We start from the raw sequence: 43061 nt of genomic DNA, 5'->3' as shown, positions 1-43061 counted from the left end.
ATCGCGGGGCAAGCCCGCTCCCACGCGCCGTGCTTGCGCCAGCGTGGGAGCGGGCTTGCCCCGCGATATGGCCGCACCATCAGTCGCTAGGCCAACGCCTCACACACCTTGGGGTCCAGTCCCTCCCCCGCATGCGCCTCGATCCACTCCCCCAACTGCCTGCGCATCGCCGGGGTCCAGAAGCTTTGCAGGTGCTGTCGCACGCCCTGCACTGCCTTGTCCCGGTCCGGCTCGCTGTCGAAGTAGTGGGCGATCTGGTTGGCCATCTTCACCAGGTTGTCGCTGCTCATCGGCGCACCTCCGCCTTTTCCTTGCCTTGCGCCTGACGTCGCTCGTCAAGCAGGCGCCGCTGTTCGTCACTGAAGCTCTGGTAGCGCTTCTGCCATTCCGACGGCTGGAACACCTTCACCACCTCCACTGCGGTGACTTTGTACTCGGGGCAGTTGGTGGCCCAGTCGGAGTTGTCGGTGGTGATCACGTTGGCGCCGGACTCGGGGAAGTGGAAGGTGGTGTACACCACCCCCGCTGCCACCCGCCCGCTGACCCTGGCACGCAGCACGCTCTGCCCCGCACGGCTGCCCACGCCGACCCAGTCGCCGTCGCTGATGCCGCGGCTCTCGGCATCGCTGGGGTGGATCTCCAGGCGGTCCTCGGCGTGCCAGGCGACGTTCTCGGTACGCCGGGTCTGCGCACCGACGTTGTACTGGCTGAGGATGCGCCCGGTGGTCAGCAGCAGCGGGTAGCGGTTGTTGACCTTCTCGTCGGTGGGCACATATCCGGTGAGCATGAAGCGGCCCTTGCCGCGCACGAACTGGTCGATGTGCATGGTCGGGGTGCCATCGGGGGCTGCGTCGTTGCACGGCCACTGCAGGCTGCCGTGGCGGTCGATCTCGCTGTAGCTGACGCGGTGGAAGGTCGGCGTCAGGCGGGCAATTTCGTCCATGATCTCGGAGGGGTGGCGGTACTGCATCGGGTAACCCAGGGCGTTGGCCAGGGCCATGGTGGCTTCCCAGTCAGCCTTGCCGGCCAGCGGCTCCATCACCTTGCGTACCCGCGAGATGCGCCGTTCGGCGTTGGTGAAGGTCCCGTCCTTTTCCAGGAACGAACTGCCCGGCAGGAACACATGGGCAAACTTGGCCGTTTCGTTGAGGAAGATGTCCTGCACCACCACGCACTCCATCGCCAGCAAGGCCGCGGTGACGTGCTGGGTGTTGGGGTCGCTCTGGGCGATGTCCTCACCCTGGCAGTACAGCGCCTTGAAGCTGCCATCGAGCGCGGCCTCGAACATGTTGGGGATACGCAGCCCGGGGTCGGGTTGCAGGGTCACGCCCCAGGCCTGTTCGAACTCGCTGCGCACACTGGCGTTGGAGATATGCCGGTAGCCGGGCAGCTCGTGGGGGAACGAGCCCATGTCGCAGGAACCCTGCACGTTGTTCTGCCCGCGCAGCGGGTTCACCCCTACCCCTTCACGGCCGATGTTGCCGGTGGCCATGGCCAGGTTGGCGATGCCCATCACCGCGGTGCTGCCCTGGCTGTGCTCGGTCACGCCCAGGCCGTAGTAGATCGCCGCATTGCCGCCGGTGGCGTACAGCCGGGCGGCGGCGCGGATCTGTTCGGCGGGCACGCCGCACACCGGGCCAAGCAGCTCCGGGGCGTTTTCAGGCAGGGCGACGAAATCGCGCCAGCGGGCAAAGTCCTCGGTCTCGCAGCGGGCATCGATGAAGCGCTGGTCGAGCAGGCCTTCGCTGACGATCACATGGGCCAGGGCGTTGAGCATGGCCACGTTAGTGCCCGGGCGCAGTTGCAGGTGCAGCTCGGCACGGGCGTGGGGCGAGTCGACCAGGTCGATGCGCCGCGGGTCGATGACGATCAGCCGCGCGCCCTGACGCAAGCGGCGCTTGAGCTGCGAGCCGAACACCGGGTGGGCGTCGGTGGGGTTGGCGCCGATTACCAGCACCACATCGGCCTGCATCACCGAGTCGAAACTCTGGGTGCCGGCGGATTCACCGAGGGTCTGCTTGAGGCCATAGCCGGTCGGTGAGTGGCAGACCCGCGCGCAGGTATCGACGTTGTTGTTGCCGAATGCGGTGCGCACCAGCTTCTGCACCAGGTACGCCTCTTCGTTGGTGCAGCGGCTGGAGGTGATGCCGCCGATGGAATCGCGCCCGTACTTGAGCTGGATGCGGCGCAACTCACTGGCGGCATAGGTCACCGCCTCGTCCCAGCTGACCTCCTGCCACGGGTCTTGCAGGCGCTTGCGGATCATCGGCTTGGTGATGCGGTCGGGGTGAGTGGCGTAGCCCCAGGCGAAGCGGCCCTTGACGCAGGCGTGGCCGTGGTTGGCCCCGCCCTGCTTGTCCGGGACCATGCGCACCAACTGGTCGCCCTTCATCTCGGCGCGGAACGAGCAGCCCACACCACAATAGGCACAGGTGGTGATCACCGCGCGCTCGGGCTGGCCGAGCTGGACCAGGCTTTTTTCGCTGAGGGTCGCGGTCGGGCAGGCCTGTACGCAGGCGCCGCAGGAGACGCATTCGGAGCTGAGAAAATCGGCGCCACCGGCGGCGGCCACCCGCGAGTCGAAACCGCGCCCGGTGATGGTCAGGGCGAAGGTGCCCTGGATGTCTTCGCAGGCGCGCACGCAGCGGCTGCAGACGATGCACTTGCTGGGTTCGTAGTCGAAGTACGGGTTGGACACGTCCTTCTGTTCATTCAGGTGGTTTTCGCCGTCATAGCCGTAGCGCACCTCGCGCAGGCCGACCTGGCCGGCGACGGTCTGCAGCTCGCAATTGCCGTTGGCCGAGCAGGTCAGGCAGTCCAGTGGATGGTCGGAAATGTACAGCTCCATCACATTGCGCCGCAGGTCGGCCAGGCGCGGGGTTTGCGTGCGCACCACCATGCCCTCGTTGACCGGCGTGGTGCACGACGCCGGGTAGCCGCGCATGCCGTCGATCTCGACCATGCACATGCGGCACGAGCCGAAGGCTTCGAGGCTGTCGGTAGCACACAGCTTGGGGATGGTGGTGCCGAGCAGCGCGGCGGCGCGCATCACCGAGGTGCCGGCGGGCACACTGATCGAACGGCCATCGATGACCAGGCTGACCTGCACGTCGCTGACACGCTCGGGGGTACCCAGGTCGATATCGCTGCTGGGGTCGAAGTAGTTGATCATTGCGCGGCCTCCAGGCCGAAATCGGCGGGGAAGTGCTTGAGGGCGCTGGCCACGGGATACGAGGTCATCCCGCCCATGGCGCACAGCGAACCGTACTGCATCGTGTCGCAAAGGTCGCGCAGCAGCCCGGCCTGGCTTTCGCGCAAGGCTGGGTCGGTGCTGGCGATCAGCCGGTCGACCACCTCGACGCCGCGGGTCGAACCGATCCGGCACGGCGTGCATTTGCCGCACGACTCTTCGGCGCAGAACTGCAGGGCGAAGCGCGCCATGCTGGCCATGTTCAGGGTGTCGTCGGCCAGCACCACACCGCCGTGGCCAAGCATCGCGCCCATGGCGGCAAAGGCCTCGTAGTCCAGCGGCGTGTCGAACTGGGCCGGCGGCACCCAGGCGCCCAGCGGGCCGCCGACCTGCGCGGCCTTGATCGGCCGGCCGCTGGCGGTACCGCCGCCGTAGCCTTCCACCAGCTCGCGTAGGGTGAGGCCGAACGCCCGCTCCACCAGGCCGCCGTGGCGAATATTGCCGGCCAGCTGGAACGGCAGAGTGCCCAGCGAGCGGCCCATGCCGAAGTCGCGGTAGTACGCCGCCCCCTTGGCCAGGATGATCGGGATCGAGGCCAGGGTGAGCACGTTGTGCACCAGTGTCGGCAGGCCGAACAGCCCCTCCAGCGCTGGCAGCGGGGGCTTGGCGCGGACGATGCCGCGCTTGCCTTCGAGGGATTCGAGCAGCGCGGTTTCCTCGCCGCAGATATAGGCGCCCGCCCCGACCCGCACCTCCAGGTCGAAGGCCACAGCTTTGCCGGCGACGTCCAGGTAACCGGCTTCGCGGGCCAGCAGGATCGCCTCGTTCAGGGCGCGGATGGCATCCGGGTACTCCGAGCGCACATAGATGTAGCCTTTGCTCGCCCCCACGGCGAGCCCGGCGATGATCATGCCCTCGATCAGCAGGAAGGGGTCGCCCTCCATCAGCATGCGGTCGGCGAAAGTGCCGGAGTCACCCTCGTCGGCATTGCACACCACGTATTTCTGCACGGCCTGGGCCTGGCGCACGGTGCGCCACTTGATGCCCGCCGGGAACGCCGCGCCGCCCCGGCCACGCAGGCCGGAATCAAGCACAGCGGCGACCACCTCATCGCCCTCCATCAGCGTTGCCCGGCGCAGACCCTCGAAGCCGCCGTTGGCGTGGTAGTCGTCCAGCGACAGCGGCCGGGTGATGCCCGCGCGGGCAAACAGCAGGCGTTGCTGGGTTTTCAGATAAGGGATCTGCTCGACCAGGCCCAGTGCCAGGGCATGGCCTGGCTCGCCTGCGGCCAGGGCGTCGAGCAGGCCCGGCACGTCTTCGACCGAGACCGGCCCGAAACCCAGGCGGCCGGCGTCGCTTTCCAGCTCGACCAACGGCTCCAGCCAGTACAGGCCACGCGAACTGGTGCGCTGGATGCGCAGCGGCAGTTGGCGACGCTCGGCCTCGCGGGCCAGCGCGTCGGCCACCTGATCGGCGCCGACGGCGCGGGTCACCGAATCACAGGGAATACACAGGTTCAACATGCCTTCACCTCCTCACGACAACCTTCCACCAGCGACCGCAAGCGCTCGGGGGTGAGCCGCGCGTGCAGCTGGCCATCGAGCTCGAGCGCCGGCGAACAGGCACAAGCGCCCAGGCAGTAGACCGGGCGCAGGCTCAACGCGCCGTCGGCGCTGGTGCCGTGGTCGTCCAGGCCAAGCTGTTCGCGCAACTGTGCGGCCAGCGCCTCGGCGCCGCGGCTCTGGCAGGACTCGGCGCGGCACAGGCGCAGCGTGTGCCGGGCAGGCGGTGTGGTGCGAAAGTCGTGGTAGAAGCTGATGACCCCGCGCACCTCGGCCAGGCTGAGGTTGAGGGCATGGGCGATTTCATTGATGGCGATGTCGGGGATATAGCCGACGCCGGCCTGGATGGCGTGGAGGATTGGCAACAAGGCGCCGGGGGTGTCCTTCTCACGGGCCAGGACGCGTTGGATCAGGGGCAGGTGGTTCAACTCATCAGGCATACAGCAAACCTCGGCAACCCGGGCCACCCCGAAACATGAGCAGTACCCGGCGGTGTTCAGCTGCGGTGCGCGGCCACGTCACGGTGGCGATGTGCCGGGCACCCTCCTTGCCTGCGGCCGGGCGTCTAGGTGCGTGCGGTCCGAAGGCATCCCCAGAGCATGGCAGCTATTGCGCAAAGAGGTTGTGCGCGGGCGACCCGGCGCGTCCTGAAACCGACCATTGGAGGGGCCATCATCGGCGGGCAATCGTAACGTTGTGATCAGCCCGCTCCCCCGTTGACGAGGCTTGCTACGTAGTTCTCTACGCGACAGCGCAGCCGGTCAGTCCACGACCACATGCGGCAGGAACCGCGAGCTGTCCTTGGTGATCAGGGTGTCGTCTTCACGAATGCCGATCCCCGAGGCCAGATCACCGACCACCCACGAACCGATCAAGGTGTAGCTATCGCCGAACTTCGGCAAAGGCGCGAAACCTTGCAGGATATACGGAGCATCGTCGTAGGGCCCGTCCTCGAACACCCGCTGGTCATCGGTGGTGCGAATGTCCACATTGGCCCCCTCGCGGGAGAAATACGGCTTGCGCACCCAGCCCTTGGGCACCGGCCGCCGGGGGTCTTCGTCGAGGAAGGCTGGCAACAGGTTCGGATGGCCCTCGTGCCATTCCCACAACAACGGCAGGATGCCCTTGTTGGAAATCAGCGACTTCCACGCTGGCTCGACGAACTGGGTATCACAACCGGCGATGGCCTGGCCGAAGTCCTCGTGGAAGATATGCTCCCAGGCGTGCAGCTTGAACAGGCGCGGGATTGGTCGGCCTTCGAGGTCGACGAAACGCCCCTCGTCGTTCAGACCGATATCCTCCAGGTCGATATGTCGGGTGCTGATACCCACGTGCCCGGCCATCTTGCGCAGGAAATCCGTGGTACCGCGGTCCTCGATCGAGCCGCCGATGGCCGAGAAGTAGAACGGGCTTTCACATTCGAAGGCCGCAAAAGCCCGCACCAAGTCTTCAGCCAGGGTGTTGAACTGGCTGGCATGGGCCGGCAGCACGCCGCGCTCAATCTGCTGCTCAAGCCAGATCAGCTGGAACGCCGCCGCCTCGTACAGCGAGGTCGGCGTGTCGTAGTTGGCCTCGATCAGCTTGGCCGGGCCCGTGCCGTCGTAGCTGAAGTCGAAACGCCCGTAGAGGTGCGGATGCCCCTCCTTCCACGAACGACGCACCAGGTCGAAAAACGCCGGCGCAATCGCCAGGCGGGTCATCAGCGCTTCGCTGTCGACAATGCGCGCCACCGCGTCCAGGCACATCGCGTGCAGCTCCTGGGTGGGCGCCTCCAGGTCACGGCTGACCTGGGCCTCACTGAACTGGTAGTAACCGCGCTCATCCCAGTAGCGCTCGCCGTCGATGGTGTGAAAGGCGAAGCCTTCGCGCTCGGCGGTGGTGCGCCAATCCGGGCGTTCGTCGCAGTGGACCTTGCGCATGCTCAACCGCCGAAACTGAAGCCGCCGCTGCTCTTGCCGCCCCAGCCGCTGCGCGCAGTGGCCTGGCTGCCGAAGCCGCCACGGGAGATCGACGAGGACACGCTGGAGCGGGTCGAGTTTTTGGACTTGTAGCTGCTACCGCTGGAGCTGCCGGAGTAATAGCTGCTGTAGCTGCCGCCGCTCTGCTGGGCCTGGTCGGAGCGCTCGAAGCGTTTGCCTTGGTCGATCTGCTGGCCGAGAGTGGTGGTGCGGTAGTCGCCGCGGCTGTCGCGATACTGGTAGACCGGCTGCGAGTAGTACTGGCGATTACCGCCGCTGAGCACCTGGCCGAGCAGCAGGCCGGTGAGCAGGCCATTGAAGTTGCTGCCACCGCTGACAGCCTGGCCACTGCTCTCGACCTGGGTGCGGGCCGCGTCGACCTGCGACTGGCTCACCTCGCCCGACACCGCCAGCTCGAAACCGCCAAGGCGCGGCATGTAGCGGTTGTCGCTGGTGACCTGGCAGTAGTCCGGCACGAAATCGGCCTCGCACGCCGCCTTGTCGCCATAGGTCGGCGCGACCCGACGGTGATCGGCCAACGCCTCCATATAAGCATCGGAACACACGTCCACCGGCACCTTGTCATCGACACAGGCCTGGACGGTGGAGTAGTTGCTGCGCTTGCTGACCGTGTAGGTCTCCTCGGGCGCGCTGCACGCGGTGAGCGCCAGCGGCAGGGAACTGGCCAGCACCAGCTTGACGGAACTGCGTCTCATGTATGGCTCCTTGCGCGCAAACGGCTCAGACCGACGGGGTCATGCAGGCCGAATTGAGAAAGCCCACGCTGATCGCCACGGCGGCGGCGTAGATCGCGGCGGCCATCTCACCCTTGGCGATGCGGCTGGCCAACCCCTTGAGCACCAGGCTGGTGAGGGCGAAGGCCAGCAGTTGCACCACGGCAGCGATCACCACCCAGACCACGAAGTCGAGCAGGCCGACGCTGTAGGCGATGATGTTGCTGGCCGGCAGCGAGAAGCCGATCAGCGCACCGCCCAAGGCGATAGCGGCGGCGCTGTTATTGTCGCGGATCAGGGCGAATTCGCGATGCGGGGTGAGGTGCGTGTAGATGAACTGGAACAGCCAGAACAGCACCAGCGCCACGCTGATGTAGAGAATGAAGCCGATCACTGCCTGGGCGTTGAGCGACATGCGAAGTGCGTCGAGCATGGTGAATCCTTGTCAGATGACGTTGAAGTCCGTTGATTGCAGGGTGACACCCACCGAAGTGGTCAGGCTGACATTGCCGTCCTCGTCTTCCTCCACCGACAGCAGGAGGAATTCGCGGCGATCGGTCAGGCCGGTTTCGCGGGCATACAGCATCGACAGGTGCTGGATGCGGTAGCTGGTCTCGGGGCTGGTGACCCACTCGCTGATCGGCGTGAGCTCGGTCTGCCCCTCTTCGCTGCCCCACTGGCGAACGAACTCGTAGCCTTCGTGCTCGTAGTACGGCAGGCCGATGTTCGACTCGGGGCCGACCAGGCGCTTGAGCTCCGCGTCGCTGGTGACCGGCACCACGCTGTAGTAACCGAACAGGATGATGTCACGGACATCGTCAGCGGACGCGCCGTTCATCACCACCTGCAGCCAGTAGTCCTCGTCTTCCATATAGAAGCGCGCCAGGCGCACAGACTGGCCGAGGTCAACCTCACCAATCGCCCAGACCACTTCCTGCTCGGGAACCTCCAGTTCGCAATGCCCGTCGAGCAGTAGTTTGAGCGAGCGATCGAGCTTGAGCATGCGCCCGCTGCCCAGGCCGAACGGCAGGTTGCCTTGGGCCTGACTGCTGGCGGCAGGTTTGGGGGCTTCGAAGCCCATGAAGCGTTTCAACCAACCCACGGGGCATCTCCTGGGTGAGAGGGTGACGGATCAGGAGCCAGTACTGGAGCTGTAGCAAACAGGCTGGGCCTGTCGGCAGAAGGCGACATTGAAAATCCCTTGGGTCGCGGCAGTCCTTTGGCGGGGGCGACACGATACTGCTTTTCGTGTGCCCCGCCAACGGGTCTGCAACAGGGTTTTTGCGCCTGCCCCGCGATGAGGCCGGCCCACTCAACGAATCACTCCGCCGGCTTGGCCGCCTTGGCCTTCAAGCGTGCCAGTACATCGTCGGCACCACTGTTGCTGGCGCCGATCCCAGCCGACTTCAGGCGTGCTTCCAGATCGCTGCCGTCAGCCTTGCCCGCCAGCTCCGCCGCCGCTTCCAGCTCGGCGGCACGCTCGGTCTGGCGCTTCTTGATGCGATCCAGCGACCCGACCGCCGTTTCCAGGCTGCCATTGGCGCCGCCGGTGGCCGACGCCGCACTGACCTGGGCACGCTGCACGCTTTCGCGAGCCTTGACCAGATCCACCTGTTGCTTGAGGCCCTTGATCTGCGCCTCGGTCTTGTTCACGGTGGCGGTCAGGGTCGTTACCGACGCACCGAACTGGTCGGCCAGCGCCTGCTCGCTGTCACGCTGGTTGGTCAGGTCGGCGATGCGCGCCGCGCATTCGTGGGCCAGGCCCTCCTCGCCCTTGTCCAGCGCGGCAATGGCCTTCTGCTCCCAGTCGCCGATGGTCTTGTCGAACTCGGTGATGCGCTGCTGCGCGGTCTTGTGCTTGGCCATGATCTTGACCAACTGGTTGCGCGCATCGATCAGGTTGTTGTCCGCGTCGCGGATCTCCTGGTCGAGGATGCGCAGGGCCTGGGAGTCGACGATCGCCTCACCGACTTCCGAAGCGCCGCCACGCAGGGCGGTGACGATCTTTCTCAACAAACTCATGATGCAATCTCCGGAATCAGTGGGTGAAGTAGTCTTCGAAATCTTCGGCGGCGGTGATGACGTTGTCGGCCAGGGTGTGGATCTCCTGGACGATGTTGTCCAACGACGAGGCCGCGCTCAGGGCGCCGAACATGGTGTACACCGACTCGCCCGAGGGCAGCGTGTGCAGGCCGATGGACGACAGCGGGAACACGTCGCGGGTACGCAGCACCGCATCGTTGAATGCAGCGCGGTCTTTCACCTGGCTGGCTTCCACCAACAGCGTGTCGACCAGGATCTGCTCACCGGCCACGGCGATGTACAGCGGCAGGCCGTCCAGTTCGTTCATCACCAGCTTGAGGCTGGGCTCGGCGCCCTGTTGCAGGGACAGGCCGATCGACCCGCCGCGCACCTCGTCCAGGCCTTGCAGGGCGCCGTGCAGCGTTTCGATCGTCCAGTGGGTGTGCTCGGTCATGAAATCCTCCGTTCTGACCTGTTTGCCCGCGTGGGGCTGACGTAAAGCCTTCTCGATACCGCGCAGGGCGGCGGCGTGCTCAGGCAGGATCCACAGCTCACGCTTGACCAGGCCTGCGGCCTTGAGCCGGGCGCGCATGTCACGCATGTAGTCGGTGGAGCTTTTCTTGCCTGTCATCGAAGGGGGGTGTCCTTGTCTCACATGTGATGCACGTTACGCCTGGATCATGAGCTCGGCAAGCCTCACATGTGAGGAGTCAGGCCCGACCCAACCTAACCCGCCAGCCGCGTCAGCCGCTGCAGCGCCTCGATCACCTGCGGATCACGCGCCTCGAGCACATCCACCTGGATTCTTGCGATCACCGCCTTTAGCAGCTCGGTCTGACTCATCCGGGTTTGCCCCAGCAGCGTCAGGAAGTCCTCGGCCATGTGCACGTTGACCTTCATCGACAACCGCCGCGTGGCTCCGGACGCCGGTAACCCCCTCTGACGCCGCTGCGCGTCGAGTGCCTGGACGAAGGCCTCGTGGCCGGGTTGCAGACCCGCCCCCTGGCGGGCCTGCACCAGCCAATGGAAATAATGGGCGAGGAACAGCTTGCGCAAGTGTGCCCCCGCCTCGCTGCTGACCGCTTGCATTGCCGCGTCGAGCACATCCAGATACACCGCCGGCAGCCGCGCCTCGATGGACTTGAGCTGCTGCTTGCGCGCCTCGCGGATTGCCGGGGTGGACTGCGGCGGGATGGCCACCACCGTATCGCAGCCATCGCACACGCCCACCAGGATGTCTCGCGCCAAACCCTGCCCATCGCTGAACGGCACGTCACGGCGCAGGTAACGCGTGGTTACCACGGCCTGGCAATGCTCGCAGAGCGCCTTGCCGGTATCGCCTTCGAAAAGAATTGTCATCGCCTGGGTACTCACTGATGAACGCTGATGAACCAGGTGTCTGGCTCGAGAAAATAGAACTTGATGTACCAACCGTGCCACCTGATCAGGTGAACTTCGACCGATGCCACGGTGTGATGGGGGCTGCTGCGGTAATGGGTGCCGTTGCAGGCGCGGATGACGTCGATGACTTGCGCCGCCGTAACCGCTCCAGTCGCCAACAGGTTCTTCACCTCGATATCGCCGCGTGACGCATGCAGGTAATCACCTGCTTCGAGGGCTGCGATCACTGCGCGCCTCGCTGCTTTGAAGCCTCTTTGCATGGGACATCCTTGTCGATACGAAAATCATCGTACACACCCGAGACGAATGCCAGTCTTCCATTGCCTCAGGCGACCAGTGGCGCTGCGGCAGTCTCTGCCAAAGCACATCACACGGGATTGACTATGGCTCTGCGCAGCAGCCGCTGACGCGCGGCTGTGTAACCAGCGCTTTCACAATGTTTCGCGATGTGCCGAGGCAGGTTTTCGCTAGGGCACTGGAGGCAGCCAGGGCCATCAGCTCGGCACCTGTGGCCGCCATCGCCCATTCGCCAAGCTATTGAAATGGAATGCAATAGCAAAAGGCCTGTACGATACGCGCCGGCAGCCGGGGCCCTGCCCAGGGCGACGCCTGCGCTGTTCACCATGGAAGCTGTTGTGCCCTGCGTGCCCACTCGCAGGCACGTCGCGTGCTGCCTGGTTTCAGAAGGCGAATGGAAGGGAATTAAGGACTACCACTGTGTCAAACGACAAAAGCTACCTGCTCACGCCACACGATGTTGCAAACCTACACCCGCCCGGCAGTGCAACAACCACCCAACCGGCCCACAGCACCACCAGGACGGTTGACTATCGGGCTGACATCGACGGGCTGCGCGCGATTGCCGTTCTGCTGGTCCTGGTCTTCCATGGCGGGCTCACCCTGTTCCCGTCGGGCTTCATCGGCGTCGACATCTTCTTCGTCATCTCTGGCTACCTGACCTCTTCGATCATCCTCAGGTCGATGGAGAAAGGCACGTTCACCTTCTCCGGGTTCTACACACGCCGGATCTGGCGGCTGCAGCCTGCGGTGCTGGCCCTGTTGGTGGTTACCCTGGCGCTGGCCGCCCTGCTGTACCTGCCCGGTGATTTCGTCGACTTCCTGAAGAGCGAAAAGTACACAAGCCTGCTGCTGTCAAACCAGTACTTCGGCAAGGCAACGGGCGGCTACGCCACGGCGGACGCCGCGACCCTGCTGCTGATGCACACCTGGTCGCTGGCCATCGAGTGGCAGTGGTACATCGTGCTGCCGCTGGGGCTGTGGCTGCTGAACCGCTCGCTGAGCAAACGCCAGCTGGGGTATGCCTGCGTGCTGCTGACAGTGCTGTCGATCGGCGCCGCCCTGTACATTTCCAAGGCCTTCCACGGGCAGGGCTACTACTTCTTCACTGCACGCATCTTCGAGCTGATGATCGGCTCCTGCGTCGCCGTGCTGGGCAACGGCAGAAAACAGCCCGGCAAGGTCATGGCCTCGGCCATCGCACTGGTGTCGCTGCTGGTCATCGTCCTGACTGCCCTGCAGGTCATTGCGGTTGCAAGCTACCCGGACCACCACGCGCTGCTGGTCTGCCTGGCCACTGCCGCGCTGCTGTTCGTCGGCCCCTCCAGCATCACCTCCAGGTTGCTGTCGTCCAGGCCTGTGGTATTGATCGGGTTGATCTCGTACTCGCTGTACCTGTGGCACTGGCCGATCATCGCCACCGTCAACTACCTGGGCCTGGAAAAGACCCCAACGGTGATCGCCAGCTACTTCGCCCTCACGTTCGTGCTGGCCACGCTGTCCTACCTGCTGGTGGAAAAACCACTGCGCCACTCGCGCCTGAGCTTCACCAAGACCCTGGTGCTTATGATGGTCGTGCCGGCCATCGGCCTGTCGGTGCTGCATGCCGCCGGGAAAAAGGCCGACGGCTGGCCCGCTCGCTTCGACTACGGGACCAACAGCGTCCTGACCCGCCTCGAGGCCGCCGAAGTGCCGCACCGGGAAAAATGCCTGGAAGGTGCCAGCGATGGCTCGGACGAGCGATGCCTGCTGGGCGATGTACAGTCAGCGACCAAGGCACTCCTGATCGGCGATTCGTTCTCCAACCAGGAGTGGGGGTTCATCGACACCCTGGCCAAGGACGCGAACATCTCGGTCATGGCGCAAGCCTACTCGGCCTGCCTGACCCTGCCTGGCGTGTACCTGTACGACTGGTACAAGTTCAAGGAGCTGTACATCACCTGCCACGCGGCCAGCGCCGACTATTACCAACTGATCAAGCAGAACCGGTACAAGTACGTGATGATCGGCCAGATCTGGGAAAACTACGTGAACACCGACAGAGTGGTCACCGCCCTGGCAGACGAGCGTACCGAAGCGCTCTCCAACCAACGGCTCAAGGCCGCGCTGCTTGAAGGGCTGCAGGTCATCCGTGAGGCCGGTGCCATTCCGGTCATCGTCAAGGCCAACATGCTCATGCCGGCCGGCGTCAACAACTGCGTGTACCGCAACATCAAACTGCGCGGGATGTTCGGCGCCGAGGCCGAAGGCGCGCATTGCGACCGGCAAGCGTGGAATGGCGTTGAAGACCCCAGGCTCACCGAGCTGTTCAAGGCCGCGCAGCAAGCGTATCCAGAGCTGATCATCATTGATCCGAAGGATGCCCAGTGCCGGGACGGCGCCTGCCTGATGGCCATCGACGGGGTACCGGTGTACCGCGATATTGGCCATATCACCGATTACGCCTCGTTCTGGTTTGGCCAGCAGTACCTGCAGCACAAGGGCAACCCCTTCCTGCAACCTGCCCGGTAATAACGGACCAGCAGGGCCAGCGCAAGGCTGGCCCTGCAACCTTGTGATGGGCAGTCACCAGCGCAACAATCGCGGGCCGACAACCGCCCCCAAAAGTGTCGGCAGCAACATCCCCAACACATACCAGAGCCCCCAGAACGGCACGCCCATCTCCGGGCAATGCAGGCAGTAGGCCAGGGTTGCCGTCGAACCCGCCAGCAACCCGCCAGCCGCACCCGCTTGGCGCAGGCGGGTTGGCGCCAGGCCGCGCAAGGCCCAGAACACAGCGATCAGGCAGGGCAGCGACAGCAAGGCGATATTCAAGGCACAGGTGCGCCAGGTGCGGCCCAGGACAAGGTCGGCGCGGGCTTCGACAGGGGTACCGAGCAGACTGATCGCCGCGCCCAGCCAGACCAGCACCAAAGGCAGGCCAAGCAGCCCCCAAAAGGCACCGCCCTTCACACCCGGCCGGGCCAGCCGCTGGGTCAGCCACAACCCGAGCAGCGCCAGGCTGGCGGGCAGTGCAACCTTGGCCCAGAACAGCGGCGTGCGGGCGACCTCGCCCAAGTCGCTGCGCACACCGTAGATGGCCGCTGTCATCAGCACCGCGCCGAGCAAGCCACCAAGCAGTGCAACACCCAGGCGCTTCGCCGACACGTGCCGATCCACCGGGCCCTCGTGGCGGGCCAGCAGGTCAATCCAGTCATCGGTGTTCATGGTTACTCCTGCCTTCAATCAACCTGGCCAAGGCTTTCAGCCCTCGATGTATGCCCACCTTGACCGCCGAACTGGAGAGACCGGTTAGGCGTGCTGCTTCCTCCACCGACAACCCTTCCAGCTTGACGTGCACGATGGGCAAGCGCTGACGTGCCGGCAATTGCTCGAGCAAGCGCTCAAGGTCCAGGCTGGCCTCGGCCGGTTCCGCACCTGTACCGGCGAACAGGTCGGAGTCATCGTCCAGCGGCTCGTTGCGCGCCTCGTGGCGGGCGAAGCTGCGCAGATGATCGGCCAGCTTGTAGCGGGCTATTGCCTGTACCCAGGCGGTCAACGGCTGCTGCGCCTGATAGGTATGGCGCGCGTTGTGCACCGCCAGCAGCACTTCCTGCACCAGGTCCTCGACTTCGCTGGGGCGCCAGGCCAGGCGCCGTTGTAAAAAGCCACGCACATGCAACGCCAGTGCCGCCAGAAAATCGCGGTAAGCCACTGCATCGCCCGAGAGCCCGCGCAGCAGCAAAACCTGCAACTGTAACTCGCGCGCATTGAGCACTGCCTGATCATTAGTTCGTTGCATTGGCCGCCTGGGTTACACCCTCGCCGCGTTTCTTTTCACCGGCCCCCTGTCGCACACCCCTGCCCTGCGAACGTCGGCCTGCCTCAATAAGGTAGGTGGCCTGCACACATTGCGAGAAATATTTTGTAGTGGCTGTAACCCGATGGACGAGTGCGGCGAACTAGTCCATGAGCCGCCGGTAATTCGCCACGGCTCCACCCTCTGGAGAGCCAACATGAAAACCCTCGCCCTCGCTACCGCTGCCCTCGCCCTCGCCGCACTGGCAGGTACCGCCATGGCCGCAGACCCCACTCAACCCGCCGGCACCGGTGCCGCCATGGAAAAATGCTACGGCGTTGCCATGGCCGGCAAGAACGACTGCAAGGCTGGCGCCGGCACCACCTGCGCCGGCAGTGCCAAAAAAGACTATGACGGCATGCACTGGAAGAACGTCCCGGCCGGTTCCTGCACGTCGATCAAGACCCCTACTGGCATGGGCTCGCTGACCCCGATCAAGTCCTGAGTGCAGGAGGCCGACCATGAACGGCAACACGCGGCTGGGCGCCGGGCTCGGGCTCAAGGCCGAGCACTACGCCCAGGCCTTGGCCCACCGCGCCGACGGGCTGTGGTTCGAAGTCCACCCGGAAAACTACATGGTCGGCGGCCCACGGCTCGCCTGGCTTACGCGCATCGCCGAGCAGCATCCGCTGTCGCTGCACGGCGTTGCGCTGTCACTGGCAGCCGACGCTGAACCGGATGCCACGCACCTAGGGCGTTTGCGCGCCTTGATCGATGAGGTACGCCCGGCACTGGTGTCCGAACACCTGGCCTGGTCGGCCTGGCGCGGCCAGTACCACCCCGACCTGCTGCCCTTCCCCCGCAGCAGCGAGGCGCTGGGGCGGATCGCCGACAACATCCAGCGCAGCCAGGAGGCCCTGGGGCGGCGCCTTTCCATCGAGAACCCCAGCCACTACCTGCAGTTGCAGGGGCATGACTGGGACGAGATCGATTTCCTCACCGAGCTGGTCCGGCGTACCGGCTGCGGCTTGCTGCTGGACGTCAACAATGTGCACGTCAGCGCACACAACCTTGGTTTCGACGCCACCGACTACCTCCACCGATTCCCGGCCCACGCCGTGACCGAGGTGCACCTGGCGGGGTACAGCCACGACGACCAGGGCGCGCTGCTGATCGATTCCCATGACGCCAGCATCGCCGAGCCGGTCTGGGCGCTGTTCCAACGGTTGATCGAGCGCATCGGGCCACGCCCGACCTTGATCGAACGTGACGGCAAGCTTCCCCCCTTCAACGAGCTGCTCGCCGAGCGCGACCGGGCCCAGGCGCTGCTGGAACACACTGGAGGCTTGTCATGAATCCCTCTTTGCGCCAGTTCCAGGACGCATTCGTCGACGCGCTGCAAGGGCGGCCGGCGCCACAACTGGCGGCGTTGACCGAGCAGCCGGCGTTTGCGGTGTACCGCAACACCGTGCTGGCTGGCTGCGTCGATGCCCTGCGCGCCAACTTCCCCAGTGTCGAGCAACTGGTCGGCCCAGCCTGGATGGATGATGCGGCGGCAGCCTATGCGCAGCAGTCACCGCCCAGCGATGCCCGGCTGATTCATTACGGCGCAACCTTTGCGGCCTTTCTCGAAGCGATGCAGGCGCAGCACGGCCTGACTTACCTGGCCGATGTCGCGCGCCTGGACCGCCTGTGGAACGAGGCTTTCAGCGGGCCCTGCGATCCCTGCCTGGACCTCGCCGAGCTGGCCGGCATGACCGCCGGCGACCTGGCACACAGTCATCTGCGCCCGCGCGCCAGCGTACGTTGGCACTGGTTCGCGCACCATCCGGCGTACAGCCTGTGGCGCTGCAGCCGCGAACAGTTGGCTTGGCCGCAGGACCAGTCCTGGGTCGCCGAAGGTGTGCTGCTGAGCGGCGATGCCGACGGTGTGCGCCATCACCCCCTGGAGCACGCTGGTTGCGCCTTTCTCCAGGCCTGTGCCGACGGGCTGACGCTGGACCAGGCGTCGCAGCTCGCCCTGCAAGCCCAACCCGACCTGGACTTCACCGACCTGCTCGGTCGGCTGTTGCAAGCCCGGGCTTTTCGTCCACTCACATTCGCCTGAGGAGCTGCCATGGACATCACCCACACCAGCGGGCCGGCCAACAGCCTGCGCCACCACTGGAACCGGCTTGCCGAACGCCTGCAACGCCTGCTGGGCGACGACCTGTTGTGCCTGGTCGCCCGGTTCGGCATCGCCTCGGTGTTTTTCCTGTCCGGCCGCACCAAGGTCGAAGGCCTGCTGACCATTACCCCCGGCACCTACGAGCTGTTCCGCAGCGAATACGCCCTGCCGCTGCTCTCACCCTGGCTGGCGGCGCACCTGGCCGCCTATGCCGAGCACCTGTTCCCGCTGCTGCTGGTACTCGGCCTGCTGACCCGGTTGTCGGCCCTGGCCTTGCTCGGCATGACCACGGTCATCGAAGTGTTCGTCTACCCCGATGCGTGGCCCACCCACCTGACCTGGGCCGGCCTGCTGTTGTTGCTGATCGCCCGAGGGGCCGGGGCCTTTTCGCTGGACCGATTGCTCAAGGTGCGTTGAGTGGGCACGGGCGAGGTTCACGGCCGCTTGCCTGTGCAATGGCCGTGCGCCTGCAGCGCGGCGCCGAGGAACACCAGCGCCCGCTGGAACACCGGATGACATTCGTTCAGGGGCAGCAGGTCGAGCGGGGCCCAGAAAAATTCGAACACATGACCGTGGTCGTCGAGCGTCTGATGAGCCCATCGTTCAGGCAGCGGCCCCTTCACTTCACACAGCTGGAACGACCAGACCTGCCCCTTGAGGCCGGCATCCCAGCACCCCAGGTCAGCCTTGATCAGCGCACCGCGGATCCCGGATTCCTCCCACAACTCACGCACGGCTGCCGCACCCGGCGCTTCGCCCTTTTCGAGGCTGCCCTTGACCAGCTGCACCCCCGCCAGCGGATGGCGGAATAGCAGCAACCGGGGATACGGCGAGGATGACAGCACCACTGCACAGGCTTTGTTGGGGAGCATGACGGTTTCCTTGTCGGCGCTTGTGGCCGGCGATCATACGCCTTCGGCCGGGCCCCTTCCGAGCAGCAAAGGGTCAAAGGCCGCCAATACGCTGCAACTCGCGCTTGAGCGCCTCAGGCGCAAGCGTGGCGAACGGCAACGCGAAGAACGCCATGCAACGCTGCTCGATACGGGCCAGGGTGGCCTGGAAGGCCGCATCGACCGCCGCCTCGTCACCCACCACCTCGGAGGGATCCTCCAGCCCCCAGTGGGCCTTCAACGCCGGGCCGAAGTACACCGGGCAGGCCTCGCCCGCCGCCTTGTCGCAGACGGTGATGACGATGTCCGGCGGGTTGTCGGCAAATGCATCGTTACCCTTGCTGCTCAGGCCGGCAATGGCGATGCCGGCCTGCTGCAGGGTCGCCAGGCTGCGCGGCAGCACCTGGCCCTTGGGAAAACTGCCGGCGCTCACCGCCTGGAAGCCTTGCGGCGCCAGGTGGTTGAACACCGCTTCACTGAGGATGCTGCGGCAACTGTTGGCCGTGCACATGAACAAGACTCGCATGAAAGCTCCTTCGCAGGGTGGTGGGTGTCACAGGCTCAGGCGCAGCGCCAGGGCCAGGGCCGACAGGGTGATCAGCAGTACCGGCAAGGTCAGCACAAGGCCGACCTTGAAGTAGTAACCCCAGCTGATGCGCATGCCCTTGCGCGCCAGCACGTGCAGCCACAGCAGCGTGGCCAGGCTGCCGATGGGGGTGATTTTCGGCCCGAGGTCGCAGCCGATGACGTTGGCGTAGATCATCGCCTCGCGCACCAGGCCCTCGGCGCCGCTGGCCTGGATCGACAGCGCCCCGATCAGCACGCTGGGCAGGTTGTTCATCACCGACGACAGCAGCGCCGCGAGCAGGCCGGTGCCCAGGGTGGCGCTCCACAGGCCGTGGGCGGCGAGCTGATCGAGCAGCCGGGCAAGCAGGTCGGTAAGGCCGGCGTTCTTCAGCCCGTACACCACCAGGTACATGCCCAGGGAGAAGATCACCACCTGCCAGGGCGCCTCGCGCAGTACCCGGCGGGTGGAGATGCGGTGGCCACGGGCGGCGACCGCGAACAGCAGCGCCGCGCACACGCCCGCCACCACGCTGACCGGGATGCCCAGCGGCTCCAGGGCGAACAGGCCGACCAGCAGCAACAGCAGCGTCACCCCACCGACGGCGAAGGTGGCCGGGTCACGTATCGCCGAGCTCGGCGCCGGCAAGGTGTCGGCCGGGTAGCGCTGTGGCAGGTCACGGCGGAAGAACAGCCACAGCACCAGCAAGGTGGCGCCAATGCTGGCCAGGTTCACCGGCACCATCACCGCGGCGTAGTCGGCGAAACCCAGGCCGAAGTAGTCGGCCGAGACGATGTTCACCAAATTCGACACCACCAGCGGCAGGCTGGCCGTATCGGCAATGAAACCAGCGGCCATGACGAACGCCAGGGTGGTCGCGGGGGAAAACCGCAGCGCGATCAGCATCGACATGACGATGGGGGTGAGGATCAGCGCCGCACCATCGTTGGCGAACAACGCCGAAACGGCGGCGCCAAGCAGGATGCAAAAGGCGAACAGGCGATGAACACTGCCCCTCGCCCAACGCGCCACATGCAGGGCCGCCCACTCGAAGAAGCCCGCCTCGTCCAGCAGCAGGCTGATGATGATGATCGCGATGAAGGTGGCGGTGGCATTCCAGACGATGGCCCACACCACAGGGATGTCCTGCAGCGAGACCGCGCCCACGGCCAGGGCGATGATCGCGCCCAGCGTGGCGCTCCAGCCGACGCCAAGGCCTCTGGGCTGCCAGATGACCAGGGTGAGGGTGAAAATGAAGACGGCAACGGCGACCAGCATGGGGACCTCGCTTGGCAGATGTTCAGCAGCAGGCGGCAGTGCGCACCGGGCGCTCTTGCATGTTCTGCAGGCGTGTGGCGTTGGCCTGCAGCCACACGGCATTGGCCTGCAGCGTCAGCTGCAGCACCTCGTGCACCCAGGCAGGCAATTGCGGATTGAGACGGTAGTACACCCATTGGCCCTGGCGGCGATCCAGCAGCAGGCCGCTGCTGCGCAGCTGGGCGAGGTGGCGGCTGATCTTGGGCTGGCTGTCGTCCAGGGCGCACATCAGTTCGCAGACGCACAGCTCGCCCAGTTGGGCGATCAGCAAGGTGGCGCGAGCGCGGGTCTCGTCCGCCAGGCTCTTGAAGAGCTCGGGTGGGGTGATCATGGCAGCACCTTTACATATGGAAATCCGAATATACGGATTTCCATATGTAAAGAACAGCCCTGATGCAAGGGCGCGCCCTTGACGCTGGCGATGACAACCCGAGAGCACCCAGGCCAGCACCTATAATTGCCTGCTACTGGCCCGGCGCCACCGGGCCAGGCCCACCTTGGCTGTTCTGCCGGGCACGCACCTGTTTGGCGACTGACTGCTGGAGCACAACGTGAGCCTTCCATGCCGACGCTGTTGGCCGTTGCTGGCCCTGGCCCAGGCCCTCGCCTGCCCCGCCCATGCTGCGGTGGACGCCGTCGACAACAAAACCCTGAACACCCTCCGCGCCCAGGCCGAAGCCGGCGACCCGGCCGCTGCCCAGCGCTACGGCTGCCTGTTCATCGACCAGCCAGGTGTCGAGCCGGATGCCGCCAAGGCCCGCCAGTGGGTGGAACAGGGGCGCAACCTGCCCGCCCTGCTGCGCCGTGCCGACGCAGGCGACACCGACGCCATGGTGCAGATCGGTGACACCTACTTCGACACCTGCCTGCACGACAGCTTTGCCCCGTTGGCCATGCCCTGGTACCGCAAGGCGGTGGCCGGCGGCGATATCCGCCGCGCCTGGCGCTTGATGGACGATGCCCGCACGCTGGACGAAAAGCGCCACTGGGCCGAGATTGCCGCCGCCATCGTCACCCCCGAGGGCAAGCCCAGGGACAATCACTATGGCGGCGAGACGTTTTTCGGCAACCTCGCCGAGCACAGCGGGCACGATATCCCCTGGGGGCTGCGCCATGCGCCCGGCACTCGCTACCTGAGCCTGCGCCCGGTGCAGGTTCGCCTCAAGCCCGACCCCGCGGCCCCGGTGATCCAGGACATCGGCCGCTGGCACCTGGTGTATGCACGCCCGGCCCAAGCGCCCGGCTGGCTGGCGGTGATTGCCGCCAGCGAAGGCCCCTACCCGGATACCTTGGGCTACCTGAACCCTATCGACACAGCCTCGGTAACGCGTTTTCTCGACCGGCAACCGCAGGTGCGTCCCGACCGCCAGGCGGTGTATGGCCTGGTGGGCTATTTGCGCGAAGCGGACCTGGCCAGCCTAGACCAGCCTGCACCCCTGCCCTTGCCCACGGCGGGCCTGAAGCCCGTACCCTCGCTGTGGCGAAATATCGGCGTCGAGGAAGACCGCCAGTTCATCACCGATTTCAGCCAGCCGCCCTATGACGCCCTGGTGCAAGTGAAAGCTCAGGCCGGCAGCTGCAGCGGTGCCGTGGTGGGCACGCCGACCCTGGTGGTCACCGCCGGCCACTGCGTCGACAAGACCGACCGCAAAGGCAAGGTGCAGGTGGTATTCGAACGCTCGGCCGCGCACAAGGAGGTGATCCCGGCCACCTTGGTCAGCTACCAGCACAAGGGTGGCGCGGACTGGGCCCTCCTGCGCCTGCGCAAGGCGCCCGCCAGGCCGGTGACGCCGCTGGCCTTCGCCGACAGCTTCGACGCCTCCCGCTCGGCGCAACTGAACGTCGCCGCCATCGGCTACCCCGGCGACCTGTTCAAGCTGTCCATGGCCAGGCTGGGCTTCGTCGCGCCCTCGCTCAAGCAGTGCACCCTGGACATCAGCCGGCACAGCTACAACGCCCAACAACGGACCATCCTGTTCAACCACTACTGCAACATCTGGTTCGGCGACTCTGGCGGGCCCCTGCTGGTGTGGAACCCCGGCAACGCCCGTTTCGAAATGCTGGGCGTGCACGCCGGCGTGGACGATGGCTTCGAAGGCACCCACCGCAAGACCCTGTTCACCGACAGCCGCTTCAGAGCCCTGATGTACAAGGCCTACCAGGAAGTGGAGGTACCGTTGCTGGGCAACCGCCAGCAGGCGTTGGACAAGGCGGCCTACTTCCGCGCGGCGCAGCAGGCCGACAAGGACAACCCCGGGGTCTCGACGGTGGCACGGGCCTACCGTGAGCGGGTCGAGAGCCTGTATTTCGACCGCTCGACCCTGAGCCTGGCGCTGATCGAAACCCTGCGCCAGCAGGCCGGCCAAGGGCCACGCCTGGATGCCCCCGACAAGCTGGGTTTCTGGACCACGCCGCCAGAGGACGGCTTCAAGGTGATCGGGCCCGTCGATGACGCCCGCCTGGCTTGCGTTGCCACCTGCAACAAGGCGGTGCTGCGCGCCAGTGGCGCGAGCTTGCGCTATGGCGAGCCGGTCGATTTCCAGCAAATGGCCAGGCGCGACGACTCCCTGGTGATGCCGGGTTCGCGACGTGTCATCGTTGGCGGCGATCTGTTTCACGTGGGGAACGATGGCCGGGTGGACGCCGTTGCCCGGCAGTTCATGAACCTCAAGGCCAGTGGGCCGGGGTTCAACGCGTTTTACCAAAGCCGCTACGGTGAGCCCGCCGAGACAGTGGCCAAGGAGGAATCGCTGGCCACGGATGTCGAGCCCACCAGCGTGCTGCATACCGGGCCGAGCCTAGGCAGCGACACCCCCATCGGCATTCCCGGTGGCCAGCTGATCACGACGGCAGCGCTCACCCTTGAACTTGCTACACCCAAGCCGCCCGTGGTGATTGCCGCCATAGGCGCCAGTACCGGCATTCCCGGTGCCATCGACCTGCACTACGGCGCCGAGGGCGGCAACTTCAGCGACCAGACCCAGCAACGCCTGGCCAACGACCTGCAAGCGTTGACCCACGGTGACAAGGCGCGGGCGCTGGTGTTCTATGGCCACCACCCACAATGCTGGATGAGCTACAACAGCGCGCTGCGCGCCATTGCCCTGGGCTATCGCCAGGTGTATTGGTACCGCGGCGGGATGAAGGCGTGGGTCAGGTCGGGGGCGCCGCTGGACTGGATGTGACAGGCCCATCACCCCGACCGAATGCAACCACTCAACCTCAAGGCCATACCGTGAACCGAAAAGCACGACGTGCTGCAATGCTTGCCAGCCTGGCCGATGCCCCGGTGCCCGTGCGCAGGTTCGACGCTGACTGCATGACGCTGATACCCGAGTGCCGGTCGATCATCGACGCCCTTTCGGTCGTAGAAAACGGCGGCGCGCAATGGGCGCATCGCGCCGTCACGTTATGGTTCGATGGCCCGGCACCTGCGTGGGTGCTGCTCTACCAGTTCCCGGACATGGCTCCGTACTTCGACTTCGCGTATAGCAGCAGGCAACCGCCGCAACAGGCCTTGGCCGCGTTACTGGCCAGGTACCCCCAGTGCAAACTGCTCGATTGGTCCCCCGGCCATCTTGTATGCCTTGAAGCGGTCGAGATGACCCTCGAAGCGCAGGCCGAGATGATCGGCGACTTTGCCGAAACGGTCTGGGCGCTGCGCGACCCGGTGATCACGGCTTCCTACGAAGTACGAGGCAGGGCGTGAGGGGCCTGCGCTTGGCGCTTTCTTGCTAGACTCGCGCCTCTCGACGCCAATCGCCACGGATGCCACTTTTTGTCATGAGACGCCTGCTCACGCCTCTGCTGCTTACCTGCTTCAGCCTCCAGGCGCACGCCCAACCCACAACGCTGCTTCCCGGTGAAGCGGAGTATCGGCAAGCGGCGCCGATCCTCGACGAGATTGACCGCAGAATGATGGAGCTGGTGAATCGACGCGAGCCAGACGGCCGAATGAACGAAGCGTCCAGGCTGGCGTTCGTCGATTACACACAGCAGCATCTACCCAGCGCCAACAAGCTGCTGGAGGCCGCCATCGCTGCCGGCAACCCGGCCGCTGAGTATCGCTTGGCGCAGTTGCTCGGTGTTCTGGACGGCCAGGGGCAGCGTGCCGAGATATGCGGGTTGTTCAAATCGAGCCTCAAACGCGGCTTCACGCCTGCGGCGCTGCAAATGCGCGTGAACTGCCTGAGCGATATCGATACGCCCGAGTACATTGCGCAGGTCAAGGCCTTGCCGGAAATGCCCGGGCCTTATGCGCGCTACTATCCGCAGCCGACCATCCTTGAGTACTGCTCGCAGGCTCGGCCAATGCCCACCGTGGTAATGCAACTTGATGAACCGGCCTTCAGGGCGAATCTGTATTTCGCCATGCGCGATGTGCTGGTTGATGCAGGCGCCAAAGACAAAAACGTGAAGTTTGCGTATCAGTTTAAAGCCCTGGAGTACGGTTGCCCGCGGGTTCAGGGGTGGCTGAACAGGCAGATATGACCGCGTCGAGGTGCCCGTGGGCGTTTCTCCGAAGCGCAGGCCTCGCAGTTGCGGGTGAACACACAAATGTATTATAAGTTAGGTCGGGGATGTATTAAGGTTCTATGTTGCTGATCTGCTCTTTAATGAGGTCGCGCTGTTTTTTTAAACCAGCCATTAAATCATCGTAGGTTGTCGGGTCTTTCCATGCGCCGGGGTTGTCAGTGTAATAAATTATCGCGTTATCATATATGCTTAAAACTCTTTTTACCCCAAGTGGATGGTCTGATTTTTTTTCGGCTTCAAGTGAGCCCCCTCCAAAAGCTGCCATGAAATAGTTCCAAGGGGCGGCCGCCACTAAATTGTAGTTGGCATGAAGTGCGGTGACTATGGCGTATTGATCGGCTGCATTTTCTTTGCTGCGACTCATGGCGAGATTTTCGGGTTCCTGAATATGTTTGTTTTTTACGTGATTCAATACATGGTGGCCAAGCTCATGAAGATACATGAACATGATGCTGGCCTCTATGGCTTTTGCTTTGTAGTAATTAAAGTTATCTAACTCCTGAAAGTCTTCGATTGTGACCCCGGAACAGGCACCGTCAGTGTGCGCGGAGTATACCAGGGGCGACATGGCGGGTTGAGGAGGCAGGTGGTTGGATATTCTGAGCGCATTTGTTTCCATTATCTCATTGAGGTAGATCAGAAATTCGGAGTAGCAGCCTGGCTTGTCAAGTTCCGCCTCCATTGTTAAAAGATCTTGTATCCAGTCGATAATTTGAATGGTTCCAGCGCTTATTATTATGATTCTTTCGTTGTCGTCGAATGCTGCGAATGCGCCAATACCTGGGCTCGAACTTACCTTGTAGGTTATGCTGTTGGCGATCGCTCTCTCGTTGGGAGGGAGGGTGGGCTCGATGAGTTTCCTTGCATTTTTGAGAACGGTTTTGGTGCTTTGCTGATACCAAGTTAGGTCATATGCTAAGCCGTTGGTAAGAGTGCAGAAGCTCAATACTATAATTGAGATAATCTTGGTGAAGGTTTGCATTATTGGTCTCTGACTCTTGTTAGGAGGTCATCTGATTCCTCAAATCTCTGTTTTAGCTTTTTATCATTATTTAGTTTTTCGCTAAAACTCAATGGATCAGTCATCCTGAGATCATTAAGGTGGCTCCACTCGGAATATCGCCCAGCAGCATTCAGTGCTCCATCGAGTAGGTCTCTTCTAACTGGCTCTAAGTTTGAGAATAGTTTTTGGATGCTCTTGGACTTTGCTAGGTCAGCAGGTGGAAGAATTTCGACAACCTCTCTTTTCAATGTGGTAAGCGTGATTAGATAATCTAGTTTTGTGGATGGGGGTGCTGCTACTGCTGGTGTGGCTCCATACACAGAAACTTTAGCTGAACCTTCGTCGTCGTTGTCAGTGTGAGCATTTTGGATGAAGCGCGGCGCCGCGCTAAGTGCATATACTAATATTGAGGCGCCGAATAGCGCAAAGAATACTCCCGGGCCAACTTGTGACAGTTGAAACTTCCACTCTCCTCTTTGAGCTATTAATTTCCCAGCTTCTGAGGTGGTGATGCTAAATAATTTGTACCCCCAGTATAAGGCGGCGCCGCCGAATATCACTATCAGCAAACGCTCCAAAACTCTACCACTGAACATGTATTGAGGTAGTTCTAATGCGTCAGATCCCAGCGCGTTGAGTACGACAAAAAAAAGTGAGGCGCCTATTGCTTTATGAGTTGGCATTTTGGTTTTTCCGGATTACCTGAGTTCACTATAGCCATAGTCAAACTAAAGTATTTATTGTTTTTATATGTTTTTTCAATAAGCGTTATAACTTGTGGTGATTTATGGGGCATTTGTATTGGTGGTGGAGCTTACATCGTTCAGACGCTCATGCGCGCTTTGTGGCGTGGCCAGCGTGTTCGCGAGGGTTTCATGACCTATGGGGTGGGGGCGAGTCAGGAGCAGACGCTGGGCGATGACGACTGCGGGCGAAAAACGAGAGAATTAAAATCAAGACTAGTATTGCGATCACCTACTGGCGAATGGTTCTTACAATGAAATCTATCGTGGTAGTCGCGGGGCAGTTTTAAGGAAGTTAGAGCTCCACCATCTAATGCGAATGCGGCTCTGTCGGCGGCATACGAACGTTCTTGTTAGCAAGAAAGTGAGCCAATGCTAAGAGCAAGCCTGATGAGCCACCTAGCATGATTCCGCCGATTCCAGGAAATATAATTACGGTCACTGCACCAAAGGCAATGCCTAGACTCTGTCTGAACAAAGCCGTCGCATACACCGCATGACGCAAGCCAGCGAGACCATTGCGGCATAACTTTTTGCGAGCTTTTCGAAGCGCGTGACGATTCGGCGGTTCTCTTTTAGCCTGCCGAACATGCGTTCGATGATGTTGCGCTGTCGATATTTGGGGCGATCAAACAGTCTCGGCAAGCCGGGTTTGGGCTTGCGTTTCATTGAGCGCAGCGGAATGACCGGCTGCATCCGATATCGATCGCAGTAACGGCGCAAGGCCTCGGCGTCGTAGCCTTTGTCAGCCAGCAACCATTTGCATCGCTTGCGTGGACGACCACGCTGGTTTGTCGTGATGCTGACATCATCAAGCAACGGCTGGGCATAGCTGATGTCGCTGGCTTGGCCGCCAGAGAGAAGGAAGCGCAACGGTATCCCGTTGGCGTCGCAGAGCATATGGATTTTGGTTGTCAGGCCCTAGAGCGTGATCGGCAGGCTCGTCAGGCCCCCTTTTTTCCGCGCTCCAAATGAAGCACGGGTTGCTCGAACAGCGGTCGAATCGATCCTCCAGGTGTGGGGATCGATCAAGCCTTTGTCATTGAGTCTGAGGTGCAATCGTCTGAGCATCTGATCGAATGCTCCGCGGTTTCGCCAGAGTCGGAAGCGATGATAGACCGTTACCCAAGACCCGAAGCGCTCGGGCATATCCCGCCAGGCTGCTCCTGAGCAGAGCACCCAGAGCACACCATCGAGCATCAAGCGATCACTGCTGCGGGGCCTGCCCCTGACGTGGGCCGCCGTAAAGAGGTCGGCGACCACTGCCCACGCTTCATCCGAGAGTTCATAACGCTTTGCCATCACAGAATTCCTTTCCGTAGATAGCCGGCGACTGTTCAGAACCCAGGCTGTTCCGAGGCCACATTTCAGTTTCTTGGGATTTCAGACAGAGCCTAGTAAGGAGCCGACGGTAGTTTTTGCGAAAGCCCTACCCGGCCCGGCCTGGCTCGACTCTATGACCACTTGGCGCCGGTGAATCAGTCTGCGGCGGCCCGCACTGTGCAGCAACTCACCGCGACCCCACCGTCCACAACTGCTCGATCCGCGTGGTATAGGACGGGCTCATCATCGCCCGGCGCATCCCCCACTCGGGCACTGCGGGCACGCTGCCGGCCCTGAGCGTCCCCCGCCCATAGCGCCCGTTGACCTCGTCCAGTACCGACATCAGCCGGCCACTTGCCAAGGGCTGGCCCTGCGCGAACAGGTCATCGCTGAACTCCCCCGGCTGGCGCAGATCCAGCAGCAACACCTCGGCCTTGCTGTAGCGGTAACCGGCCCGGTAGATCCGCGCCACTGCCTCGGTCGCCATCCGCGTCAGCAGCAAGGTGTCGTCGCTGGGGTAAGGCAGCTCCACCAGCACGCCCTGCACGTGGTGGCGCTCATCGGGGTTGAACAGCCCGGTGCGGATGCTCACCCGCATGCGCTTGCACAGCGAGCCCTGGGCCCGCAGCTTCTCGGCGGCGCGCCCGGTGTAAGTGGCCACCGCCTGCTTGATCGGCGCCAGCTCGGTGAGGCGCTTGCCGAACATGCGGCTGCAGCAGATCTCCTGCTTCGGCGGGTCGGTTTCCTCCAGCGCCAGGCACGGCGTGCCGGTGAGCTCCCGGGCGGTCTTCTCGACCACCACGCTGAATCTTTCGCGCAGCAGCCGCGGGTCTGCCAGGGCCAGGTCCATCGCCTTGCGGATGCCCAACTCGGCCAGGTGCGCGGTCATGCGCTTGCCGATCCCCCACACCTCCTCCACCCCGGTGTTGCGCAGCACCCAGTCGCGCTTGAACGGCTCGCAGATGTCCACCACCCCGCCGGTTTGCGCCTGCAAGCGCTTGGCCATGTGGTTGGCGAGCTTGGCCAGGGTCTTGGTGCGGGCGATGCCCACCCCCACCGGGATGCCGGTGCAGCGCAGCACCCGGGCGCGGATATCGCGGCCGAACTGGGTGAGGTTGCCCGGGATGCCAGTGAAGTCGGCAAAGCATTCGTCGATGGAATACACCTGCACCGCCGGCACCATCGACTCGATCAAGCCCATCACCCGCTCGCTCATGTCGCCGTACAGCGCGTAGTTGGACGAGAACGCCAGCACCCCGTGCCGGCGCAGCTTGTCGCGGATCTGGAAGTACGGCTCGCCCATCCGCGCGTAGGCCTTGGCCTCGGCACTGCGGGCGATCACGCAGCCGTCGTTGTTGCTCAGCACCACGATCGGCGTGCGCGCAAGGTCGGGGCGGAACACCCGCTCGCAGCTGGCGTAGAAGCTGTTGCAGTCGATCAGCGCGAACACCGGCTCAGGCATTGGGGTCATGGCTGCGCACACTGAAGGTCACCACGCCCCAGATCGCCAGTTCGTCGCCTTCGAGGATGTAGCGCGGCGGGTAGCGCGGGTTCTCCGAGCGCAGCGCCACCTCGCCACCGACCCGGTGCAGGCGCTTGCACAGCGGCTCGCCGTTGACCGCCGCGATGACGATATGCCCGTGGCGCGCCTCCAGGGCACGGTCGACGATCACCAGGTCGCCGTCGAAGATCCCGGCGCCCTGCATGCTGTCGCCGTCTATCCTGACCAGGTACATGTGCGGCGCACGCAGGTTGAACAAGTCGTCCAGTGACAGCGGTTGCTCCATATGGTCCGCCGCCGGTGACGGGAAGCCCGCCGGTACGCGAAACAGGTAGCGTGGGAGCGAAGCACTCCCACACGCGATCGGGCCGAGGATGGCGGTCATGACGCAGCCTTGAAATAAACTGTATGTATATACAGTTAATGGTGATTCCAGGCGCCGGTCAATTTCGGCGTAGGAAATTTCGACAAATGGAAACCCCGGCGCATTTCCCAGGCTCAAAAGGTCAACGTGGGAGCGGGCTTGCCCCGCGATCACCGGCAAAGCCGGTGCCATGCCCCCCAAAACCCCAGCTGCATGCAACGCCCAAAAATGGAGGCCCCCATGTGCGGACGCTTCGCCCAATACCAAGGCCTAGCCGACTACCTGCGTGAACTGCAGGCCGAGCAGGACGTGGTCAGCGGCTACGACAACCATCCCATCGCCCGCTACAACGTGGCCCCCGGCAGCCGCGTGCTGGTGCTGCACAACGCCGAAGACGGCTTGCGCATCGCCCCCTGCCACTGGGGTTGGGCACCGTTCTGGGCCAAGGACAAACGCCCCGCGCCGATCAATGCCCGGGTCGAGACCGTGACCACTGGCAAGTTCTTCAAGGCCCTGTGGCCCCAGGGCCGGGCGCTGGTGATGGCGGATGGGTGGTACGAGTGGGTGGCCGATCCGTTGGATGCAAAGCGCAAGCAGCCGTATTTCATCCGTCTGAAAAGTGGCGCGCCGATGTTCATGGCGGCGCTGGCCGAGGTGCGGCCGGGGCTGGAGCCGAACGAGGGGGATGGGTTTGTGATCATCACCGCGGCCAGTGATGCGGGGATGGTGGATATTCATGATCGTCGGCCGCTGGTGCTGGGGGCGGAGCATGCGCGGATGTGGATTGATCCGGAGTTGTCGGCTGTTGAGGCTGAGCGGGTGGCCAGGGAGCAGTGTTTGCCGGTGGAGGCGTTTGAGTGGTTTGCGGTGGGGCGCCAGGTGGGGAATGTGCGCAATGAGGGGGCGGAGTTGATATTGCCGGTGGTGGGGGCGGTGGTTACGGCGCGCACAGAGATACCGCGTCATGCCAACAAGGCGGACAGCGGTGATGCCACAGGCATGACTGGCCCGAAATAGATGTGGGAGCTGGCTTGCCAGCGATGCGCCGCGCGGGCGGCGCTCGATTTCATAGGCGCTGCAAACCTGTCGCCATGCACCTAGTGGCCCACATGCGACCTCAAGGCAGGCGCCTGGAAATGACACCGCTGGTTTTGTTGAGTCAGCATTCGGTAATGGCCGCCATGTGCATGTCAGGGTATTGGGGTGAGGGCCACCAGGTGCTCGCCGGGAATTTTGCAGCGCTCTCAAGATCGAGCGCCGCCCGCGCGGCGCATCGCTGGCAAGCCAGCTCCCACATCTGTTTCGGGCCAGTCACTCCTGTGATTGCACCGCTGTCCGCCTTGTTGGCACGACGCGGTATCAGTGTGGGCATCGCAACCACTGCGCCAGACTCAAGGCATGCACCGACGCAGGCGCCGCCACTTGCGCAGGATTACCGCAGTAGGAACAGATTTGGCGATGACCGGTCACCGTCCGACGCCGAGGTTGCCATGACCAGAACAACGTTGAACCTTCCGGAAGATCTTTTCGACGCTCTCGCTGAACTTGCCAAAGCCAACGGCGTGAATGCGAGCTGTCTGGCAATGCATGTTCTGGGTGACTACATCGAGCAGGAGAAATCACTGACCGCGCAGATCGAGCAGGCGGTGGAGGAAGCCGAGGACGGTGGATTCGCGACCGATGAGGAAGTCGTGGCATTGCGTGCACGGCGCTGGAATTGGAATGCGGGTTGAGCAGCGTTTCCAGCCACCTACCTGCGCCTTGGATCGCTGCCAACACAAACAGCAATGAGGCTTGAGTGCTGAAGCGTCCCGCCGCTTCAGCGTGGCACCGATGATGGATTGGGTAGGCCTTTCCTCAAGACCCTGTAATCATTGGCTCACAGCAGCCGTGATATTTCCGTGTACCTAATCTGTACCAACCTAGGCGTGGTCCTCCTAAAATCGGTCAGAGATTCGATGTAAGAAGCGGCGCCAAGCAGAGTCGAGATGGCCGCCAACCATTCCTAAACCCGTTTTAGACGCGCCCTCCAGACCCATTTCGACAAATAGTTTTGACGCTACCTGGACGCGCTTAGCTCACGAACAATGTGAATCCTTGCCCACCTGCGATCACACCCGTGCAGGGCTAGCTTTCTCCCCCTCCATACCTTATGCTGATTTCACGTCATTTTTGACGCGAAATAGGGTTAAGGTGAAATGATCTATTCTTTTGGAGCTCGTAATTTTTTTTCTTTCAAAGACGATTTCACAATCTCCTTTGAGTTAAATTCAAAAGTTCCGAAGACTGTGACACTTGGAAAAAAAAACAGTACTGTCCTAGGTATTAAAGGTGCAAACGCATCTGGCAAATCGAACATCCTGAAAGCACTTCGTTTCATTTCCAGCTTCGTAAGTAACTCTTTCTCTGAAGAAGAAGACGCCGGAATTCGCATCAAAAGCTTCTTCAATAACTCTAACCCTTCCGACTTCTACATAGACTTCTTAAGCGAAGGCATCAGATATATCTATGAGCTTTCAGCAACAGAGGACGCTGTCGTAAGAGAGGCAATTTACAAGAAAGTCGCAAGAAAGACATTGATCCTTGAGAGAAAGAATAACACCCTGAAATATAGAGTATCCGAACTCGCCTCACTAGACCTCATAACACTAAAAAGTAATGCCTCAATCGCGGACACTGCTCGACACTACCAGATAAAGGATCTAGGTGACGACCTAAATAATATCTGTAAATTCCTCGCAAAAGTAAGAGGAAACGTCGGCTCGCTCGGCATGTACGATGACAAAACCGCATATGACCACACCAAAGTTTCCGAATACTACTTCAAAAACCCTAGTGCGCTTGAATTTGCGAAAGATATTATAAAGAATGCAGACCTAGGCATCCACGACATTGTTATTCACGAATCAATGGATGAAGCCGGCAAGAAAAAATACTTCCCTATATTTCATCACGACAGTGACTTAGACGACATTGATTCGAAATGGCTTACATATTGGCACGAATCTGATGGCACCACGGCGCTGTACCGCCGACTCTTTCAGTACAACTCCATCCTAAAAAAAGGCGGCACACTAGTTCTTGATGAGCTAGATACCAATTGGCATCCTGCTCTCCTACCCAGAATATTGGACCTTTTCATTGATCCCTCAACTAACCCGTTCGATGCCCAGCTGATCTTCACGTCGCACAACCTAGAGATTATGGATTATCTTGGAAAATACCGAACCTACCTCGTGAGCAAAGAGAACGGGGAAAGCTACTGTTATCGTCTGGATGAAATCCCTGGTGACATAATACGAAACGACCGTGCAATCTCAGGACTTTATCGCGAGGGCAAGCTTGGTGGCGTACCTAAGCTATGAAAAAGTTCAATAGCAATTCTAAAAAGACACGTTTTCTAGAAACCTTTCCAGCTAATAGCATCCACAGCTCTGACATCGAGACAAGATTTAAATTTAATTTTTCATATTTTGATGACTCTCAAGAGCACTGCACCTCCTTTGCTGACCTCGCCCCAGGCGAGCTAGCTTTAATAGTTAATAAAATCAAAGATTTCACTAGGCAGGACTTGATTTATTGGCGTAACAGAAGATGCGGAGGCGGCGGACTAAAAATCTTAGCCGACTATGGCTCATTCCCTATTAAAAGTAATTTTAAGCATCCAAAGTACGTACCTCATGACGTGAACTGGTGCAGGTTTCGCTTGGACAATATGGCCCGACTCATAGGATTTACCATACCAGGCAAAATCCCTGACAAAGAAGGCATAGGCGCAACAGCATACGACAGAAATACTTTCTATCTTGTCTTCATAGATCTTAATCATAACTTTTACATAACGGAAGAACGCTAATCTTATAAAAATCAGGTTAAAACATGGACGACCACCCATCCGTCGGCATTATCTCTCACCTATTCTACCACCTGCCTGACGCCCTAAAAATATGGGTAGAGCTGATTACGGATTAGGATTTTAACTCGCCCGCTACTAGCTGTAGGCCAGTATAACCGAACACTTTGGCTTTAACGGATGGTCCGTTTATGACCTGAGACGATCTAGAATCCTCCCTAAAAATCACACTAACACGAAGCATGTTCATGGATGAAAAGCATTGACAACCGTGGACGCACTTGAGTTATTGCTTTAAATAAATTTGCCATCAGCGCTGGAAGAGCTTTCGCTTTGGGGGTTTCATCATCAGTCTGCACTGAGCCATGGCTGTTCTTGGCAGCCCCATGATTGCCAACGATTACGAATGTACCTGGGTCGAGGCGATCACCCAAATAGCCGATAATGGCGGCCACCAGCACAATCAGCCGAAATGGCATTGCTGCAGGTCTCGCGAGGCTTCTCAGAGCCACTGCGACATAGCGCCGAGTCTTACGGAATTTTTAAGGAAGGCTGGACGCATAGGATGGCCAGGTGCGACTATTCCTAATCATGCACTCCTTCACATAATTAAACTGCCCAGCCGCGAGCCGATGTCGGTAATGTCCGACATTGACAGCCATGTGATTTATCGCAACAAAGCTGGAGTAGGCGAAGCACTATTACCCCCATGCCACCACCGGACTTATTAACAACTTTATAACAGGAACCTATATGGTAGAAGCCAGCAGTTCAAGCACCGTAATTTTACGTCTCTCAGCTCCCGTGCTAGCCGACATCTACAATAAGGCGAAGGGCCAAATCCAGAAGTCTCTTGCTAAGTGGTCAACCCAGAACGGAATCAAATCTGCCTCAGCTCAACTGTCACGTCTCGACAAAGTGAAGACCATATGGTCTCCCGAGAAGGAAATATCACTGCGCAAATTCTATCACACCTCTTCGATCCGGACCGAACACAAGAAAGTTGCTGTAAATTCAATTGAAGACCTTCCTCCTGGAAACCTAGTAGTAGAAGGTATCGTCGGGCAAGGAAAATCCATCTTCATGAGACATTTGGCCCTATCAGCAATAAGTTGCGAGACCAAAACCGTCCCCATTCTTATTGAACTACGCGACATCACAGAAAAAAGAACGTTAACTGATTGCATCACCGCAGCCCTAAAAAGCCTCGGAATAGAAGCAAACCCTGATGTTCTAGACTATCTCTGCCGCTCTGGAAAGATAACCCTCATACTAGATGGCTTTGACGAAATACCCAGCGACTACATTTCTCGGACCCTAGTGGAAATCAACGAGTTCTCTTATATCTACGATAAGATGAAAATTATCATTTCGAGCCGACCGCGCAGTAGCATACAGAATGCGACCGGCTTTTATGTAATACAGCTCGCAGATATCGCGCCACAAGAATACGAATCGTTCCTAGCAAAGCTTATACCAACCTCAACTAAACGATTGGAAATTCTAAACGCACTGGATGACTGCCACGAAAACATTAAAGGAGTTATTTCCACACCCCTAATGCTAACTTTGATAGTCATGATATATCAGACTCAAAAAGACATACCAACTACTTTATCCGGCTTCTTTGAAAAATTGTTCGGAGTGGTTTTCAGCAAACACGACAAACTCAAAGCAGGCTTCAACAGGCAGCACAACACAAAGCTTTCCGAAGACGAACTTAAAGAGCTGTTCGAAATATTTTGCTTCATGGCAGTTTATAGTCGCATTGGCCGATCCATGACAAGCGAGGAGTTCGACAGAGTATTTTCTTTGTCATCTCGATACAACGCAAACCTAAAATGCAAAAACTCCGACTATCGCAAAGATATCATAAATGTTGCCTGCTTAATGCTAGAAGAAGGCTTGGACACAGTAACATTCCTACACAAAAGCATTCTTGATTATTACGCTTCAGCCTTCGTAAGAAATTTATCAGACTCCAAGGCTGCAGAATTTTACGAAATGGCGTTCTCGAAATTTGACCAATGGCAACATGTCCTGCAGTTCCTCAAAGAAACTAACGCCGCACGATTTGCTAAAGAATACACTCTAAAAACCCTACCACAAACAGTAAGCGAACTTAGCTCCCTACTTGAAAACCGAAATGATTTAGAGCTAATCACATACATCAATAAGCTAGCACCAGGGCTAAGTGTTTCTTTTGACGAAAGCGGAGTCAGAGAAGTAACTCGCACACGCATGCGCGCTAACGAACTACACTACGACATCCTAATTATACTTCATCAAGCGCTGTTACATCAATGCAGAGCTGCCTCACAAGCTCACATCACCAGAGCCGCTAGTCGAGTTGGCCTAGATAGACAGGGTCGAAAAACGGTTGTAAAAATCCCTTTCCACATAGTCATCTCAGAGTTCGGAAACAATAGCATTTGGGAAATGTTGACTGGCGTCGAAACCAGCGCATATGCGAGGCTTGACGAGGCCAAACTACTTCTTGACTGCGAGGACGAAAAAGATCACTTCCTTGACACTCTTTTCGCCGCAAAAAACCAAATATGATTTAGAATGCCCGCCACAAAACTCATAGCCAATCAAAATATTACAGCACGAATGGATACATATATTGAGCGGGACTTATGCGGACCGCCGAAGATCCTTATCTCACCCCAATTGTGCTGGACTATTAACGTAAAAAAGGCGCCCAAGCCCCATATAAAAAGGGTTTGGGCGCTTTTTTGCACCTGCTGGCAAGAAGGCAAAAGGGCATAGAGGGGCTTAGAATGGCGATCGGTTTGTCCCATGGTAGCCACGGGCTCGGCGGGCCGAACCGGGGGTGACGCATCCGCGCGGCCCGCCTATTTTCTACTGGATGACTTCGCGCACGTAGGCCTGGAAGGCCTTCAGCGCGACCACTGCTCGATCGACTTCGTCGGTGATGGCGACTATTCGTCGGACATGCGCGAGGTCAAGCTGGGCGCGTAGGGTTCCATCCACCACGCCTTCAGGGCCGGCGGGTACTCGCACCCCACCGCCACAACCCTGGACGGCAACGGCTCCGGCGTCGACCAGTGACAGCTACAGGTCAGTAGTTGTAAGTCGCGCGGGCAGACCTGAGCGTGTTCAGCATCCAAAACGCAGCACAAGCGCACTCGCCCCTGACCTCGTCATATCCAAGCAAGACTCAGTGTTCGCAGAGCCAGAGAGTGTCGAAAGTGATCAACGACAATCAGACTTAACCCCTTCCTTGTAGTCCATTTCCCAAACATACTCTTGCCGCCTTTTTTCCGTTGCGGTCGATCTAGCAGGCCCCTAGTCTCGGCGAGTCGTTGCACATCAACGATACAGCTTTGACAGGCTGTGACGGTAAATCGTGTATGGCTCGTCCTCTATGGCGGCTGTACGTGCGGGCACGCTTGCGTGCGCCGGAACTTTACGATTTCCGCCGGTCTGTCAACCCACGTACAGCTGCCACCCTTCTGTTTGACAGCAGGCAGGTGGTCGCACGCCAGAGGAAAATCGTGATGCTAAAGATCGTCCCCGATCCACCCCACAACCACCACTCCCTCGAAGACACCCTCGTCCAGGCCACGGAGTACGCCCTGTGCGCGCAGGCCGTAGCGCATCAGGCCATTTCGGTCCAGCAGCCCAAGTCGCCCGCGTCGATTCTGATCATGGCGTTGATGCATGAGATCGAGGCGCTGCGGGTGCTGCTCGAGTCGGCGTTGATTCAGGTGCAGATGCCGCAGCTGGAGCGCCGGGCGTTCCACTAGGCCGTTGGTCATGTGTCGCCTGAGCTGGCGCTATCGCGGGGCAAGCCCGCTCCTACGCCACCCCCAGCCCGCAGGGTTATGCCTGCATCCGTGGGAGCGGGCTTGACCCGCGATGGGGCCAGCCCAGGCATCGATCATTTCAGGGAGAGTGAGCAATGAACACAGACGACACCACGCCCCGCACCACTGCGGGCAAAACCAAGTTCTACCAAGGCGAAGGGATGACCGCCCCGCTGTTCTGCATCGAGCCCGGCATCCCCTGCCAGCATGCACGGGACCAGGCCTCGGAGCTGATGGGCTGCGTGCGCGACCTGACCATCGCCGGGATCATGGAGGAAAAGCCGCAACTGCTGTGGGCGTCGTATTACCTGAGCGCCCTGGCCAAGGCGCTGATGGATGATGCGGAGCTTGGGATGAAGCACTGAGGCCTTTGTTGCCTGGCCTGGCCTGTTCGCCGGCCAGGCCGGCGCCTGCAGCAGGGCGTTGGTCCGTTGGACAGGCCGGCCAGTGCCCGAGGCTCAACCGCCGAAAAGGCGAGGGCCAAGGATAATCGGGGCCACGATATCAGGGGGTCGCGTGCCCGCAGGCACCATGTAGGGATCATCCATCGGCAGCTTGTCCAAGATCCTCAGCACGATCTCATCAATCTGCGAGTCGCCGCTACTCTCGAGAAGCGCGACGGTGGGACGACCCTGCTCTGCCGGGAACCGATACAACACCGTAAGCCTCATCGCCTCGGTGTAGTTGAAGTTCTTGAACGACGCCCCGCGTCTGACCTGCAGGCTCTGAAGGCTCATGAACCCGCTGATCCAGAGCTGGTTGTACTTCTCCACCTGCGCGGCATCCAGCGACATACCGTTGGCCAGCAGCGTACGCATGGCCACCCACGCGGGGTCACGGAATTTGCGGGTCATCCACATGTACAGGTTCAAGGCGCCCTGCACATCCTGCGACCCGCCCTTGCCCTGCTCCATCAACCCACCCAGCCCCACCACACCACCTGGTCCGGCCTGCCTGTAGAGGGCACGCGCCCGCACGAAGTCGACCGGCTCGCCGATACCGTCACGCGCCATGCGGCCCAGCTCGGCGTAGGCAGTGGGGTCGTTGGGGGCGGCTTGCAGGTAAAGCATGCGGGCGCGGTACAGGTCCTGGGGCACCCCGTTACCGACTTCGTAGAGGGTGCCCAGCAGATGCTGGCAAAGCGCATGGCCTTGCTCACTGGCCATCGTGACCTGCCGTACATCGTCCGGCCGGGCAGTTCGGTGGTTCAAAACGCGGTAACAGGCTTTGGATTGGTCATCGCGGTGGCTGAAGTCGATGGTTCCGAGTGCCCCGTACAGGTTGCTGATGCCATCGAGGTAAGTCTCTATGGACGTACGGGGTTGCGGTTTGAGGTAGGCCCTAAGGTATTCGTCGTCGCCCTGGCCCAGCATTTCCAAGGACTGACAAACGCCGGCGGTGGCCATCAGGGCAATGAATGTGAGGTAGCGGATCATGATCTGGCGGTGTCCATACGTGTCATGGGGGCGATCCATCAATGTTGCGCGGTGCGCATGCTAGCAGGGGCAGCCAAGGCGAGTCATTGCCGGTGAAGCCCATGGCCATCATGTTGCGCACACAGCAGAGTGCTGTTGGGGTGAAGGTTCAATGTCGATCGGATCGGACGAATCCACCCGCGCTTGGTAAACTGGCGCTCATCTACCTTCCCATCGCCTGCCAGCGGCCCGCCGCCTGGCTCCGTCGAGTGCGTGCCCCAGACTTATGCCATCACAAACCGCCACCTCCCCTGCCCTGCGCCCTGAGCCGTCCCGCCGTTTCAGCGTTGCGCCGATGATGGACTGGACGGACCGCCACTGCCGGTTCTTCCTGCGCCTGCTGTCGAAAAACGCCCTGCTGTACACCGAAATGGTCACCACCGGCGCGCTGCTGCACAACGACGCCCAGCGCTTCCTGCGCCACGACGACTCCGAGCACCCGCTGGCCCTGCAACTGGGCGGCAGCGTGCCGGCGGACCTGGCGGCCTGTGCGCGACTGGCCGAGCAGGCGGGTTATGACGAGGTCAACCTCAACGTCGGCTGCCCCAGCGACCGGGTGCAGAACAACATGATCGGCGCCTGCCTGATGGGCCACCCGGCGCTGGTGGGCGATTGCGTCAAGGCCATGCAGGATGCGGTCGGTATTCCAGTGACGGTCAAGCACCGCATCGGCATCAACGGCCGCGACAGCTATGCCGAACTGTGCGACTTCGTTGGCCAGGTGCGCGATGCTGGCTGTCGCAGCTTCACCGTGCATGCGCGCATCGCCATTCTTGAAGGGCTGTCGCCCAAGGAGAACCGCGAGATCCCGCCGCTGCGCTATGACGTGGCGGCGCAGTTGAAAGCGGACTTCCCGGACCTGGAGCTGGTGCTCAACGGTGGCATCAAGACCCTCGAAGAGTGCCGCACGCACCTGCAGACCTTCGATGGGGTGATGCTGGGGCGCGAGGCGTATCACAACCCCTACCTGCTGGCCGAGGTTGACCAACAGTTGTTTGGCAGCGAGGCGCCGGTGGTGAGCCGCAGCGAGGCGATGGAGCGGCTGCGGCCTTATATCGTCGCGCATATGGAAAGCGGCGGTGCGATGCACCATATCACCCGGCATATTCTCGGGCTGGGCCAGGGCTTCCCGGGGGCGAGGCGCTTCCGGCAGTTGCTGTCGGCGGATATTCACAAGACCGACACGCCGCTGGCGGTGCTGGACCAGGCGGCGGAGTTGTTGCAGGGGCGGTGAGGGAACCTGGGGTGGGGTTTTGCATCGAAGGCTTAGCCTTTAATGCAACCTCGGGCCATCAGGCCCGGGGCTGCTGCGCAGCCCATCGCGGGGCAAGCCCGCTCCCACGAAGTGGACTGCTCCCAAAAGTAGGATACCAATCCAACTCTTGGGAGCAGTCCACAGACAGCGTGGGCGCGAACGTGCCGGCGATGGGCCCCGATCCGTATCCGGCGGGCCTTGAGTGGCCGCCGGGGCTCGGGTAATGTCGAGTCATTGCACAGGACAGAGCACGCCCATGACCTCCAAGCTGGAACAACTTAAGCAGTTCACCACCGTGGTCGCCGACACCGGGGACCTGGACGCCATCACCCGGCTCAAGCCGGTCGATGCCACCACCAACCCGTCGCTGCTGCTCAAGGCCGCTGCCATCCCGGGTTACGCCGACCTGCTGAAAAAGGTCAAGGCCGAGGCCAAGGGCAATGTCGACCTGGCCTGCGACACCTTCGCGGTGGCCGTGGGCGCGGGCATCTTGCAAGCCATCCCTGGGCGGATCTCCACTGAAGTGGATGCGCGCCTGTCGTTCGACGAGCCGGCACTGCTGAAAAAGGCCCGCCTGCTGATCGAGCTGTACGAAGCCTCCGGGGTTTCCCGCGACCGCGTGCTGATCAAGCTGGCCTCCACCTGGGAGGGCATCCGCGCCGCCGAGAAGCTCGAGAAGGAAGGCATCCAGACCAACCTCACCCTGCTGTTCTCCTTCGCCCAGGCCCAGGCCTGCGCCGATGCCGGCGTGTTCCTGATCTCGCCGTTCGTGGGGCGCATCTACGACTGGTACAAGAAGAGCACCGGCAAGGACTATGTGGGCGCCGAAGACCCGGGCGTGCAGTCGGTCACGCGCATCTACGACTACTACAAGACCAACGGTTACAACACCGTGGTGATGGGCGCGAGCTTCCGCAATATCGGCCAGATCGAGCAGTTGGCCGGCTGCGATCGCCTGACCATCAGCCCGGAGCTGTTGCAGCAGCTGTCGGACGACCAGGGCGAGCTGCCGCGCATTCTCAAACCGGGCAACGCCGGTGAGGCCAAGCAGCAGTTGAACGAAAGCCAGTTCCGCTGGGCGATGAACGAGGACGCCATGGCCACCGAGAAACTGGCCGAGGGCATCCGCCAGTTCGCCCGCGACCAGGAGAAGCTCGAGAAGCTGATGGCAGAAAAGGCCTGATACATATCGGGTTTGCCAAGCGGGCGGGAAGTGCGCAGCATTTTCCGCCCGTTTTGTTTTGCCACCCTGCAAAGCATTTGAATTCAAGGGCCTCTTCGCGGGGCAAGCCCGCTCCCACAGGATTAATCCTGTGCTGTAACTGTGGGAACGGGCCTGCCCCGCGAAGAGGCCAGCCAAGCCCCCAGAGCCGTCGATGACCTCCCGCGCCCCACTGCCCCTTGTTCTTGCTGGCCCGGTACTGCGCCGCCTTGAACCCCAACGCCTGGCCATCTGGCTGGTCGGCTCGCAACCGCTGCTGCCCGAATTCGTGCTCGGCTACCCAGGCATCACCCCCAGCCTTCACTGCACCACCCTCGCGGTCGGCGCACGGGCATTCGTGCACCTGCTGGACATCCATTTCGACCAAGCGCTGCCCTGCGACATAGCGCTTGAATACGACCTGCTGATCAACGGCCAGGGCATCAGCGACTGGGCGCCACACCTGCTCTACCCCGGCACCACCCGGCCAGATTTCGTGCTGCGCAAGCGCCTCGACCAGGTACTCCACGGTTCATGCCGCAAGCCGCACCACCCGGCGGCCGACGGCCTGCTGTGCGCCGACCGCCTGCTGGCCGCCTGCACCCAGCCGCAACAGCGCCCCGCCGTGCTGTTGATGACCGGCGACCAGGTGTACGCCGATGACGTCGCCGGCCCCATGCTGCGGGCCGTCCATGAACTGATCGAGTGCCTGGGGCTGTTCGACGAGCCCCTGGAGGGCGCCGTGGTCGACAGCGGCGCGGCGCTCTACCGCCACCCGGCCTGCTACTACCACCGCGCCGACCTGCTGCCGGCCCAGCAGGGCAACGAAACCCTGCGCGAGCGCTTCTTCGGTGGCAAGCGCAAGCCGATCTTCTCGTCCAGCAATGCCGACAACCACCTGGTGACCTTCGCCGAGGTGATGGCCATGTACCTGCTGGTGTGGTCGCCGACGCCGTGGGCGCTGGTGCGGATGGACATGCCGGCGGACCTCACCGAGCAACGCCAGGCGCGCTACCGGCACGAGCTGCCGCTGATCGAAGCGTTCGCCGATGGCCTGGGCCAGGTCGCGAGGGTCATGGCCCACCTGCCCTGCCTGATGATCTTCGACGACCACGACATCACCGATGACTGGAACCTCTCGGCGCAGTGGGAACAGACCGCCTATGGCCACCCGTTCTCGCGGCGCATCATCGGCAACGCGCTGCTCGGCTACCTGCTGTGCCAGGGCTGGGGCAACGACCCGGATGCCTGCGCGCCGCTGATCGAGCAATGCCAACGCTTTGCTCAGCAGCGCACCACCCAGGATGAACTGATCGGCGAGCTGCTGCGCTTCCAGGGTTGGCAGTATGCGCTGCCCAGCAACCCGCCGCTGCTGGTGCTGGACACCCGTACCCGACGCTGGCGCAGCGAAAGCAACCTGGGCAAGCCGTCTGGTCTGCTCGACTGGGAAGCGCTGTGCGAGCTGCAGCAGGCGCTGATCGACCACCCTTCGGCGGTGATCGTCTCGCCGGCGCCGATTTTCGGGGTCAAGCTGATCGAAGCCGTGCAGCGGGTATTCAGTGCGCTGGGCTATCCGCTGCTGGTGGATGCCGAGAACTGGATGGCCCACCGCGGCGCGGCACAGGTGATCCTCAACATCTTCCGCCACTCGCGCACGCCGGGGCATTACGTGGTGCTGTCGGGCGACGTGCATTACTCGTTCGTCTATGAAGTGCTGATCCGCCACCGCCAGCGCAGCCCACACCTGTGGCAGGTGACCAGCAGCGGCATCAAGAACGAGTTCCCCCGGCGCCTGCTGGATGTGCTCGACCGGCTCAACCGCTGGCTGTATTCACCGCGCTCGCCACTCAACTGGTTCACCAAGCGTCGGGAGATGGAGGTGGTGCCACGGGTGCCCAGCCATAGCAAGGCCGGTGAACGACTGTGGAACAGCGCGGGGCTGGGGCAGGTGTTTTTCGATGAGCAGGGGCGGCCAGAGCGGGTGTATCAGCTCAATGCCGATGGGGCGGCGGCGACCGAATTCATCCAGGGCTGAAACAATCGCGGGGGGGGGACGCCCCCCCACCCAAGCGTGGGGAAGGGGTTGCACCGCG

44 protein-coding genes and 1 pseudogene are annotated in these 43061 nt (G+C 61.6%); 19 read left to right on the top strand and 26 right to left on the bottom strand.

The annotated features are described in order from the left end of the window. Positions 1 to 86: 86 nt before the first annotated feature. The 12 genes from ACO6VM_RS08100 to ACO6VM_RS08045 all read right to left on the bottom strand — a co-directional run bounded on the left by ACO6VM_RS08100 (position 87) and on the right by ACO6VM_RS08045 (position 11094). On the bottom strand, positions 87 to 290 hold the full coding sequence (locus ACO6VM_RS08100) for a formate dehydrogenase subunit delta (protein WP_401056948.1): 204 nt from the start codon (positions 288 to 290) through the stop codon (positions 87 to 89). Beyond that, the gene (gene fdhF / locus ACO6VM_RS08095; RefSeq protein WP_401056947.1) at positions 287 to 3172 is read right to left on the bottom strand and encodes a formate dehydrogenase subunit alpha; all 2886 of its coding nucleotides are present in this window, start codon (positions 3170 to 3172) and stop codon (positions 287 to 289) included. The genes ACO6VM_RS08100 and fdhF overlap by 4 nt, the downstream gene beginning before the upstream one ends. Beyond that, a complete protein-coding gene (locus ACO6VM_RS08090) occupies positions 3169 to 4713 on the bottom strand; it encodes a formate dehydrogenase beta subunit (protein ID WP_401056946.1) in 1545 nt (514 codons plus the stop codon). The genes fdhF and ACO6VM_RS08090 overlap by 4 nt, the downstream gene beginning before the upstream one ends. After that, entirely contained in the window at positions 4707 to 5192 is a 486-nt protein-coding gene (locus ACO6VM_RS08085; RefSeq protein WP_401056945.1) for a formate dehydrogenase subunit gamma, read from the bottom strand. Before ACO6VM_RS08085 ends, ACO6VM_RS08090 begins: the two co-directional genes overlap by 7 nt. Before the next feature lie 321 nt (positions 5193 to 5513). Then, the gene (locus tag ACO6VM_RS08080; RefSeq protein WP_125463424.1) at positions 5514 to 6671 is read right to left on the bottom strand and encodes a glutathionylspermidine synthase family protein; all 1158 of its coding nucleotides are present in this window, start codon (positions 6669 to 6671) and stop codon (positions 5514 to 5516) included. Positions 6672 to 6673: 2 nt separating this feature from the next. Then, the gene (locus tag ACO6VM_RS08075) at positions 6674 to 7426 is read right to left on the bottom strand and encodes a DUF1190 domain-containing protein (RefSeq protein ID WP_401056944.1); all 753 of its coding nucleotides are present in this window, start codon (positions 7424 to 7426) and stop codon (positions 6674 to 6676) included. A 25-nt stretch (positions 7427 to 7451) separates the two neighbouring features. Next, the gene (locus ACO6VM_RS08070) at positions 7452 to 7877 is read right to left on the bottom strand and encodes a DUF350 domain-containing protein (RefSeq protein WP_401056943.1); all 426 of its coding nucleotides are present in this window, start codon (positions 7875 to 7877) and stop codon (positions 7452 to 7454) included. 12 nt (positions 7878 to 7889) lie between these two features. Next, positions 7890 to 8546, bottom strand: coding sequence for a DUF2491 family protein (locus tag ACO6VM_RS08065; RefSeq protein WP_390967480.1), 657 nt, complete (start codon positions 8544 to 8546; stop codon positions 7890 to 7892). A gap of 218 nt (positions 8547 to 8764) precedes the next feature. After that, a complete protein-coding gene (locus tag ACO6VM_RS08060; protein ID WP_401056942.1) occupies positions 8765 to 9466 on the bottom strand; it encodes a PspA/IM30 family protein in 702 nt (233 codons plus the stop codon). Positions 9467 to 9482: 16 nt separating this feature from the next. Next, a complete protein-coding gene (locus tag ACO6VM_RS08055) occupies positions 9483 to 10097 on the bottom strand; it encodes a YjfI family protein (RefSeq protein ID WP_125858084.1) in 615 nt (204 codons plus the stop codon). A gap of 95 nt (positions 10098 to 10192) precedes the next feature. Next, complete coding sequence (locus ACO6VM_RS08050) at positions 10193 to 10825, bottom strand: hypothetical protein (RefSeq protein ID WP_422403053.1); 633 nt, start codon at positions 10823 to 10825, stop codon at positions 10193 to 10195. A gap of 11 nt (positions 10826 to 10836) precedes the next feature. Further along, on the bottom strand, positions 10837 to 11094 hold the full coding sequence (locus tag ACO6VM_RS08045; RefSeq protein WP_422403052.1) for a hypothetical protein: 258 nt from the start codon (positions 11092 to 11094) through the stop codon (positions 10837 to 10839). 490 nt (positions 11095 to 11584) lie between these two features. Between ACO6VM_RS08045 and ACO6VM_RS08040 the strand changes: the two genes are divergently transcribed. Beyond that, a complete protein-coding gene (locus tag ACO6VM_RS08040; RefSeq protein ID WP_401056939.1) occupies positions 11585 to 13675 on the top strand; it encodes an acyltransferase family protein in 2091 nt (696 codons plus the stop codon). Between the two features lie 54 nt (positions 13676 to 13729). On the opposite strand, the gene ACO6VM_RS08035 is transcribed toward ACO6VM_RS08040, so the two are convergent. Then, positions 13730 to 14371, bottom strand: a complete 642-nt coding sequence (locus tag ACO6VM_RS08035; RefSeq protein ID WP_422403051.1) for a DUF1109 domain-containing protein — start codon at positions 14369 to 14371, stop codon at positions 13730 to 13732. Continuing rightward, complete coding sequence (locus ACO6VM_RS08030) at positions 14358 to 14945, bottom strand: sigma-70 family RNA polymerase sigma factor (protein WP_422403050.1); 588 nt, start codon at positions 14943 to 14945, stop codon at positions 14358 to 14360. Before ACO6VM_RS08030 ends, ACO6VM_RS08035 begins: the two co-directional genes overlap by 14 nt. A 214-nt stretch (positions 14946 to 15159) precedes the next feature. On the opposite strand from ACO6VM_RS08030, the gene ACO6VM_RS08025 reads away from it, so the two are divergent. The 4 genes from ACO6VM_RS08025 to ACO6VM_RS08010 are packed head-to-tail and all read left to right on the top strand — an operon-like array spanning position 15160 to position 17526. Beyond that, a complete protein-coding gene (locus ACO6VM_RS08025) occupies positions 15160 to 15447 on the top strand; it encodes a DUF2282 domain-containing protein (protein ID WP_401056936.1) in 288 nt (95 codons plus the stop codon). A gap of 16 nt (positions 15448 to 15463) precedes the next feature. Then, complete coding sequence (locus tag ACO6VM_RS08020) at positions 15464 to 16297, top strand: DUF692 domain-containing protein (RefSeq protein ID WP_422403049.1); 834 nt, start codon at positions 15464 to 15466, stop codon at positions 16295 to 16297. Further along, positions 16294 to 17049 (top strand): DNA-binding domain-containing protein, encoded by a 756-nt coding sequence (locus ACO6VM_RS08015; RefSeq protein WP_422403048.1) that lies wholly within the window; start codon positions 16294 to 16296, stop codon positions 17047 to 17049. The genes ACO6VM_RS08020 and ACO6VM_RS08015 overlap by 4 nt, the downstream gene beginning before the upstream one ends. 9 nt (positions 17050 to 17058) lie before the next feature. Next, positions 17059 to 17526: a DoxX family protein gene (locus ACO6VM_RS08010; protein ID WP_422403047.1), complete on the top strand. Its 468-nt coding sequence runs from the start codon at positions 17059 to 17061 to the stop codon at positions 17524 to 17526. A 17-nt stretch (positions 17527 to 17543) separates the two neighbouring features. On the opposite strand, the gene ACO6VM_RS08005 is transcribed toward ACO6VM_RS08010, so the two are convergent. The 4 genes from ACO6VM_RS08005 to ACO6VM_RS07990 form a co-directional block, all read right to left on the bottom strand. Then, complete coding sequence (locus ACO6VM_RS08005; RefSeq protein ID WP_422403046.1) at positions 17544 to 17981, bottom strand: NUDIX hydrolase; 438 nt, start codon at positions 17979 to 17981, stop codon at positions 17544 to 17546. Positions 17982 to 18054: 73 nt separating this feature from the next. Further along, positions 18055 to 18525 carry an arsenate reductase ArsC gene (locus ACO6VM_RS08000; protein WP_401056931.1) on the bottom strand — a complete coding sequence of 157 codons (471 nt, stop codon included), beginning with the start codon at positions 18523 to 18525 and terminating at the stop codon, positions 18055 to 18057. A gap of 27 nt (positions 18526 to 18552) precedes the next feature. Then, positions 18553 to 19842, bottom strand: coding sequence for an arsenic transporter (locus ACO6VM_RS07995; protein ID WP_422403045.1), 1290 nt, complete (start codon positions 19840 to 19842; stop codon positions 18553 to 18555). 22 nt (positions 19843 to 19864) lie between these two features. After that, positions 19865 to 20212, bottom strand: a complete 348-nt coding sequence (locus tag ACO6VM_RS07990) for a metalloregulator ArsR/SmtB family transcription factor (RefSeq protein ID WP_401056929.1) — start codon at positions 20210 to 20212, stop codon at positions 19865 to 19867. A 220-nt stretch (positions 20213 to 20432) separates the two neighbouring features. Between ACO6VM_RS07990 and ACO6VM_RS07985 the strand changes: the two genes are divergently transcribed. The 3 genes from ACO6VM_RS07985 to ACO6VM_RS07975 all read left to right on the top strand — a co-directional run bounded on the left by ACO6VM_RS07985 (position 20433) and on the right by ACO6VM_RS07975 (position 24372). Further along, complete coding sequence (locus ACO6VM_RS07985; RefSeq protein WP_422403044.1) at positions 20433 to 23066, top strand: trypsin-like peptidase domain-containing protein; 2634 nt, start codon at positions 20433 to 20435, stop codon at positions 23064 to 23066. A 77-nt stretch (positions 23067 to 23143) separates the two neighbouring features. Further along, positions 23144 to 23590: a hypothetical protein gene (locus tag ACO6VM_RS07980; protein ID WP_422403043.1), complete on the top strand. Its 447-nt coding sequence runs from the start codon at positions 23144 to 23146 to the stop codon at positions 23588 to 23590. Between the two features lie 74 nt (positions 23591 to 23664). After that, the gene (locus tag ACO6VM_RS07975; protein ID WP_422403042.1) at positions 23665 to 24372 is read left to right on the top strand and encodes a hypothetical protein; all 708 of its coding nucleotides are present in this window, start codon (positions 23665 to 23667) and stop codon (positions 24370 to 24372) included. A 94-nt stretch (positions 24373 to 24466) separates the two neighbouring features. Here the strand turns inward: ACO6VM_RS07975 and ACO6VM_RS07970 are convergent, their stop codons facing one another. Both ACO6VM_RS07970 and ACO6VM_RS07965 read right to left on the bottom strand, forming a co-directional pair. After that, positions 24467 to 25399, bottom strand: coding sequence for a hypothetical protein (locus ACO6VM_RS07970; protein ID WP_422403041.1), 933 nt, complete (start codon positions 25397 to 25399; stop codon positions 24467 to 24469). Continuing rightward, entirely contained in the window at positions 25399 to 26103 is a 705-nt protein-coding gene (locus tag ACO6VM_RS07965; RefSeq protein WP_125858066.1) for a hypothetical protein, read from the bottom strand. Before ACO6VM_RS07965 ends, ACO6VM_RS07970 begins: the two co-directional genes overlap by 1 nt. Here ACO6VM_RS07965 and ACO6VM_RS07960 point away from each other — a divergent pair. After that, complete coding sequence (locus ACO6VM_RS07960; RefSeq protein ID WP_422403040.1) at positions 26092 to 26421, top strand: hypothetical protein; 330 nt, start codon at positions 26092 to 26094, stop codon at positions 26419 to 26421. The two genes, ACO6VM_RS07965 and ACO6VM_RS07960, sit on opposite strands and share 12 nt — an antisense overlap. Before the next feature lie 201 nt (positions 26422 to 26622). Here ACO6VM_RS07960 and ACO6VM_RS07955 read toward each other — a convergent pair. From ACO6VM_RS07955 to ACO6VM_RS07945, 3 genes and pseudogenes are all read right to left on the bottom strand, one after another. Continuing rightward, positions 26623 to 27465 (bottom strand): annotated as a pseudogene (locus ACO6VM_RS07955) (IS5 family transposase). Between the two features lie 208 nt (positions 27466 to 27673). After that, positions 27674 to 28957 (bottom strand): translesion error-prone DNA polymerase V subunit UmuC, encoded by a 1284-nt coding sequence (gene umuC / locus ACO6VM_RS07950; RefSeq protein ID WP_422403039.1) that lies wholly within the window; start codon positions 28955 to 28957, stop codon positions 27674 to 27676. Then, positions 28941 to 29372, bottom strand: a complete 432-nt coding sequence (locus tag ACO6VM_RS07945; protein WP_125463400.1) for a LexA family protein — start codon at positions 29370 to 29372, stop codon at positions 28941 to 28943. Before ACO6VM_RS07945 ends, umuC begins: the two co-directional genes overlap by 17 nt. Positions 29373 to 29591: 219 nt before the next feature. On the opposite strand from ACO6VM_RS07945, the gene ACO6VM_RS07940 reads away from it, so the two are divergent. The 4 genes from ACO6VM_RS07940 to ACO6VM_RS07925 all read left to right on the top strand — a co-directional run bounded on the left by ACO6VM_RS07940 (position 29592) and on the right by ACO6VM_RS07925 (position 33207). Further along, positions 29592 to 30368: an SOS response-associated peptidase family protein gene (locus ACO6VM_RS07940; RefSeq protein ID WP_422403038.1), complete on the top strand. Its 777-nt coding sequence runs from the start codon at positions 29592 to 29594 to the stop codon at positions 30366 to 30368. A gap of 473 nt (positions 30369 to 30841) precedes the next feature. Next, positions 30842 to 31084, top strand: coding sequence for a CopG family ribbon-helix-helix protein (locus ACO6VM_RS07935; RefSeq protein WP_422403054.1), 243 nt, complete (start codon positions 30842 to 30844; stop codon positions 31082 to 31084). 465 nt (positions 31085 to 31549) lie between these two features. Further along, positions 31550 to 32716, top strand: a complete 1167-nt coding sequence (locus ACO6VM_RS07930; protein ID WP_422403037.1) for an AAA family ATPase — start codon at positions 31550 to 31552, stop codon at positions 32714 to 32716. After that, positions 32713 to 33207: a hypothetical protein gene (locus tag ACO6VM_RS07925; RefSeq protein WP_422403036.1), complete on the top strand. Its 495-nt coding sequence runs from the start codon at positions 32713 to 32715 to the stop codon at positions 33205 to 33207. Before ACO6VM_RS07930 ends, ACO6VM_RS07925 begins: the two co-directional genes overlap by 4 nt. Positions 33208 to 33434: 227 nt before the next feature. Here the strand turns inward: ACO6VM_RS07925 and ACO6VM_RS07920 are convergent, their stop codons facing one another. Then, the gene (locus tag ACO6VM_RS07920) at positions 33435 to 33683 is read right to left on the bottom strand and encodes a hypothetical protein (RefSeq protein WP_422403035.1); all 249 of its coding nucleotides are present in this window, start codon (positions 33681 to 33683) and stop codon (positions 33435 to 33437) included. Between the two features lie 274 nt (positions 33684 to 33957). Here ACO6VM_RS07920 and ACO6VM_RS07915 point away from each other — a divergent pair, with 274 nt between their 5' ends. Continuing rightward, complete coding sequence (locus ACO6VM_RS07915; protein WP_422403034.1) at positions 33958 to 35766, top strand: NACHT domain-containing protein; 1809 nt, start codon at positions 33958 to 33960, stop codon at positions 35764 to 35766. A 303-nt stretch (positions 35767 to 36069) separates the two neighbouring features. Here the strand turns inward: ACO6VM_RS07915 and ACO6VM_RS07910 are convergent, their stop codons facing one another. After that, positions 36070 to 36201 carry a hypothetical protein gene (locus ACO6VM_RS07910; protein ID WP_422403033.1) on the bottom strand — a complete coding sequence of 44 codons (132 nt, stop codon included), beginning with the start codon at positions 36199 to 36201 and terminating at the stop codon, positions 36070 to 36072. A gap of 527 nt (positions 36202 to 36728) precedes the next feature. On the opposite strand from ACO6VM_RS07910, the gene ACO6VM_RS07905 reads away from it, so the two are divergent. Both ACO6VM_RS07905 and ACO6VM_RS07900 read left to right on the top strand, forming a co-directional pair. Beyond that, a complete protein-coding gene (locus ACO6VM_RS07905; RefSeq protein ID WP_422403032.1) occupies positions 36729 to 36977 on the top strand; it encodes a hypothetical protein in 249 nt (82 codons plus the stop codon). A gap of 155 nt (positions 36978 to 37132) precedes the next feature. Next, positions 37133 to 37402 carry a DUF3077 domain-containing protein gene (locus tag ACO6VM_RS07900; protein WP_125463394.1) on the top strand — a complete coding sequence of 90 codons (270 nt, stop codon included), beginning with the start codon at positions 37133 to 37135 and terminating at the stop codon, positions 37400 to 37402. 93 nt (positions 37403 to 37495) lie between these two features. Here ACO6VM_RS07900 and ACO6VM_RS07895 read toward each other — a convergent pair whose 3' ends face one another. Next, complete coding sequence (locus tag ACO6VM_RS07895; protein ID WP_422403031.1) at positions 37496 to 38473, bottom strand: tetratricopeptide repeat protein; 978 nt, start codon at positions 38471 to 38473, stop codon at positions 37496 to 37498. A gap of 265 nt (positions 38474 to 38738) precedes the next feature. Here ACO6VM_RS07895 and dusA point away from each other — a divergent pair, with 265 nt between their 5' ends. From dusA to ACO6VM_RS07880, 3 genes are all read left to right on the top strand, one after another. After that, positions 38739 to 39746 (top strand): tRNA dihydrouridine(20/20a) synthase DusA, encoded by a 1008-nt coding sequence (gene dusA, locus ACO6VM_RS07890; RefSeq protein WP_422403030.1) that lies wholly within the window; start codon positions 38739 to 38741, stop codon positions 39744 to 39746. A 277-nt stretch (positions 39747 to 40023) separates the two neighbouring features. Continuing rightward, on the top strand, positions 40024 to 40950 hold the full coding sequence (gene tal, locus ACO6VM_RS07885) for a transaldolase (RefSeq protein ID WP_258645869.1): 927 nt from the start codon (positions 40024 to 40026) through the stop codon (positions 40948 to 40950). Between the two features lie 193 nt (positions 40951 to 41143). Beyond that, on the top strand, positions 41144 to 43003 hold the full coding sequence (locus tag ACO6VM_RS07880) for an alkaline phosphatase D family protein (RefSeq protein WP_422403029.1): 1860 nt from the start codon (positions 41144 to 41146) through the stop codon (positions 43001 to 43003). The last annotated feature ends 58 nt before the right edge of the window (positions 43004 to 43061 follow it).

It is taken from the genome of Pseudomonas sp. GZD-209 (assembly GCF_049310485.1).
In the GTDB taxonomy this organism is placed as follows: Bacteria; Pseudomonadota; Gammaproteobacteria; order Pseudomonadales; family Pseudomonadaceae; genus Aquipseudomonas; species Aquipseudomonas sichuanensis.
Note: the sequence above shows the minus strand (reverse complement) of the source record. Positions and strands in the feature narration are given on the sequence as shown.

Bases quoted from the DNA above. Each gene is read 5' to 3' on its own strand.
- ACO6VM_RS08100 (WP_401056948.1), bottom strand. From the start codon at position 290: ATGAGCAGCGACAACCTGGTGAAGATGGCCAACCAGATCGCCCACTAC.
- fdhF (WP_401056947.1), bottom strand. From the start codon at position 3,172: ATGATCAACTACTTCGACCCCAGCAGCGATATCGACCTGGGTACCCCC.
- ACO6VM_RS08090 (WP_401056946.1), bottom strand. From the start codon at position 4,713: ATGTTGAACCTGTGTATTCCCTGTGATTCGGTGACCCGCGCCGTCGGC.
- ACO6VM_RS08085 (WP_401056945.1), bottom strand. From the start codon at position 5,192: ATGCCTGATGAGTTGAACCACCTGCCCCTGATCCAACGCGTCCTGGCC.
- ACO6VM_RS08080 (WP_125463424.1), bottom strand. From the start codon at position 6,671: ATGCGCAAGGTCCACTGCGACGAACGCCCGGATTGGCGCACCACCGCC.
- ACO6VM_RS08075 (WP_401056944.1), bottom strand. From the start codon at position 7,426: ATGAGACGCAGTTCCGTCAAGCTGGTGCTGGCCAGTTCCCTGCCGCTG.
- ACO6VM_RS08070 (WP_401056943.1), bottom strand. From the start codon at position 7,877: ATGCTCGACGCACTTCGCATGTCGCTCAACGCCCAGGCAGTGATCGGC.
- ACO6VM_RS08060 (WP_401056942.1), bottom strand. From the start codon at position 9,466: ATGAGTTTGTTGAGAAAGATCGTCACCGCCCTGCGTGGCGGCGCTTCG.
- ACO6VM_RS08055 (WP_125858084.1), bottom strand. From the start codon at position 10,097: ATGACAGGCAAGAAAAGCTCCACCGACTACATGCGTGACATGCGCGCC.
- ACO6VM_RS08050 (WP_422403053.1), bottom strand. From the start codon at position 10,825: ATGACAATTCTTTTCGAAGGCGATACCGGCAAGGCGCTCTGCGAGCAT.
- ACO6VM_RS08035 (WP_422403051.1), bottom strand. From the start codon at position 14,371: ATGAACACCGATGACTGGATTGACCTGCTGGCCCGCCACGAGGGCCCG.
- ACO6VM_RS08030 (WP_422403050.1), bottom strand. From the start codon at position 14,945: ATGCAACGAACTAATGATCAGGCAGTGCTCAATGCGCGCGAGTTACAG.
- ACO6VM_RS08025 (WP_401056936.1), top strand. From the start codon at position 15,160: ATGAAAACCCTCGCCCTCGCTACCGCTGCCCTCGCCCTCGCCGCACTG.
- ACO6VM_RS08020 (WP_422403049.1), top strand. From the start codon at position 15,464: ATGAACGGCAACACGCGGCTGGGCGCCGGGCTCGGGCTCAAGGCCGAG.
- ACO6VM_RS08015 (WP_422403048.1), top strand. From the start codon at position 16,294: ATGAATCCCTCTTTGCGCCAGTTCCAGGACGCATTCGTCGACGCGCTG.
- ACO6VM_RS08010 (WP_422403047.1), top strand. From the start codon at position 17,059: ATGGACATCACCCACACCAGCGGGCCGGCCAACAGCCTGCGCCACCAC.
- ACO6VM_RS08005 (WP_422403046.1), bottom strand. From the start codon at position 17,981: ATGCTCCCCAACAAAGCCTGTGCAGTGGTGCTGTCATCCTCGCCGTAT.
- ACO6VM_RS08000 (WP_401056931.1), bottom strand. From the start codon at position 18,525: ATGCGAGTCTTGTTCATGTGCACGGCCAACAGTTGCCGCAGCATCCTC.
- ACO6VM_RS07995 (WP_422403045.1), bottom strand. From the start codon at position 19,842: ATGCTGGTCGCCGTTGCCGTCTTCATTTTCACCCTCACCCTGGTCATC.
- ACO6VM_RS07990 (WP_401056929.1), bottom strand. From the start codon at position 20,212: ATGATCACCCCACCCGAGCTCTTCAAGAGCCTGGCGGACGAGACCCGC.
- ACO6VM_RS07980 (WP_422403043.1), top strand. From the start codon at position 23,144: ATGCTTGCCAGCCTGGCCGATGCCCCGGTGCCCGTGCGCAGGTTCGAC.
- ACO6VM_RS07975 (WP_422403042.1), top strand. From the start codon at position 23,665: ATGAGACGCCTGCTCACGCCTCTGCTGCTTACCTGCTTCAGCCTCCAG.
- ACO6VM_RS07970 (WP_422403041.1), bottom strand. From the start codon at position 25,399: ATGCAAACCTTCACCAAGATTATCTCAATTATAGTATTGAGCTTCTGC.
- ACO6VM_RS07960 (WP_422403040.1), top strand. From the start codon at position 26,092: ATGAGTTGGCATTTTGGTTTTTCCGGATTACCTGAGTTCACTATAGCC.
- ACO6VM_RS07965 (WP_125858066.1), bottom strand. From the start codon at position 26,103: ATGCCAACTCATAAAGCAATAGGCGCCTCACTTTTTTTTGTCGTACTC.
- umuC (WP_422403039.1), bottom strand. From the start codon at position 28,957: ATGACCCCAATGCCTGAGCCGGTGTTCGCGCTGATCGACTGCAACAGC.
- ACO6VM_RS07945 (WP_125463400.1), bottom strand. From the start codon at position 29,372: ATGACCGCCATCCTCGGCCCGATCGCGTGTGGGAGTGCTTCGCTCCCA.
- ACO6VM_RS07940 (WP_422403038.1), top strand. From the start codon at position 29,592: ATGTGCGGACGCTTCGCCCAATACCAAGGCCTAGCCGACTACCTGCGT.
- ACO6VM_RS07935 (WP_422403054.1), top strand. From the start codon at position 30,842: ATGACCAGAACAACGTTGAACCTTCCGGAAGATCTTTTCGACGCTCTC.
- ACO6VM_RS07930 (WP_422403037.1), top strand. From the start codon at position 31,550: ATGATCTATTCTTTTGGAGCTCGTAATTTTTTTTCTTTCAAAGACGAT.
- ACO6VM_RS07925 (WP_422403036.1), top strand. From the start codon at position 32,713: ATGAAAAAGTTCAATAGCAATTCTAAAAAGACACGTTTTCTAGAAACC.
- ACO6VM_RS07920 (WP_422403035.1), bottom strand. From the start codon at position 33,683: ATGCCATTTCGGCTGATTGTGCTGGTGGCCGCCATTATCGGCTATTTG.
- ACO6VM_RS07915 (WP_422403034.1), top strand. From the start codon at position 33,958: ATGGTAGAAGCCAGCAGTTCAAGCACCGTAATTTTACGTCTCTCAGCT.
- ACO6VM_RS07905 (WP_422403032.1), top strand. From the start codon at position 36,729: ATGCTAAAGATCGTCCCCGATCCACCCCACAACCACCACTCCCTCGAA.
- ACO6VM_RS07900 (WP_125463394.1), top strand. From the start codon at position 37,133: ATGAACACAGACGACACCACGCCCCGCACCACTGCGGGCAAAACCAAG.
- ACO6VM_RS07895 (WP_422403031.1), bottom strand. From the start codon at position 38,473: ATGATCCGCTACCTCACATTCATTGCCCTGATGGCCACCGCCGGCGTT.
- dusA (WP_422403030.1), top strand. From the start codon at position 38,739: ATGCCATCACAAACCGCCACCTCCCCTGCCCTGCGCCCTGAGCCGTCC.
- tal (WP_258645869.1), top strand. From the start codon at position 40,024: ATGACCTCCAAGCTGGAACAACTTAAGCAGTTCACCACCGTGGTCGCC.
- ACO6VM_RS07880 (WP_422403029.1), top strand. From the start codon at position 41,144: ATGACCTCCCGCGCCCCACTGCCCCTTGTTCTTGCTGGCCCGGTACTG.